At 72.8% G+C, this 56,864-nt stretch carries 53 protein-coding genes and 1 pseudogene (1 of these 54 running past the window's edge); 23 read left to right on the top strand and 31 right to left on the bottom strand.

All coding sequences use genetic code 11. The features are described 5' to 3' along the window. Positions 1-218: the end of an FAD-binding oxidoreductase gene (locus ACA514_RS12060; RefSeq protein WP_375041159.1), read on the top strand. The gene continues 1,162 nt to the left of window position 1, outside the view; 218 of the gene's 1,380 nt are visible here — the last part of the coding sequence; the start codon falls outside the window, past its left edge; its stop codon occupies positions 216-218. 48 nt (positions 219-266) lie between these two features. On the opposite strand, the gene ACA514_RS12055 is transcribed toward ACA514_RS12060, so the two are convergent. From ACA514_RS12055 to ACA514_RS12030, 6 genes are all read right to left on the bottom strand, one after another. Beyond that, the gene (locus ACA514_RS12055) at positions 267-1,268 is read right to left on the bottom strand and encodes a hypothetical protein (RefSeq protein ID WP_375041158.1); all 1,002 of its coding nucleotides are present in this window, start codon (positions 1,266-1,268) and stop codon (positions 267-269) included. Beyond that, positions 1,265-1,906: a hypothetical protein gene (locus tag ACA514_RS12050; RefSeq protein WP_375041157.1), complete on the bottom strand. Its 642-nt coding sequence runs from the start codon at positions 1,904-1,906 to the stop codon at positions 1,265-1,267. The genes ACA514_RS12055 and ACA514_RS12050 overlap by 4 nt, the downstream gene beginning before the upstream one ends. A gap of 120 nt (positions 1,907-2,026) precedes the next feature. After that, the gene (locus ACA514_RS12045; protein ID WP_375041156.1) at positions 2,027-2,827 is read right to left on the bottom strand and encodes a carbon-nitrogen hydrolase family protein; all 801 of its coding nucleotides are present in this window, start codon (positions 2,825-2,827) and stop codon (positions 2,027-2,029) included. Between the two features lie 21 nt (positions 2,828-2,848). Then, positions 2,849-5,356 (bottom strand): DEAD/DEAH box helicase, encoded by a 2,508-nt coding sequence (locus ACA514_RS12040; protein ID WP_375041155.1) that lies wholly within the window; start codon positions 5,354-5,356, stop codon positions 2,849-2,851. A 299-nt stretch (positions 5,357-5,655) separates the two neighbouring features. Beyond that, on the bottom strand, positions 5,656-6,252 hold the full coding sequence (locus ACA514_RS12035; RefSeq protein ID WP_375041154.1) for an HD domain-containing protein: 597 nt from the start codon (positions 6,250-6,252) through the stop codon (positions 5,656-5,658). A gap of 16 nt (positions 6,253-6,268) precedes the next feature. Beyond that, a complete protein-coding gene (locus ACA514_RS12030; RefSeq protein WP_375041153.1) occupies positions 6,269-10,126 on the bottom strand; it encodes a hypothetical protein in 3,858 nt (1,285 codons plus the stop codon). A 468-nt stretch (positions 10,127-10,594) separates the two neighbouring features. Between ACA514_RS12030 and ACA514_RS12025 the strand changes: the two genes are divergently transcribed. Both ACA514_RS12025 and ACA514_RS12020 read left to right on the top strand, forming a co-directional pair. Further along, positions 10,595-10,780, top strand: a complete 186-nt coding sequence (locus tag ACA514_RS12025; protein ID WP_375041152.1) for a hypothetical protein — start codon at positions 10,595-10,597, stop codon at positions 10,778-10,780. After that, positions 10,777-11,574 carry an SDR family oxidoreductase gene (locus ACA514_RS12020; RefSeq protein WP_375041151.1) on the top strand — a complete coding sequence of 266 codons (798 nt, stop codon included), beginning with the start codon at positions 10,777-10,779 and terminating at the stop codon, positions 11,572-11,574. The genes ACA514_RS12025 and ACA514_RS12020 overlap by 4 nt, the downstream gene beginning before the upstream one ends. Positions 11,575-11,612: 38 nt before the next feature. Here the strand turns inward: ACA514_RS12020 and gndA are convergent, their stop codons facing one another. After that, positions 11,613-13,037 carry an NADP-dependent phosphogluconate dehydrogenase gene (gene gndA / locus ACA514_RS12015; protein ID WP_375041150.1) on the bottom strand — a complete coding sequence of 475 codons (1,425 nt, stop codon included), beginning with the start codon at positions 13,035-13,037 and terminating at the stop codon, positions 11,613-11,615. Between the two features lie 154 nt (positions 13,038-13,191). On the opposite strand from gndA, the gene ACA514_RS12010 reads away from it, so the two are divergent. Both ACA514_RS12010 and ACA514_RS12005 read left to right on the top strand, forming a co-directional pair. Next, positions 13,192-13,941 (top strand): HAD family hydrolase, encoded by a 750-nt coding sequence (locus ACA514_RS12010; protein ID WP_375041493.1) that lies wholly within the window; start codon positions 13,192-13,194, stop codon positions 13,939-13,941. Then, complete coding sequence (locus ACA514_RS12005; RefSeq protein WP_375041149.1) at positions 13,938-16,325, top strand: glycoside hydrolase family 65 protein; 2,388 nt, start codon at positions 13,938-13,940, stop codon at positions 16,323-16,325. The genes ACA514_RS12010 and ACA514_RS12005 overlap by 4 nt, the downstream gene beginning before the upstream one ends. A gap of 214 nt (positions 16,326-16,539) precedes the next feature. On the opposite strand, the pseudogene soxR reads toward ACA514_RS12005, so the two are convergent. The 7 genes and pseudogenes from soxR to ACA514_RS11970 form a co-directional block, all read right to left on the bottom strand. Next, a pseudogene (gene soxR / locus ACA514_RS12000) lies at positions 16,540-17,013 on the bottom strand (redox-sensitive transcriptional activator SoxR); the annotation flags it as partial. Positions 17,014-17,109: 96 nt separating this feature from the next. After that, the gene (locus ACA514_RS11995) at positions 17,110-17,679 is read right to left on the bottom strand and encodes a DUF421 domain-containing protein (RefSeq protein WP_375041148.1); all 570 of its coding nucleotides are present in this window, start codon (positions 17,677-17,679) and stop codon (positions 17,110-17,112) included. A 118-nt stretch (positions 17,680-17,797) separates the two neighbouring features. Further along, positions 17,798-19,615, bottom strand: a complete 1,818-nt coding sequence (locus ACA514_RS11990) for a phosphoenolpyruvate carboxykinase (GTP) (RefSeq protein WP_375041147.1) — start codon at positions 19,613-19,615, stop codon at positions 17,798-17,800. Between the two features lie 178 nt (positions 19,616-19,793). Beyond that, positions 19,794-20,876: an ABC transporter ATP-binding protein gene (locus ACA514_RS11985; protein WP_375041146.1), complete on the bottom strand. Its 1,083-nt coding sequence runs from the start codon at positions 20,874-20,876 to the stop codon at positions 19,794-19,796. After that, entirely contained in the window at positions 20,873-21,658 is a 786-nt protein-coding gene (locus ACA514_RS11980; RefSeq protein WP_375041145.1) for an ABC transporter permease, read from the bottom strand. Before ACA514_RS11980 ends, ACA514_RS11985 begins: the two co-directional genes overlap by 4 nt. Beyond that, positions 21,655-22,428 (bottom strand): molybdate ABC transporter substrate-binding protein, encoded by a 774-nt coding sequence (modA, locus tag ACA514_RS11975; protein WP_375041144.1) that lies wholly within the window; start codon positions 22,426-22,428, stop codon positions 21,655-21,657. Before modA ends, ACA514_RS11980 begins: the two co-directional genes overlap by 4 nt. 17 nt (positions 22,429-22,445) lie before the next feature. Beyond that, the gene (locus ACA514_RS11970) at positions 22,446-22,853 is read right to left on the bottom strand and encodes a molybdopterin-binding protein (RefSeq protein ID WP_375041143.1); all 408 of its coding nucleotides are present in this window, start codon (positions 22,851-22,853) and stop codon (positions 22,446-22,448) included. A gap of 180 nt (positions 22,854-23,033) precedes the next feature. Here ACA514_RS11970 and ACA514_RS11965 point away from each other — a divergent pair, with 180 nt between their 5' ends. From ACA514_RS11965 to ACA514_RS11955, 3 genes are all read left to right on the top strand, one after another. Then, the gene (locus tag ACA514_RS11965) at positions 23,034-24,059 is read left to right on the top strand and encodes an alpha/beta hydrolase (protein WP_375041142.1); all 1,026 of its coding nucleotides are present in this window, start codon (positions 23,034-23,036) and stop codon (positions 24,057-24,059) included. A 66-nt stretch (positions 24,060-24,125) separates the two neighbouring features. Beyond that, positions 24,126-24,551: a PPOX class F420-dependent oxidoreductase gene (locus ACA514_RS11960; protein WP_375041141.1), complete on the top strand. Its 426-nt coding sequence runs from the start codon at positions 24,126-24,128 to the stop codon at positions 24,549-24,551. Positions 24,552-24,628: 77 nt separating this feature from the next. Next, on the top strand, positions 24,629-25,270 hold the full coding sequence (locus ACA514_RS11955) for a hypothetical protein (protein ID WP_375041140.1): 642 nt from the start codon (positions 24,629-24,631) through the stop codon (positions 25,268-25,270). Positions 25,271-25,340: 70 nt separating this feature from the next. Here the strand turns inward: ACA514_RS11955 and ACA514_RS11950 are convergent, their stop codons facing one another. The 15 genes from ACA514_RS11950 to ACA514_RS11880 all read right to left on the bottom strand — a co-directional run bounded on the left by ACA514_RS11950 (position 25,341) and on the right by ACA514_RS11880 (position 39,863). Continuing rightward, complete coding sequence (locus ACA514_RS11950) at positions 25,341-25,544, bottom strand: hypothetical protein (RefSeq protein WP_375041139.1); 204 nt, start codon at positions 25,542-25,544, stop codon at positions 25,341-25,343. Between the two features lie 176 nt (positions 25,545-25,720). Next, positions 25,721-27,091, bottom strand: coding sequence for a ribosome biogenesis GTPase Der (gene der / locus ACA514_RS11945; RefSeq protein ID WP_375041492.1), 1,371 nt, complete (start codon positions 27,089-27,091; stop codon positions 25,721-25,723). Positions 27,092-27,142: 51 nt separating this feature from the next. Then, positions 27,143-27,805, bottom strand: coding sequence for a (d)CMP kinase (gene cmk, locus ACA514_RS11940; RefSeq protein ID WP_375041138.1), 663 nt, complete (start codon positions 27,803-27,805; stop codon positions 27,143-27,145). Between the two features lie 244 nt (positions 27,806-28,049). Continuing rightward, the gene (locus ACA514_RS11935; protein ID WP_375041137.1) at positions 28,050-29,150 is read right to left on the bottom strand and encodes a prephenate dehydrogenase; all 1,101 of its coding nucleotides are present in this window, start codon (positions 29,148-29,150) and stop codon (positions 28,050-28,052) included. 45 nt (positions 29,151-29,195) lie between these two features. Continuing rightward, positions 29,196-29,558, bottom strand: a complete 363-nt coding sequence (gene aroH, locus ACA514_RS11930; RefSeq protein ID WP_375041136.1) for a chorismate mutase — start codon at positions 29,556-29,558, stop codon at positions 29,196-29,198. Positions 29,559-29,597: 39 nt separating this feature from the next. Continuing rightward, complete coding sequence (locus ACA514_RS11925) at positions 29,598-30,329, bottom strand: pseudouridine synthase (RefSeq protein WP_375041135.1); 732 nt, start codon at positions 30,327-30,329, stop codon at positions 29,598-29,600. Continuing rightward, positions 30,326-30,982 (bottom strand): SMC-Scp complex subunit ScpB, encoded by a 657-nt coding sequence (gene scpB / locus ACA514_RS11920; protein WP_375041134.1) that lies wholly within the window; start codon positions 30,980-30,982, stop codon positions 30,326-30,328. The genes ACA514_RS11925 and scpB overlap by 4 nt, the downstream gene beginning before the upstream one ends. Then, a complete protein-coding gene (locus tag ACA514_RS11915; protein WP_375041133.1) occupies positions 30,975-31,880 on the bottom strand; it encodes a segregation and condensation protein A in 906 nt (301 codons plus the stop codon). The genes scpB and ACA514_RS11915 overlap by 8 nt, the downstream gene beginning before the upstream one ends. Before the next feature lie 133 nt (positions 31,881-32,013). Then, positions 32,014-32,790 carry a hypothetical protein gene (locus ACA514_RS11910; protein WP_375041132.1) on the bottom strand — a complete coding sequence of 259 codons (777 nt, stop codon included), beginning with the start codon at positions 32,788-32,790 and terminating at the stop codon, positions 32,014-32,016. A 66-nt stretch (positions 32,791-32,856) separates the two neighbouring features. Then, positions 32,857-33,309 carry a hypothetical protein gene (locus tag ACA514_RS11905; protein ID WP_375041131.1) on the bottom strand — a complete coding sequence of 151 codons (453 nt, stop codon included), beginning with the start codon at positions 33,307-33,309 and terminating at the stop codon, positions 32,857-32,859. Then, positions 33,291-34,157 carry a ParA family protein gene (locus tag ACA514_RS11900; protein WP_375041491.1) on the bottom strand — a complete coding sequence of 289 codons (867 nt, stop codon included), beginning with the start codon at positions 34,155-34,157 and terminating at the stop codon, positions 33,291-33,293. The genes ACA514_RS11905 and ACA514_RS11900 overlap by 19 nt, the downstream gene beginning before the upstream one ends. Before the next feature lie 194 nt (positions 34,158-34,351). After that, a complete protein-coding gene (gene xerD, locus ACA514_RS11895) occupies positions 34,352-35,314 on the bottom strand; it encodes a site-specific tyrosine recombinase XerD (protein WP_375041490.1) in 963 nt (320 codons plus the stop codon). Positions 35,315-35,655: 341 nt separating this feature from the next. Then, positions 35,656-36,348: an NUDIX domain-containing protein gene (locus tag ACA514_RS11890; protein ID WP_375041130.1), complete on the bottom strand. Its 693-nt coding sequence runs from the start codon at positions 36,346-36,348 to the stop codon at positions 35,656-35,658. Then, on the bottom strand, positions 36,345-38,027 hold the full coding sequence (locus ACA514_RS11885; RefSeq protein WP_375041129.1) for a CTP synthase: 1,683 nt from the start codon (positions 38,025-38,027) through the stop codon (positions 36,345-36,347). The genes ACA514_RS11890 and ACA514_RS11885 overlap by 4 nt, the downstream gene beginning before the upstream one ends. 183 nt (positions 38,028-38,210) lie before the next feature. Continuing rightward, positions 38,211-39,863, bottom strand: coding sequence for a hypothetical protein (locus ACA514_RS11880; protein ID WP_375041128.1), 1,653 nt, complete (start codon positions 39,861-39,863; stop codon positions 38,211-38,213). Positions 39,864-40,323: 460 nt separating this feature from the next. Between ACA514_RS11880 and pip the strand changes: the two genes are divergently transcribed. From pip to ehuA, 9 genes are all read left to right on the top strand, one after another. Beyond that, positions 40,324-41,292 carry a prolyl aminopeptidase gene (gene pip, locus ACA514_RS11875; protein WP_375041127.1) on the top strand — a complete coding sequence of 323 codons (969 nt, stop codon included), beginning with the start codon at positions 40,324-40,326 and terminating at the stop codon, positions 41,290-41,292. 652 nt (positions 41,293-41,944) lie between these two features. Continuing rightward, entirely contained in the window at positions 41,945-42,493 is a 549-nt protein-coding gene (ectA, locus tag ACA514_RS11870; RefSeq protein WP_375041126.1) for a diaminobutyrate acetyltransferase, read from the top strand. A gap of 207 nt (positions 42,494-42,700) precedes the next feature. After that, a complete protein-coding gene (ectB, locus tag ACA514_RS11865; RefSeq protein ID WP_375041125.1) occupies positions 42,701-43,963 on the top strand; it encodes a diaminobutyrate--2-oxoglutarate transaminase in 1,263 nt (420 codons plus the stop codon). 56 nt (positions 43,964-44,019) lie between these two features. Continuing rightward, positions 44,020-44,415 (top strand): ectoine synthase, encoded by a 396-nt coding sequence (locus tag ACA514_RS11860; protein ID WP_375041124.1) that lies wholly within the window; start codon positions 44,020-44,022, stop codon positions 44,413-44,415. Then, positions 44,412-45,320, top strand: a complete 909-nt coding sequence (gene thpD / locus ACA514_RS11855; RefSeq protein WP_375041123.1) for an ectoine hydroxylase — start codon at positions 44,412-44,414, stop codon at positions 45,318-45,320. Before ACA514_RS11860 ends, thpD begins: the two co-directional genes overlap by 4 nt. 117 nt (positions 45,321-45,437) lie before the next feature. Beyond that, on the top strand, positions 45,438-46,331 hold the full coding sequence (gene ehuB, locus ACA514_RS11850; protein ID WP_375041122.1) for an ectoine/hydroxyectoine ABC transporter substrate-binding protein EhuB: 894 nt from the start codon (positions 45,438-45,440) through the stop codon (positions 46,329-46,331). Between the two features lie 3 nt (positions 46,332-46,334). Continuing rightward, positions 46,335-47,051, top strand: a complete 717-nt coding sequence (gene ehuC, locus ACA514_RS11845; RefSeq protein ID WP_375041121.1) for an ectoine/hydroxyectoine ABC transporter permease subunit EhuC — start codon at positions 46,335-46,337, stop codon at positions 47,049-47,051. Then, complete coding sequence (gene ehuD / locus ACA514_RS11840) at positions 47,051-47,704, top strand: ectoine/hydroxyectoine ABC transporter permease subunit EhuD (protein WP_375041120.1); 654 nt, start codon at positions 47,051-47,053, stop codon at positions 47,702-47,704. Before ehuC ends, ehuD begins: the two co-directional genes overlap by 1 nt. After that, positions 47,691-48,584 (top strand): ectoine/hydroxyectoine ABC transporter ATP-binding protein EhuA, encoded by an 894-nt coding sequence (gene ehuA, locus ACA514_RS11835; RefSeq protein ID WP_375041119.1) that lies wholly within the window; start codon positions 47,691-47,693, stop codon positions 48,582-48,584. The genes ehuD and ehuA overlap by 14 nt, the downstream gene beginning before the upstream one ends. An 82-nt stretch (positions 48,585-48,666) precedes the next feature. Here ehuA and ACA514_RS11830 read toward each other — a convergent pair whose 3' ends face one another. Continuing rightward, positions 48,667-49,311, bottom strand: coding sequence for a TetR/AcrR family transcriptional regulator (locus ACA514_RS11830; RefSeq protein ID WP_375041118.1), 645 nt, complete (start codon positions 49,309-49,311; stop codon positions 48,667-48,669). 24 nt (positions 49,312-49,335) lie between these two features. Beyond that, positions 49,336-49,989: an HD domain-containing protein gene (locus ACA514_RS11825; RefSeq protein ID WP_375041117.1), complete on the bottom strand. Its 654-nt coding sequence runs from the start codon at positions 49,987-49,989 to the stop codon at positions 49,336-49,338. A 102-nt stretch (positions 49,990-50,091) separates the two neighbouring features. On the opposite strand from ACA514_RS11825, the gene ACA514_RS11820 reads away from it, so the two are divergent. From ACA514_RS11820 to ACA514_RS11795, 6 genes are all read left to right on the top strand, one after another. Then, positions 50,092-51,066, top strand: a complete 975-nt coding sequence (locus tag ACA514_RS11820; protein WP_375041116.1) for a GlxA family transcriptional regulator — start codon at positions 50,092-50,094, stop codon at positions 51,064-51,066. A gap of 76 nt (positions 51,067-51,142) precedes the next feature. Continuing rightward, positions 51,143-52,303, top strand: coding sequence for a thiolase family protein (locus tag ACA514_RS11815; protein WP_375041115.1), 1,161 nt, complete (start codon positions 51,143-51,145; stop codon positions 52,301-52,303). 3 nt (positions 52,304-52,306) lie between these two features. Beyond that, entirely contained in the window at positions 52,307-52,708 is a 402-nt protein-coding gene (locus ACA514_RS11810) for a Zn-ribbon domain-containing OB-fold protein (RefSeq protein WP_375041114.1), read from the top strand. A 49-nt stretch (positions 52,709-52,757) separates the two neighbouring features. Then, on the top strand, positions 52,758-53,906 hold the full coding sequence (locus tag ACA514_RS11805; protein WP_375041113.1) for an NAD(P)H-dependent flavin oxidoreductase: 1,149 nt from the start codon (positions 52,758-52,760) through the stop codon (positions 53,904-53,906). Positions 53,907-54,666: 760 nt separating this feature from the next. Continuing rightward, positions 54,667-55,944 (top strand): DUF222 domain-containing protein, encoded by a 1,278-nt coding sequence (locus ACA514_RS11800; RefSeq protein ID WP_375041112.1) that lies wholly within the window; start codon positions 54,667-54,669, stop codon positions 55,942-55,944. Between the two features lie 237 nt (positions 55,945-56,181). Continuing rightward, entirely contained in the window at positions 56,182-56,691 is a 510-nt protein-coding gene (locus tag ACA514_RS11795; protein ID WP_375041111.1) for a pyridoxamine 5'-phosphate oxidase family protein, read from the top strand. The last annotated feature ends 173 nt before the right edge of the window (positions 56,692-56,864 follow it).

Here is a 56,864-nt window from a genome sequence, read left to right as displayed (position 1 = left end):
ACGCCCGGGTGCGGGCCCAGCGGGCGTTCGACCGGATCGTCGCGGACGCCATCGACCTCGGCGGCACCGTCACCGGCGAGCACGGCGTCGGCCTGCTCAAGCGGCGCGGCCTGCACGCCGAGCTGGAGCCGGCCGTGATCGCCATGCACCACGCGGTGAAGGACGCGCTGGACCCGGCGGGCATCTTCAACCCCGGCAAGGTCTTCGGGACGCCCTGAGCGCGCCGAGGCGCGGGCGTCCCCGCGCCCCGCCGGCGCGTCGCCGGTTCAGCGGCGCGCGGCCTCCCAGCCCTGGACCAGCTCGCCGGTCGCGTCGCCGAGCAGGCCGACCTTCAGCCGCCCGTCCTCGCCCTGCTCGACCTGCACGCCGACCGGCCGCAGGTCCGGGACGCGCCCGCTGTACAGGCCCGTCCGCTCGTCCATCCGCTCGTACTCCCCCGGCCGCCACCAGTAGACCTGCGGGCTGACCGGCCGCTCCCCGCTCCCGGCGAGCTGCGCCGCCACGTCCTGGACCGTCTTGATCGCGAGGACGAGGTGCGGGTCCGGCCCGATCTCGTGGACCGTCACGTACTCGGGCAGCGGGAAGGCGACCAGCGCGCCGAACGGCAGCGGTCCCGGGAAGTGGCGGCGCAGCGCGTGCACGTGGGCGCCGATGTAGCGGTGCTGCTCGCCGATGTGGGAGATCTTCACGCCGTCCATGTCGGTGGCCTGGACGTAGTGCGGCTCGCCCTCGATGGAGCGGGCCAGCGCGCCGCCGAACGCCTCGTCCTCGGTGACGTCGCCGAGGTCGGTCCGGTTCAGCGGGACGATCGAGTCGGGCAGGTCGGCGACGACCGTCTCCAGCAGCCCGGGGGCGAGCGGCCGGGTCAGCAGCGCGGCCCGCATCCGCTCGTCGAACGCGTTCTCCGGGTAGAGGCGGATGCGCAGGCTCCCCTCCTCCAGCATGCGCCGCGCGCCGCCGCCCGCGGGCGCCGCGGCCGGGCCCTGCTCCAGGGCCTGGACCGCCTGGTCGGCGTACCGGGCCGCCATGGCGGGCAGCTCCGCCGGCGAGCGGTTCGCGGCGTACCGCCGCCATTCCGCGAGGCTCCCGCGCACCTGGGAGCCGTCCCTGCGGGTGATGGCGATGGTGTCCGGGTCGGGCAGCGCGGTGGCGTACCCGCGCTGCGCGAAGGCGTTGACAAGGGCCATGCCGATGGCATCGGACGCGTTCGGGTTCATGGTCATGTAGGACCCGGCCGGCGCGGCCGGAGTTCGTGTGATCCGGGTCATTTCCGGTAGTAGCCGTTGAGGGCGGCGACGCAGGCGGCCTGGCGCGCCGGGTCGCCGGGGAAGCGGCGCCGGCACTCCGGCCCGATCCAGGACGGCGGGGCCGGGCGCGCGGTGCGCGGCTTGTGCGGCACGTGCGGCCGAGGCTCGGGCCGGGGGCGCGGACGGGGGCGGGGGCGCGGCGGGCGGGTGACGGCGGGACGGACGTGCGCCGGGCCGGGCGGAGCGGGCCCTGCCCCTGGCGTGCGCTGCGGCGCCGCCGCGCCGGGCGGCACACCGGGCGGGCCCGCCTCCGCGCCCGTCGGCGCGGGATCGCCGGGCGGGACGGCGGACGTGCCGGTGACCGGCGGCGCGGCCGGCGCCCCTGGCAGGGCCGCACCGCCCGGTGCGGCGGGCATCGGGGCGGAGGGGCTCGCCGCGTCCGGTGTCAGGGTTCTCTCCGGCGCCCGGTGACCGGCGCCGAAACCGGCGATGCCGACGATGCCCGCCGCCAGGACGACGGCGAGCGCCACGGCCGGGAAGGGCGACCGGAACCAGGGACGGCCCCGCAGCGCGCGGGTGCCGAGCAGGCGGGTCCGGAGGGGCGGGCGGGGCGTGGCGCGGGTGTATCCGGCCGGGGGGAGGTCGCGGGATTCGGGCACGGTCCGATCGTCACGGTCCGCGCTCGCCCGCACACGGAGAATCGCGAAGACCGTTGCCCGCTCGATACAGTCTCCCGCCCCGCCGGGCCCGCCAGCGGCGCCGGTTCCGCGTCGTCCGCCTCAGGTCAGCGGGACGGTGGTGAAGCGGCGCAGCGACAGCGCCGGGTTCTTCTTCCGGACGGCCGCGACGCGCTCGGGCGAGACGTCGGCGGCCGCGGTGCCGGCGGTCTCCCCCAGCGCCGCGACGACGACGCCCATCGGGTCGACGATCATGCTGTTGCCCGCGCCGGTCGGGGCGCACTGGTCGGCGGCCGCCACATAGATCGTGTTCTCGATCGCGCGGGCCCGCACGAGCGTGCGCCAGTGGTCCTCCTTGAGCGGGCCGGGCACCCACTCCGCGGGCAGCGCCAGCACGTCCGCGCCCGCGTCCACGATCCGCCGCGTCACCTCGGGGAACCGGACGTCGTAGCAGGTCTGCATGCCGAACCGGACGCCGTCCACGACGAACGTCTCCGGGTCGCCGATCCCGCCGGGCCGGACGACCTCCGACTCCTGGTAACCGAACGCGTCGTACAGGTGCGTCTTGCGGTACGTCGCGGCGACGGCGCCGTCCGGGCCGATCGCGAGGAGGGTGTTGGAGATCCGGTCCGGGTCGTCCAGCCGCTCGTTCACGCCCGCCACCACGTGCAGGCCGTGCCGGCGCGCCAGTTCACCGAGCCCGGACGCGAACGGCCCGTCCAGCGGCTCCGCGGCGTCGATGAACCGCCGGTCCAGCCTCGGCGCGGTGAACATCGCGAACTCCGGGAACACGACGACCCTCGCGCCGCGCCCGGCCGCCTCGGCGGCGAGCTTCCCGATCTCCGCGAGGTTGGCGTCCTTGTCCTCACCGGGCGCGAACTGCGCGACCGCGACCTGCACCATCTCCCAGCCCTCCTGTCACGCTCACATGCGGTCGACGGCGGTGACCCGGATGACGGCGGCGCCCTCCTGGTCGGAGCCCGCCAGGTCGACCTCGGCGGAGATCCCCCAGTCGTGGTCGCCGGCCGGGTCGTCGAACACCTGCCGGACCCGCCACAGCGCGTCCTGCGGGACCTCCTCGATGTGCAGCAGCTTCGGCCCGCGCGCGTCGGGGCCCGTGAGCAGCTCGTCGTGCTCGCCGAAGTAGCCGTCCATCGCCTCCCGCCAGGCGTCCGCGCCGAAGTCGGGGTCCAGCTCGCCCAGCTCGTGGTAGCGCTCCAGCGCCGCCAGCTCCACCCGCCGGAACAGCGCGTTGCGGACCAGCACCCGGAACGCGCGCGCGTTCGCGGTCACCTTCGTCACCCGGTCCTCGATCGGCACGTCCACGTCCTCGTCGGCCGGGTTGGCGAGCTGCTCCCACTCGTCCAGCAGGCTGGAGTCCACCTGCCGGACCAGCTCCCCCAGCCACTCGATCAGGTCGATCAGGTCGTCGGTCTTGATCGACTCGGGGACGGTCTGCTGCAGCGCCTTGTACGCCCCCGACAGGTACCGCAGGACGAGCCCCTCCGCCCGCGCCAGCTCGTAGTACCCGATGTACTCGGTGAACGTCATCGCCCGCTCGTACATGTCCCGCACGATCGACTTCGGCCGCAGCGGGTGGTCGCCGACCCACGGGTGCCCGGCCCGGTAGATCTCGTACGCGGCGCCGAGCTCGTCCTCCAGCGGCTTCGGGTGGTCGACGTCCTGGAGCAGCTCCATCCGCTCCTCGTACTCGATCCCCTCCGCCTTCATCTCCTGGACGGCCTCGCCGCGCGCCTTGTTGACCTGCGCGGCGAGGATCTGCCGCGGGTCGTCCAGCGTCGCCTCGAGCACCGACAGCACGTCCAGCGCGTACGACGGCGACGACGGGTCCAGCACCTCGAACGTCGCGAGCGCGAACGTCGACAGCGGCTGGTTGAGCGCGAAGTCCTCCTGCAGGTCCACGGTGAGCCGCGCGTACCGGCCGAGGTCGTCCGGCTCCGGCAGCACCTCCACCACCCCGCCGGCCAGCAGCGACCGGTAGATCGCGATGGCCCGGGAGATGTGCCGGCGCTGCGCCGACGGCTCCTCGTGGTTGTCGGTCAGCAGCCGCTTCATCGCCTGGAACGCGTTGCCCGGGCGGGCGATCACCGATAGCAGCATCGCGTGCGACACCTGGAACCGCGACCGGAGCATCTCCGGCTCGGCGTCCTGGAGCTTCGCGAAGACCTCCTCGTCCCAACCGACGAACCCCTCCGGCGGCTTCTTGCGCTGCACCTTCCGCCGCTTCTTCGGGTCGTCGCCCGCCTTCGCCAGGGCCTTCTCGTTCTCCACCACGTGCTCGGGCGCCTGCGCGACGACGAACCCGACCGTGTCGAACCCGGCGCGCCCGGCCCGTCCGGCGATCTGGTGGAACTCCCGCGCCCGCAGCCGCCGCACCCGGTGCCCGTCGTACTTGCTGAGCGCGGTGAACACCACCGTGCGGATCGGCACGTTCACGCCGACGCCGAGCGTGTCGGTCCCGCAGATGACCTTCAGCAGCCCGGCCTGCGCGAGGCGCTCCACCAGCCGCCGGTACTTCGGCAGCATCCCCGCGTGGTGCACCCCGATCCCGTGCCGGACGAACCGCGACAGGTTCCGCCCGAACTTCGTGGTGAACCGGAACCCGCCTATCAGCTCCGCGATCCGCGCCTTCTCCGCCTTCGTGCACACGTTGATGCTCATCAGCGACTGCGCCCGCTCGATCGCCGCCGCCTGGGTGAAGTGCACCAGGTAGATCGGCGCCTTCTGCTCGGCCAGCAGCTCCTCGATCGTCTCGTGCAGCGGCGTGACCCGGTAGTCGTAGATCAGCGGGACGGGCCGCTCCGCCGAGGTGACCAGCGCGGTCGGCCGGCCCGTCCGGCGCGCCAGGTCCTTCTGGAAGAACCCGACGTCGCCGAGCGTCGCCGACATCAGCAGGAACTGCGCCTGCGGCAGCTCCAGCAGCGGGATCTGCCACGCCCAGCCGCGCTCCGGCTCGGCGTAGAAGTGGAACTCGTCCATCACGACCACGCCGATGTCGGCGTCGGCGCCGTCCCGCAGCGCGATGTTGGCCAGCACCTCCGCGGTGCAGCACACGATCGGCGCGTCGGCGTTGACGCTGGCGTCGCCGGTCATCATCCCGACGTTCTCGCGGCCGAACATCTCGCACAGGTCGAAGAACTTCTCCGACACCAGCGCCTTGATCGGCGCGGTGTAGAACCCGACCTGCTCCTTGCCGAGCGCCGCGAACAGCGCCCCCGCCGCCACCAGGCTCTTGCCCGACCCGGTCGGCGTCGACAGGATCACGTTGGCGCCCGAGACCACCTCGATGAGCGCCTCCTCCTGCGCGGGGTACAGCGTGATCCCGCGCCCCGACACCCATCGCCCGAACGCCTCGAACAGCGAATCGGGATCGGCGTCGGTACCGGAAGGAAGCTCATCGATCAGGCTCACCCCTCCATCCTGCCCCGGATCGCCCACTGCCCGCGCCACCCTGACGCCCCCGACCACTCCACGCGGCCGCGACCCCGATCCCGGCCGCCACCACGTTCAGGACACCGCCGATCACCGGCGCCAGCTCCACGATCGTCTGCATGACCACTCCCGTCCCGTGTCCGGTGAACGAGTGCAGCCTGCGCCGCGCCGCCGCTGCGGGGGCGTGCGCGGTTGCACCGACGCCCGCGTACCGCGTGGATCACGCACCTGAGCAGGGTTTCTTCAGCGCCGCAGGGCACACGGGCGCACGCCCTGAGTCACACGAGGGCGTGGCCGTACTCGGCCGCCAGGGGCCTGAGGTCGGGCTCGCCGTACAGATCGCGCATCTCCTTGAAGGCCGCGACCTTGTCCCCGCCGAACCGCCGCACATGCACCGCATAGGACGACGCGTTCACGAACGCCGGCGGGTCGGTCTTGCTGTGGAACTTGTCCGCGTACATCACGAGCCGCTCTTCGCCGGTCTCGGCCAGGTAGTCGCCGGGCGGAAGGGGTAGGTTCTGCCGCTCGACGTCGTCCCGCGTCAGCCCCATCCCGGTGTGGTGCGAGCAGAACCGGCAGAGCGCCTCGGGCAGCCCCTCCGCTTCGAGCAGCTCGTATCCGAGCACCCCGTGCCGGATGTACTGCTTGTGATCGACCTCGCCGGTGACGTCGTACAGCCGGTAGACCCCGACGTCGTGCAGCAGGCACCCGGCCCGCACGAGGTCCTTGTCGACGTCCGGCCCGCCGCGTTCCATGAGCCACTCCGCGATCCGGCACACGATCGCGCAGTGCGTCCAGACCAGCTCGAACGCCTCCGGGCTCGGCGCCAGCCGCTCGTGCAGCGCCCGAATCTCCTCGTCCCCCGGTATCCGCATCCCGTCAGCGTATGGCTCACGCCGCGAGTGGCAGCCGCCGCAGCGCCTCTGCGATGCTTTCATCGACGTCGGGCACGTCCATCCCCAACCACCGCAACCGCTCCGCCGCCTCCCAGATGTTGACGCCCACCTTGTTGGAGGCCTGCGCCAGATGGAACAACGGCACCGGCTTGTCCCCGTCGAGCCATTCGTCAGCGAAGTTCCTGTGGTATCTGAGCAGGAGGAGATCAGCCGGGTCGGCCGCCTGGGGAATCTCGCCCTCGGGCAGCACCAGTCCGCACGCGCGCAACCGATCGGCCGCCTCACGCGGGCCGATCCCCAATTCGACTGACGCCCGCACCAGATGCGCCCGGCGGACGGCACGATCGTGGTCGAGCCACCACCGGCTAGTGAAGAACCTCTCCGAGAGCAGCCTGAGTGTGGGTTCGTCGAGCCTTCCGGGAAACGCATCCGCTGTGATCGTCATCCCATAGGCCGCTAGGCGTTCGGCCGCCTCCGCCGGCTCCATGTCCGCCCGGGTACCGAGGATCAGCAAGCGGGGCAGCGAGATCTCCTCCTGTGCGGCCCACCACGGCGGCATGCCGTCGCCGTTCCGGCTGAGCAGGCTCATATCCCCGGTGGCGACGCGATCCGGGAGGCGCTCGGGCACCAGGACGCCATAGGCCTTCAGGCGGTCGGCGACTTCGGCAAGAGGGATCCCGAGTTCGCCCGACGCGTCGGCTAGAAGCGCCGGAGCCAGCGGACGAGATGGATCGAAATCGTCGCGTTCGAAATAGTCCAACCGCCAGTCGAACAACGTGTAGTCCTCTTCCGAGGGCCTGGCGGGAAGGGAGAGTCCCTCCGTCTGGAGGCCGAAAGCGGCCAGCCTCTCGCGGACGTCCGAGACCGACCATTCCAGATCACGCGCGCTGCACACCAGGTGACTGGCCGGCAGTGGTCGTGGCCTGTGGTTCACCGGAAAACCATTGTCATCGTGCCAGTTAAGCAGACGGTTGTCCTGCGGCACCAGGCGGACGTCTTGCGGAACGAACTCGGGCAACCGGTGACCGTACCGCGCGAGGCGGCCCGCCAGTTCTGGGACGGTGCGACCGAACTGCAGCGCCACCGCTACGATCTGCCCGATCGGCACGGAGTCGCGCACGTCGAGCCACCGCGGCAGGCCGTTGCGGCGTTCACTCAAGAGAGCCAGATCGACGGGGTCGACGTCCGTATCACCGAATCGGCCGGGCTCCAACTCGTGGATGCCGAGGCCCACCGCCCTCCGCGCCAATTCCCGGGGCGTCGATCCGGTCAGCTGTGCGGCCCAGAGCACATGACCAGGATGACGCCGAACATCATCGATCTCCCACTCCCAGTCATTTTTTTCGAGACGGTACTCGGCGCTGAGATATCTACTGACGAACCCCAGCAGGAACGTATCGGAAGGCAATGACCGCCGCACCGGGCCGACCTCCGGAGCTGCGGAACCCAGCAGCCGCTGCAGTTTCCCATGCGCGGCCAGCCGCCAGACAAGGACATGGTCATTCAGGTACCGACCGAAGTCCCATTGCCAATAGTTGACGCCGATACTTCGGGATTCGCTGCCCGCCGGCTCCTCCCTGTCGCGGATCAGGTACGAATCCTGCAGGAAGCAGCCGGTGCGTGCGACGTCCAGAGCTCCGCTCCTGGTCGGGAACGCGGCACCGGCCGCCGCGGCGGTCTCGCTTAGCAGGTCACCGAGCCGCGGACTGGCCTCGGTCACCTCGGCGATCCAGTCCACGTCGATCAGCTCGGGCGCTGCCGCCATGAGGTGCCGTCCCGCCGCCCGCAGAAGGTCCTCGACTTCCCCCGAGGCATCGGAGAGCACGTTCCGGCGATCCACCGAGAGACGTTCGGGCATGCGCTTTCCGGTGAGGTCGACGACCGCGCCACGCAATGTCCCGTCACCCAGCCCGGCGAGGACACCGCGTCTGACGGTGGGCTGGACGTAGATGCCGTCCACGAGGAGGCCGCCGCCCTTCTCGCACCAGACGACCCGGCCGTCGCCCTCCGGGTCGGCCCAGGGGACGAGCTTTCCGTGCACGTTCAGGCCGTCGGTCTCCCAGGACGGGCGGACCCGGGGCTTCAGGACGCCGGGCTCCCAGATCTCCCGCTGGGCGTCGTGTTCGGCAGTGGTACGGAACTCGGCGATGCCGAGAAGGCGGCGCAGCTCTTCGACGCAGGACGGGGCGTCCTCGCCGTCACGGAGGTAGAGCTTCACCGTGGTGCCGGTGAACGGGTCGGCGGGGAGATGCTCGATGCGGAACAGGTGGCCGGGCCCGAAGATCGAGGCTTTGAGGGTCGGGTGGGGACGCTGGCCGCGGTCGACAGGGCGGGTGACGACCTCGATCTCGTCGGCGATCATGAAGTAGCTGAGAACACCGATGCCGAACCGGCTGTTGGCGTGGAACGGGATGGGCGGGTCGGAGCTCTTCCAGTCGGCGGACTCGATGAGGAATTCGGTGGTGTCGGTGAAACGTGTGCCTGCCTGCGAGAAGACGTCGGTGAGGACGGACTCGGTCATGCCGATGCCGTTGTCGCGGCATTCGAGGTAGGCGCGGCCGTTCTCGTCCACGCCCTGGACGAAGCGGACGCGGCCCTCCCAGTCGTCCAGCCAGTCGCCCCGTCTGCGGTAGGCGAGGTCGGCCTTGCGGTACCGGCAGGCGTCGAGGGCGTTCTGGTACAGCTCGCGGACGGCCAGGCCGCGGTCCTGGTAGAGCTGCTCCCCCATTAGCAGGTCCTGGACGCGGCGCTCGTCCAGGCGGAAGCGGCTGATGCGCTGGAACAGGAGCCGTCCGTCGTCGTCGGTGTCCGGGCGGACGTCGTCGGCGGACGCGCGGGACGGCAGCCGGGTGAGGACCTGCATCGTCGAGTGGTCGCCGCATCCCTGACGGACCGTGTGCAGCAGCGCGTCCACCTGGTCCGCGTACTGGCGGAGCCCTTCGAGCTCGGCGGGATGGTGGCAGTCGGCGCGCAGGACGAGGCAGTCGGACTGGAGCACCCAGCGGGCGCGGCCCGTCGCGGTCCGGCGCAGCTCGGACAGGTCCACCGGATGGGGGATGCCGAGGTGGCGGACGACGATGTCGGGCAGCCGGACGAGGTCGATCGTCAGGGCGTAGGCGATCGTGAGGACCTGCCCGATCAGCAGTTCGCGGACGCGCTGCTCGTGCGGTTCGCCCGCGAAGATGACGGTCTCGAACTGCGGCGCGTTCTTCCGGTCGGTGTCGCCGAGCTCGGACAGGTCCAGGCGGAGGGCCGCGAGGAAGCGCTGGACGGTCTTGGTACCGAGGACCTCCTCCCGCAGCCGCGGGTCGGCGATCCGGGTGTCGTCCAGCAGGCCGCGGACGGCGCCCAGCCGGTAGGCCACCGGGTACCGGGCCGCCCAGCGGTGGAACAGCCACCAGCCGATCTCGGTCCCGGCGGCGTCGCGGTCGGGCAGCGTGCGGGCCATCGCACGGTCGACGAGCTCCCGCTGGCCGCGCAGGAAGGTCGCGTATTCGCGCCGCGGCCCGTCCGCGCCTTCCGAGTCGAAGTCGAGCGGGTCGATCTCGCGGAGTCCGGCGAGCGTCCGGGCCATATGCGCATGGTGCAGCAGGGGGACGAGCGCGAGGAGCGCAGCCTCGGCGGGGGACAGGTCGCGCAGGGCTTCGGCGAGCGGCGTCCGTAGGAGCCAGTCGGTCCGTCCGGTGAAGCGGACGGCCAGGTCCGGGTCGAGCCACGGATCGTCGTCCAGTGCCGCTTCGGCGTCGCGGACGAGGGCGCCGAGACGGTCGGCGACGGCCGCCGCCCCGTTCTGGAACGCGGTCATGTCGCGCTGGGGGTCGACCCGATCCCATGCGGCGTGCTCGCGGACCATCTCCGCCCACGGGTGCGGCGGCGGACCGCCCGGCTTGGCGGGCGGCAGCCGCTCGTACAGCCGGACGGCGGCGCGGACGTCGTCGTCTCCCCCGCCGAGGGCGCGGACGAGCGCCGCCAGCTGGTCCGCGTCGACCGGGCGGCGGCGTCCGCGCAGGATGTCGTTGACGCGGGTCGCCGAGCTGAGGTGCATGCGGCCCGCGATCGCGCGGAGGCTCCTGCCGCCGTTGTCATGGTGGACGTTCGCGAGATGCTCCAGAAGCCGCCGATAGGGACCGTCCTGCGGCCAGTGTGTGCGATCGATCTTTGGGCCGCTCGCCACGTCGCCTCCCATGTGCCGCTCTGGATGACCTATCTACACGGGCCTTCCGCGACAGACCACCCGATTCCGGAACATGGCCGGTTAGGGCTCGATCGTGGGGCAAGAACGTGCTGGACGAAACCGGAACGGACACGAAAGGACGCAGTCATGGTGAGGAAGAACGATCCCGCCGACCGGGGGCCCGGGGCCAGTTCGGGAAGCGAGGAGCTGCCGCACGAGCGGGTCGTGCCCGGCACGGGCAGCGCCGCCGAGGGCTACGAGAGCAGGGAGGGGAACGGCACGCGGGACGGCAACCCGATCGCCGGCGTCGAACGCGACGACGTCGAGTCGTGAGCGGCTACGACCGGGTCGCCGTCGTCACCGGCGCCGACAGCGGCATCGGGAAGGCGACGGCGGTCCTGCTCGCCCGCAAGGGCTTCAACGTCGGCGTCACGTACCGGTCCGACCGGGAGGGCGCCGAGGGGACGGCCCGGGAGATCACCGAGGCGGGGCGGCGGGCCGCCGTCCGGCGGCACGACCTGACCGACCCGGAAAAGGCGGCCGGCGCGGTGGACGAGCTGGCCGACGAGCTCGGCGGGCTGGGCGTGCTGGTGAACAACGCGGGCACGGGCAGCGCGCGGCCCGTCCTCGACATGGACCTCGGCGAGTGGCGCGAGGTGCTGTCGGTCGACCTGGACGGCGCGTTCCTGTGCACCCAGCGGGCGGCGCGCCGGATGATCCACCGCGGTGAGGGCGGGCGGGTCGTGAACGTCACCAGCGTCCACGAGGAGTACCCGCGCGTCGGGTCGGGGCCGTACTGCGCGGCGAAGGGCGGGCTGAAGATGCTCGCGCGCGTCCTCGCGCTGGAGCTGTCGCAGTACGGGATCACGGTGAACACGGTCGCGCCCGGCGAGATCGCGACGCCGATGACCGGGCAGCACGACCGGCCGCCGGAGCCGGCCAGCAGGCCCGGGTACCCGCTCGCCAGGCCCGGCCACGCCCGCGAGGTCGCGGAGGCGATCGCGTTCCTGGCGAGCCCCGGCGCGTCCTACGTCACGGGCGCCTCGCTGTTCGTGGACGGGGCGCTCGGGCTGATGGGCCCGCAGGCCGCCGGCGCGCTGGAGTCGCCGGCCTGGCGCGAGGGCTGACCGTCCCGCCCCTCCGGCGCGAGAGGCGGGACGCCCGGTCAGGCCGTGACCTCGGTGCGGTCGCCGCCCCAGAGGGTGTGGAAGGAGCCGTCGCGGTCGACGCGGCGGTAGGTGTGGGCGCCGAAGAAGTCGCGCTGCCCCTGGGTGAGCGCGGCCGGCAGCCGGTCGGCGCGCAGCGAGTCGTAGTAGGCGAGCGCGGTGGCGAAGCCCGGCGCGGGGATCCCGAGGCGGGCGGCGGTGGCGACGACCTCCCGCCAGGCGTCCTGGGCGTCGCCGAGGGCCTCGGCGAAGTGGTCGTCGGTGAGCAGCGTCGGCGTGGACGGGTCGGCCTCGTAGGCGGCGCGGATCCGGTCCAGGAAGCGGGCGCGGATGATGCAGCCGCCGCGCCAGATGGTGGCCATCGCGCCGGCGTCGATGTTCCAGCCGTACTCGGCGCTGCCCGCCTGGATCTCGTGGAAGCCCTGCGCGTACGCGACGATCTTGGAGGCGTAGAGCGCCTTCTCCACGGCGTCGGCGAAGCCGGGCCCGGCGGCCGCGGCGCGGGCCGGCCCGGGCAGGTTCCGGGACGCCTCGCGCAGGTCCGCGTGGCCCGACACGGACCGGGCGAACACGGCCTCGGCGATGCCGCCGACCGGGACGCCGAGGTCCAGGGCCGTCTGGACGGTCCAGCGGCCGGTGCCCTTCTGCTCGGCCTGGTCGAGGACGACGTCCACGAACGGCGTGCCGGTGGCGGCGTCGGTGTGCGCGAGCACCTCGGCGGTGATCTCGATCAGGTACGACTCCAGCCGACCGGTGTTCCAGGTGCGGAACACCTCGGCGATCTCGGCGGGCGCGAGCCCGGCGGCGTGCCGCAGCAGGTCGTAGGACTCGGCGATCAGCTGCATGTCGGAGTACTCGATGCCGTTGTGCACCATCTTGACGAAGTGCCCGGCGCCGTCGGGGCCGACGTGGGTACAGCAGGGCGTCCCGTCGACCTTCGCGGCGATGTCCTCCAGCAGCGGGCCGAGCGCCTCGTAGGACTCGGCGGAGCCGCCCGGCATGATGCTCGGGCCGTGCAGCGCGCCCTCCTCGCCGCCGGAGATGCCCGCCCCGACGAAGTGGATCCCGCGCTCGCGCAGCGCGGCCTCGCGGCGGCGGGTGTCGGCGAAGTGCGCGTTGCCGCCGTCCACGATCATGTCGCCGGGCTCCAGCAGCGGCGCGAACTCGTCGATGACGGCGTCGGTGGGCGCGCCCGCCTTCACCATGACCACCAGGCGGCGGGGCCGCTCCAGCGACGCCACGAACTGCTCGGCGGTCTCGGCGGGCAGGAAGGTCCCCTCGTCGCCGAACTCCTCCACCAGCGCCTTCGTGCGGGCCGCGGTGCGGTTGTGCACGGCGACGGGATGACCGTGCCGGGCGAGGTTGCGGGCCAGGTTCCGGCCCATCACCGCGAGCCCCGTGACACCTATACGCGCCATTTGCATTTGCCTTCTCCTGTTCGTGTGCCACCCTGGCCGAGGGGTTGTACGACGATCATGATCCCCACCGTTCGAACGCCGGCCCCGCATGTCCTGTTCCGGCGAGGGAACGGGAACGCACGTTGAGGACCATGGCGATCGTGTCATCCAGGGGGTGCGGATGCTTGGACTGCCGGACGCGGCGGCGGCATGTCTGTTCGATCTCGACGGGGTGCTTACCCGGACCGCCGCCGTGCACGCGGCGGCCTGGAAGGAGATGTTCGACGGCTACCTGCGCGAACGCGCGCGGGAGACGTCCGAGCCGTTCGTCCCCTTCGACCCGGTCAAGGACTACGGGCGCTACGTCGACGGCAAGAAGCGCGAGGACGGGACGCGCTCGTTCCTGGAGTCGCGCGGCATCGCCCTGCCCGAGGGCGATCCGGACGACCCGCCGGAGAACGCCACCGTCCGCGGCCTCGGGAACCGCAAGAACGCCCTGGTCCTCAAGCTGATCGAGGAGAAGGGCGTGGAGACCTTCGACGGGTCGATCGACTTCGTCCGCGCGGCCCGCGCGGCCGGGCTGAAGACGGCGGTGGTGTCCTCCAGCGCCAACACCGTCCAGGTGCTGAGCTCCGTCGGCATCACCGACCTGTTCGACGCCCGGGTGGACGGCGTCGTCGCGGCGGACCGGAACCTGCCCGGCAAGCCCGCGCCCGACATGTTCCTCGCGGGGGCGAAGGAGCTGGACGTGCCCGCCGCGCGGGCCGTGGTGTTCGAGGACGCGCTCGCCGGAGTGCAGGCGGGCCGGGCCGGCGGGTTCGCCTACGTCGTCGGCGTCAACCGGGTCGACGACGAGCACGCCGAGGCGCTCGCCGAGCACGGCGCCGACGTGGTCGTGAACGACCTTTCCGAGCTGCTGGAGGGCAAGTGACCGACCGGGAAGGGCAGACCAGCGTCGACCGGCCGGCCTTCACGGTGGAGCCGTGGTGCGTGCGCGAGCCGGAGCTGCGGCTGGACCGGCTGGCGCAGAGCGAGTCGGTGTTCGCGCTGTCCAACGGCCATCTCGGCATGCGCGGCAACCTCGACGAGGGCGAGCCGCACGGCATGCCGGGCACCTACCTGAACTCCTTCTACGAGCAGCGGCCGCTGCCGCACGCCGAGGTCGCCTACGGCTACCCCGAGTCCGGGCAGACGGTCATCAACGTCACCAACGGCAAGGTGATCCGGCTGCTGGTGGACGACGAGCCGCTGGACGTGCGGTACGGGCGCGTCCACCACCACGAGCGGGTGCTCGACATGCGGGAGGGCACCCTCACCCGGCATGTGGAGTGGACCTCCCCCGCCGACCAGCGCATCAAGGTGACGTCGGTGCGGATGGTGTCGCTGACGCAGCGGGCCGTGGCGGCGATCTGCTACGAGGTGGAGCCGGTCAACCAGTCCATGCGGGTCGTCGCGCAGTCGGAGCTGGTGGCCAACGAGGCGCTGCCGGACGGCAACAAGGACCCGCGCGCCTCGGCGATCCTGGACCACCCGCTGATCAGCGAGGAGCACGTCGCCAACGGCACCAAGGTGCTGCTGCTGCACCGGACGCGGCAGAGCGGCCTGCGGATGTCGGCGGGCATGTCGCACCACATCGAGGGCCCCGAGTCGATGGCGATCGAGACCGAGAGCTCGCCCGACGTGGGCCGGCTGACGGTCGCGACGCGGCTGGAGCCGGGGCAGCGGCTGCGGATCATCAAGTACCTGGCGTACGGGTGGTCCAGCCAGCGGTCCCGGCCGGCGCTGCACGACCAGGTGGTCGGGGCGCTGGCGGGCGCGCGGCAGACCGGCTGGGAGGGGCTGCTGGCCGAGCAGCGCCAGTACCTGGACGACTTCTGGTGCGGCGCCGACGTGGAGGTCGACGGGGACGCCGAGATCCAGCAGGCGGTCCGGTTCGGGCTGTTCCACACCCTCCAGGCGGGCGCCCGCGCGGAACGCCGCATGATCCCGGCGAAGGGGCTGACGGGCCCGGGCTACGACGGGCACACGTTCTGGGACACCGAGACGTTCGTGCTCCCGGTGCTGACCTACACCGCGCCCGACGCCGCCGCCGACGCGCTCGCCTGGCGGCACATGACACTGCCGCTGGCGTGCGAGCGGGCCAACCAGCTCGGCCTGTCCGGCGCCGCGTTCCCGTGGCGGACGATCCGCGGCCACGAATGCTCCGGCTACTGGCCCGCCGGCACCGCGGCGTTCCACATCAACGCCGACATCGCCGACGCCGTCGCCCGGTACGTCGACGCCACCGAGGACGTGCAGTTCGAGCGGGAGATCGGGCTGGAGATCCTGGTGCAGACGGCGCGGCTGTGGCGCAGCCTCGGCCACCACGACGTCGGCGGCGTGTTCCGCATCGACGGCGTCACGGGCCCCGACGAGTACAGCGCGGTCGTGGACAACAACGTCTACACCAACCTGATGGCGCGCCGGAACCTGCTGGAGGCGGCGGAGACGGCGATGCGCCATCCCGACATGTGCGACCGGCTCGGCGTGGACGCCGAGGAGGCCGCGTCGTGGCGGGACGCGGCGGCGGCGATGGTGATCCCCTACGACGAGCGGCTGGGCGTCCACCCGCAGAGCGAGAACTTCACCAACCACGCCCGCTGGGACTTCGCGGCGACCAAGCCCGACCACTACCCGCTGCTGCTGAACTTCCCCTACTTCGACCTGTACCGCAAGCAGGTGGTCAAGCAGGCCGACCTGGTGCTGGCGCTGCACCTGTGCGGCGAGGAGTTCACCGACGAGCAGAAGGCCCGCAACTTCGAATACTACGAGGGCCTGACGGTCCGGGACTCGTCGCTGTCGGCGCAGACGCAGGCGGTGGTCGCGGCCGAGGTCGGGCATCAGGAGCTGGCGCACGACTACCTCGGCGAGACCGCGCTGATGGACCTGCACGACCTGAACCACAACACCCGCGACGGGCTGCACGTGGCGTCGATGGCGGGCGCGTGGAGCGGCCTCGTCGCCGGGTTCGGCGGGATGCGGGCCGGCGGCGGGCGGCTGCGGTTCGCGCCGCGGCTGCCGGGCGGCATCAGCCGGCTGGCGTTCCGGATGCGGTACCGGGGCAGCCGGGTGCGGGTCGAGGTCACCGCGGAGTCGGCCACCTACGAGCTGCTCGACGGCCCGGACATCCGGCTGTGGCACCACGGCGACGAGTTCGAGCTCGGGGACGAGCCGGTCACGCTGCCGATCGAGCAGCTCCCGGCCCGTCCGGCGCCGACCCAGCCGGTCGGCCGGGAGCCCGCGCCGCGCCGCATCGACCCGCACAGCCGCGACTAGCGCTCCCCGCGAGACCCGGCGGCCGGACCCGGCGGCCGACCTGCGCGCCCTCGCGGTCGGGCGGTCGGCGGGTTCAGCGTGCGGCGGTGCAGGGGGCGCCGTCGCAGTCGCCGAGGACCGCCTCGCCCAGCGCCGTCCCGTTCTGCGCCGCGGGCGCGTCGCAGGGAGCGCCGTCGCCGTGGGCCGTGCCGTCCTGCGCCGGGCGGGCCACAGCGCCGCCGCGTGCCGCGTCGCGGTCGACGAGCAGCCGGCGCGGGCCGGGCCCCTCGTCGCCGAGCCGGTCGTAGGGGTTGGCGAGCGCGCACTTGCTGATCGACAGGCAGCCGCAGCCGATGCACTCGGTCAGGTCGTCGCGGAGGCTCTCCAGCTGCCGGATGCGGGCGTCCAGGTCGGCGCGCCACAGGTCCGACAGCCGCGTCCAGTCGGCGACGGTCGGGGTGCGCTCCTCGGGGAGCGTGGCGAGGGCGTCCCTGATCTCGGCGAGCGGGATGCCGACCCGCTGCGAGACCTTGATGAACGAGACGCGGCGGAGCGTGTCGCGGCTGAAGCGGCGCTGGTTGCCGGCGGTGCGGCGGCTGCTGATCAGGCCCTTGGCCTCGTAGAAGTGCAGCGCCGAGACGGCCACGCCGCTGCGCTCGGCGAGTTGCCCGACGGTCAGTTCGTGCTTGCGGTGCTCCAGGCGCGTCATGGTCCGCATCCTATGCGACCTCAACCGGACTTGAGGTTGCCGGCGGAACCGGCGGCGACCGCCCCGGACCGCCCCGGACCGCCCCGGAGCGCCCAGTCAGCGCTGGGCGGCGAGCCGTTCCAGGTGCCGTTCGATGCGCTCCAGCCGCGCGCGCAGGTCGGCGACGTCGGCCGCCGTCGCGGACTGCTCCTCCTCCCGCAGCCGGACCACGACCGCGCCGCCCGGCTCCAGGGTGACCAGCCGGGTGTCGGCGACGTCGTCGCCGCCCTGCTCCTGGATCGCCTCGTCGACGTCGCCGGGACGCAGCCCGAGCCGCAGCAGCGTCCGCCGCCGGTACGCGCCGTCCTGCGCCAGCACGCTCGCCCGGCCGTGCACGAGCCCGGACAGCCACGGCACGAACACCGCCGCGCGCACCAGCGCCGCGTTCAGCGCCAGCAGCACCACGGCGCCGAGCACTCCCCCGGTCAGCGAGTCGTCCGGGCCGATGACCGCGTTCTGCACGACGTTGGACAGCAGCAGCATGACCACGAAGTCGAAGCCGTTGAGCTGCGCGAGCTCCCGTTTCCCGGCCACCCGCAGCAGCACGACGACCACCAGGAAGACCGCGACCGACCGGGTCACCTTGTCCGCCACCGGGACGCCCATCCCGAACAGGTCATGCCACATGTTCCGCTCCCGCTTCTCCAAAGGGCCGCGCCCGCTCGCCGAAGGATCTCAGGCGAGCGGGCGCGGGCGGGCGATTCGAGGCCGTCCCGGCGCGGCCGGCGGGACGGGCGCCGGAGGCTCAGGCCTCCAGGCGGCGGACCAGGTCGTGGTACTCGTCCCACAGCGCCTTCGGCATGTGGTCGCCGAACTTCTCGAAGAACTCCGGCACGAGGGCGGCCTCCTGCTTCCACACCTCGGTGTCGACCGACAGCAGCGTCTCCAGGTCGGCGTCGTCGAGGTCCAGGCCGTCGGTGTCGAGCGCCTCCCGGGTCGGCAGGTGCCCGATCGGGGACTTGGCGGCGTCGGCCTTGCCGTTGAGGCGCTCGACGATCCACTTCAGCACCCGGCTGTTCTCGCCGAAGCCGGGCCAGATGAACTTGCCGTCGGCGTTCTTGCGGAACCAGTTGACGTAGTAGATGCGCGGCAGCTTCTCGGCGTCGGTGGCCTTGCCGATCTCCAGCCAGTGGCCGAAGTAGTCGCCCATGTTGTAGCCGCAGAACGGCAGCATGGCGAACGGGTCGCGGCGCAGCTCGCCGACGGTGCCCTCGGCGGCGGCGGTCTTCTCCGAGGCTATGTTGGCGCCGAGGAAGACGCCCTGCTGCCAGTCGAAGGACTCGGTGACCAGCGGGACCGCGGACGCGCGGCGGCCGCCGAACAGGATCGCCGAGATCGGCACGCCCTTCGGGTCCTCCCACTCGTCCGCGGCGATCGGGCACTGCCCGGCCGGGGTGGTGAAGCGGGCGTTCGGGTGCGCGGCGGGCGTGTCGGACGCGGGCGTCCAGTCGTTGCCCTTCCAGTCGGTCAGGTGCGCGGGCGGCTCGTCGGTGAGGCCCTCCCACCACACGTCGCCGTCGTCGGTGAGCGCGACGTTGGTGAAGATGCTGTTGCCCCACAGCGTCCTCACCGCGTTGGCGTTGGTGCTCTCGCCGGTGCCGGGCGCGACGCCGAAGAAGCCGGCCTCGGGGTTGATCGCGTAGAGGCGGCCGTCGTCGCCGAACCGCATCCAGGCGATGTCGTCGCCGATCGTCTCGACCTTCCAGCCCGGGATGGTCGGCTCCAGCATGGCGAGGTTGGTCTTGCCGCACGCCGACGGGAACGCGGCGGCGACGTAGCGGGTCTCGCCGGCCGGCGGGGTCAGCTTCAGGACGAGCATGTGCTCGGCCATCCAGCCCTCGTCGCGGGCCATCGTCGAGGCGATGCGCAGCGCGTAGCACTTCTTGCCCAGCAGGGCGTTGCCGCCGTAGCCGGACCCGTAGGACCAGATCTCCCGGGTCTCGGGGAAGTGGGTGATGTACTTGGTGGAGTTGCACGGCCACCTGACGTCGGCCTGCCCCGGCTCCAGCGGCGCGCCCACCGAGTGGACGGCCTTGACGTAGGAGCCGCGCTCCTCGATCAGCCGCAGGGCGCCCGTGCCCATCCGCGTCATGATCTTCATCGAGACGGCGACGTAGGCGGAGTCGGTGATCTCGACGCCGAGCTGGGAGATCTTCCCGCCGAGCGGGCCCATGCAGAAGGGCACCACGTACATGGTGCGGCCCTTCATGCAGCCCTCGAAGAGCCCGTTGAGAGTCCGCCTCATCTCGCCGGGCGCGACCCAGTTGTTGGTCGGGCCCGCGTCCTCCTCCTTCTCGGAGCAGATGAACGTCCGGTCCTCGACGCGGGCCACGTCGGTCGGGTCGGACGCGGCGTGGAAGCTGTTGGGCCGTTTGGCCGGGTCGAGGCGCGTGAGGGTGCCCTGCTCGACGAGCAGGCCGGTCAGGCGCTCCCACTCCTCGTCCGAGCCGTCGCACCACTCGACGCGGTCGGGCCCGGTCAGCTCGGCGATCCCGCGTACCCACTCAACTAGTTCGGTGTGGCCGGTAGGGGCCTGGTCGAGGCCGGGGACCTGGTTGGACACGGGCAACTCCTTCAGCTGTTCGCAGGATGTTTGCATGATGAACAAGACCCGACGTTTTTGCCATTTGGTCTGGACCAATCCCGGCGGCTTCCGGGCCTTCCCGCACCCTTTTGTGATTGATATCACTGAAGCACGGGCGGCACGGGCGCCGTCCGGCCGCCCGGCCGCGTGGAGCCGCTCAAGCTGGGTAAACGTGAGTTTCGGTGGCCTTCACGGCCGCCCATATGGTGCTGCCCTCGGACAATTGGAGCTCGGCGACCGAGGCCGGAGTGATGTCCGCGACGGCGTCGAAAGGCGGCCCGGACAAGCGGACCCGCACCCGGTCCCCGTGACGCTCGATGGCCGTGACACGCGTGCGCCACAGGTTGCGCGGGCTGCCGTCCGGGCGAGTGCGGTACAGCGCCACCGATGATGGCGCGAACGCCAGGAAGACCTCACCCTCGGGCGAGTCGACTGTGTCCAGTGCGTACTCGCCTTCGGTGCCGCCGATGACTACGGTGCCCCCTTCGGCCCTCCCCCGGTACAGGTTCAGCCCGACCAGCCGTGCCACGTAGTCGGTCCGGGGCCGGCGGGCGACCTCGGCGGGCGCGCCCTCCTGGACCAGCCGGCCGCCCTCCACCACCACGATCCGGTCCGCCAGGACCATCGCGTCCAGCGGGTCGTGGGTGACGAGCACGGCGGCGCCCGCGAACCCGGCGAGATGGCGGCGCAGCGCGGCCCGGATCTCCAGCTTGGTGTGCGCGTCGAGCGCCGCGAGCGGCTCGTCCAGCAGCAGCAGGCCCGGCTCGACGGCCAGCGCGCGGGCCAGCGCCACCCGCTGCGCCTGCCCGCCCGACAGTGCCCGCGGGCGCGCGGACGCGTGCTCGGCGACGCCCACCCGGTCCAGCCATTCGGCCGCGCGGCGCCGCGCGGCGCGCCGCCCGGCGCCCTGGCAGCGCGGCCCGAACGCGACGTTCTCCAGCACGCTGAGGTGCGGGAACAGCAGGTAGTCCTGGAAGACCATGCCGACGCCGCGCCGGTCGGGAGGCAGCGGGCGCAGGTCCGTCCCGTCCAGCCGGAGGTGGCCGCCGGCCATCGCGACGAGCCCGGCGAGCGCGCGCAGCGCGGTGCTCTTGCCCGCGCCGTTCGGCCCGAGCAGCGCGACGACCTCGCCGGGCGCGGCGGCGAGCGCCAGGTCCAGGTCGAACCCGGCGCGCCGCACGACGAGCCGCGCGTCCAGGCCCTTCGCGTCCGCTCCCGGCTCGCGTCTCCCCCGGCTCATGTCTCCACCCAGCGGTCGCGGAGCGCGGCCAGCACGGCCACCGACACCGCCAGCAGCACCAGGCTCAGCACGATCGCGGCCTGCGGGTCGTTCTGCAGCGCGAGGTAGACCGCGAGCGGCATCGTCTGGGTCCGGCCGGGGAAGTTGCCCGCGAAGGTGATCGTCGCGCCGAACTCGCCGAGGGCCCGCGCCCAGCACAGCACCGCGCCGGCCGCGACGCCGGGCGCCACCAGCGGCAGCGTGACGCGGCGGAAGACCGTCCAGCGGCCGGCGCCGAGGGTGGCGGCGGCCTCCTCGTAGCGCAGGTCGGCGGCGCGCAGCGCGCCCTCCACGCTGATCACCAGGAACGGCATCGCGACGAACGTCTCGGCGAGGACCACGCCGGCGGTGGTGAACGGCAGCGTGATCCCGAACGCCGAGTCCAGCCACGCGCCGACCAGGCCGCGGCGGCCGAGCGCCAGCAGCAGCGCCACGCCGCCGACGACCGGCGGCAGCACCAGCGGCACGGTGACCAGCGCCCGGACGAGCCGCAGACCGGGGAAGGACGCCCGCGCCAGCACCCAGGCCAGCGGCACGCCGAGCAGCAGGCACACGCCGGTGCTGATCGTGGCGGTCACCAGCGACAGCCGCAGCGCCTCGAGCACCTGGCCCTGGCCGAGCCGGGTGCCGAGGGTGGACCACGGGGCGCGGGCGAGGAGCCCGGCCAGCGGCAGCACGAGGAACGCCAGCCCGGCCAGCGCGGGCAGCAGCAGGAACCAGGGCGGCCGGCCGGACCGGCTCACGGCGCCTCGAAGCCCGCCCCGGTGAGCGCGGCCCGGCCCTGCGCCCCGAGGACGAGCTGGATGAACTGCTTGGCGAGCGCGTCCTGCGGCGCCTTCCTCACCTCGACGATCGGGTAGTCGTTGACCGCCTTGGCCGACTCGGGGAACTCGATGGCCTTCACCTTGGCGCCCGCGGCCTTGGCGTCGGTGCGGTAGACGAGCCCCGCGTCGGCCTCGTCGAGGCCGACCTTGGTGAGCACCGCCTTGACGTCGCTCTCCTCGGACGCGGGCTTCACCGTGACGTTCGCCGCCGCGAGCGCCTTCTTCGCCGCCGCCCCGCACGGGACCGCCGGCGCGCACAGCACGACCTTGAGCCCGGAGCGCGCCAGGTCCGGCAGCTTGGCGACCCTGCCGGGGTTCTTCGGCGGGACGGCGATGACCAGCCGGTTGCGGGTGAACACCTGCGGGGTGCCGTCTGCGTCCCCGGCGTCGGTGACGGTCTTCATCGTGGCCGGGCTGGCGGAGGCGAACACGTCCGCCGGGGCGCCCTGCGTGATGCCCTGCGCGAGGCTGTCGCTGCCCCCGAAGTTGAACCGGACCTTCACCCCTGGATGCGCGGCCTCGAAGGTCTTGCCGAGCGCGGTGAACGTCTCGGTGAGCGACGCCGCCGCGAACACGGTGAGCGTCTTGGAGCCGCCGCCCGAGGACTCGTCGTCGCCGGTGTCGCCGCAGCCGGCCGCCGCCAGGGCCAGGGACGCCGCGAGCACGGCCGCCGATGTGCGCTTGAACATGTCTCTCCTCAAGGGGGTCAGCCCGGGTCGGACACCTCGACGACGACGTTGGTGGACTTCACCACGGCCTCGGCGACCACGCCGACCCGCAGGCCGAGCTCGTCGGCCGCCTCCCGGCTCATCAGCGACACCACCCGGAACGGCCCCGCCTGGATCTCCACCTGGGCCATCACGCCGTCCCGGACGACCTCGGTGACGATCCCGCGCAGCCGGTTGCGCGCCGAGGAGAACCGCTCGGCGTGCTCGGGGGCCGCGGCGCCGCGCGCCTGGTCGCGCACGAAGGCGGCCAGCTCGGCGCCCGGCACCCGCCGGTGCCCGTGCTCGTCGCGCTCGGCCGGCAGCCGCCCGCCGTCCACCCAGCGCCGGACGGTGTCGGTGCTGACACCGAGCAGCGCGGCCGCCTCACTGATCCTGAACGTCGTCACGAGGAAAGATCGTAGCCCTCGCAGATGCGACCTGCATCTGTGCATATGGCCAGAATTTGCGAGCTAGCAAGGCCGATCTCGCTGGCAGTTGCCACAGGCACACCTCTGTTGCCCCCGGCTTCGCACCGGCGGCGCCCGGATGTCACCATCTACTTACATCCCCGTCGCGAGGAGGACCCGGTGCCGCAGCCACGCCCGACGACCCTGGTCATCGAACGCCGCGGGACCGCGAGCCTGCGGTCCCGCGCCGTCTCCGCAGGCATCCGCCGGTTCCTGCGCCCCCGGCTCGCCAAGGCCGCCGCGCTGCCCTTCGACGACCGGGCGCTGCGGCGTGCCGCGTCCCTCGACAGGCTCGCCGGACGCGCCCCGACGCCGCGGAGCATCCGCATCGAGAAGGTCCGCTTCGACGGGTTCGGCGCGGAATGGGTGCGCGGGCCGGGCGCGTCCGCGTCCCGCGACAAGGTGATCCTCTACCTGCACGGCGGCGGCTGGGTCTCCTGCGGCCTCAACACCCACCGCCGGATGATCGCCTCGTTCAGCTCCGCCGCCCGGGTCCCCGCCCTGTCGGTCGACTACCGGATGATCCCCGCCGTCCCGTTCGAGCGGGAGGTCGAGGACTGCCTCGCCGCCTACCGGTGGCTGCTGGACGAGCGCGGCACCGACCCCGCGAACATCGTGATCATGGGCGACTCGGCGGGCGGGCACCTCACCTTCGCCACCGCGCTGCGCGCCCGCGACGAGGGCCTGCCGATGCCGGCCGCGCTGGCCGCCCTGTCCCCCATGCTCGACATGGACCTGGAGAGCAAGCTCGCGCACGCCAACATGGGCCTCGACCCGTCCGACCCGGGCGTGCTGCTGGAGAACCTGGTGGAGGCATTCCTCGGCCACCTCGACCTGAAGGACCCGGCGGTGTCGCCCGTCCGCGCCGACCTCGCCGGGCTGCCGCCCGTCCTGCTGACGGCCGGGTCCACCGAACTGCTGTACTGCGACTCCGAACTGATGGCGCGGCGGCTCGCCGAGGCCGGCGTGCCCACGACGCTGCAGGTGTGGGACCGGCAGATCCACGTCTTCCAGATGTTCGGCCCGTACCTGCCCGAGTCCCGCGCGGCGATCGCCTCGCTCGGCGCGTTCGTCCGCGACGCGCTGGCCGGCGGGCTCGCCGCCCCGGGCCGCGACACGCCGGTCGGCCTGGAGAGCGCCGGTTGACCTGAATCGCGCTTGAGGTCCTAGCGTCGGTCCCGAACGCACCAGTGCAGCGATGGGAGACCGATGATGACCGACCCGTTCACCCCGGCCGAGCGCGCCTACCTGTCCGGGCAGGGCCTCGGCCGGCTGTCCACGATCGGCCCGGACGGCGGGCCGCAGACGCGCCCGGTCGGGTTCCGGCTGAACGACGACGGGACGATCGACATCGGCGGCCCCGCCAACGCCGCCAGCCGCAAGTACCGCAACATCCTCGAGAACCCGCGGGTGACGTTCCTCGTCGACGACCTGGCCCCGGCCGACGACCCGGACGCGGTGCGGCCCGGCTGGGGCCGCGGCGTGGAGATCCGCGGGACGGCCGCGCCGGTCAAGGGCCGGATGCACATCGGCGAGGGGTACTTCAGCGACGACCTGATCCGGGTCCGCCCGGTCCGCGTGATCAGCTGGCACATCGACGCCGCGCACCCCGAGCAGCAGACCCGCACCGTCGCGTGAAACGGCGGTGTGGGCGCCTGCGCCGGGGGTAAAGGGGGACAAAACAGAAGCACATAGCCCGGTCAGGAGGAATGATCATGACTGGGACCATGCGAGTACCGCGCAGCCGGGGCGGGATCAGCGGGATCCTGCTGGTGCTGCTGGGCTTGTGGGGCGGCCTGCTCCCCTTCGCCGGCCCCTACTTCGACTTCGGGTTCGCCCCCGACGACACCTGGGTCTACAACACCGACCGGCTCCAGCTCAGCATCGCGCCCGCGGCGGCCGCGGTGCTGGGCGGGCTGATCGTGCTGTTCAGCGCGAACCGCGCGTTCGCGATCCTCGGCGCGTGGCTGGGCGTCCTCGGCGGCGCCTGGTTCGTCGTGGGCGGGCCGCTCGCCACGCTGTGGGACGTGCCCGGCGTCGGCGCGCCGCTCGGCACCACCAACGGCCGGCACCTCGCCGAGCAGCTTTCCGGATTCGCCGGGCTCGGCGTCGTCATCGTGTTCTTCGCGGCGCTCGCCCTCGGCCGGTTCGCGGTGGTGGGCGTCCGCGAGGCGGTGCCGCCGGACGGGCCGGGGCGCGAGGAGTCCGGCACCACGCAGCCGCTGGTGTTCGGCCGGTACGCGCGCGAGGGCGCGGAGCCCGGCCGGCCGGGGCAGCCCGGCTCGCCGCAGCCGCCGCTGCCGCGGCCTCCGGGCGACCAGCGGGTGGCCGGCGAGCAGGGCGGGCTCGAGCGGTAGCGCCCCGCCCTACAGAACGGCCGAGGTAGACAGAGCCGAGGCGGGGCCGTCGGGGCCGTCCGGGACGGCGTCAGCGGTTCTTGTGGCGCATGTTCCGGACGGACTTGGTGGTCTCGTAGCTGCCCTTCTCGTCGTCCAGCTTCACGTCGTCGCGGTCGGTGAACATGGCGACGAACGCGATCACCAGGCCGACGCCGCCGAGCCACGGCTCGCGCCAGACGAAGCTGGCCGCCACGCAGGCGACCGCCACGGAGATGAGCAGCAAGAGCTTCACGTCGCACCCCTCGACCCGCGCCCTGGTGTCCGGGAGAACCGTTCACCCAGACTAGAACAGCCATTCGTTGCGGGATCAACGAGTAATGGAAGACTTACCCGGGTCCCGCAGGAGCATCCTGGCATGCCGCGGCCCGCCGGGGAAAGATCCCGGCGGGCCGCGACCGGATTTTCCGGCTACTTGCGGGCCTTGCCGCGCTTCTCGCGGATCTTCATCGCGATGTCCAGCGGCGTCCCTTCGAACCCGAACTCCTCGCGCAGCCGGCGCTCGATGAACCGCCGGTACCCCTCCTCGAGGAACCCCGAGGTGAACAGCACGAACCGGGGCGGCCGCACCCCCGCCTGCGTCGCGAACAGCACGCGCGGCTGCTTGCCGCCGCGCACCGGGTGCGGGTGGGAGTTCACCAGGTCGGCGAAGAACTGGTTCAGCTTCGACGTCGGGACGCGGGTGCCCCAGCCCTCCAGCGCCGTGTCGATCGCCGGCACGAACCGGTCCATGTGCCGGCCCGTCTTGGCGGAGATGTTCACCCGCGGCGCCCACCGCGCGTTGTGCAGCTGCCGGTCGATCTCGCGCTCCAGGTAGTGGCGGCGCTCCTCGTCCAGCAGGTCCCACTTGTTGTAGGCGATGACCAGCGCCCGGCCCGAGTCGATCACCATCGAGACGATCCGCAGGTCCTGCTCGGCGAGCGGCTCGTCCGCGTCCACCAGCACCACCGCGACCTCGGCGCGCTCCAGCGCCGACTGGGTGCGCAGCGTCGCGTAGAAGTCGGCGCCCTGGTTCTCCCGGTGCCGCCGCCGGATCCCCGCCGTGTCGATGAACCGGAACGTCCGGTCGCCCAGCTCGATCAGCTCGTCGACCGGGTCGCGGGTCGTGCCGGCCACCGCGTCCACCACGGCCCGGGTCTCCCCCGCCAGCTTGTTCAGCAGGCTGGACTTGCCGACGTTCGGGCGGCCCAGCAGCGCGATCCGGCGCGGCCCGCCCTCCGCGCCGAACGTCTCGCGCGGCGCCTCCGCGGGCAGCGCCTCCAGCACCGCGTCCAGCAGGTCGCCGCTGCCGCGGCCGTGCAGCGCCGACACCGGGTGCGGCTCGCCGATGCCCAGCGACCACAGCAGCGCCGCGTCCGCCTCGGCGCCCTGGTCGTCGACCTTGTTCGCCACCAGCACCACCGGCTTGCCGGACCGGCGCAGGATCTCCACCACGGCCTCGTCCACGTCCGTGGCGCCCACCGTCGCGTCCACCACGAACATCACCACGTCGGCCAGCTCCACCGCCAGCCGGGCCTGCTCGGCGATCGCCGCCGCCAGCCCGGCCGCGTCCGGCAGCCAGCCGCCGGTGTCGACGACGGTGAACCGCCGCCCGCTCCAGGTCGCGTCGTAGGCGACCCGGTCCCGGGTCACCCCCGGCACGTCCTCCACGACCGCCTCACGGCGCCCCAGGATGCGGTTGACCAGCGTCGACTTGCCGACGTTGGGCCGGCCGACCACCGCGACCACCGGCGCGGGCGGCGCGTCGGCGGCCACGTCCTCGGCGACGTCCACGGTCTCGATCTCGTATTCGCTCACAGTCCATATCCCCACAGGGGCCGTCAGGCCGCCCGCTCACTCATGCTCTTTGGCGAGGCGGACGACCGCCTCGATGACCTCGGCGAGGCCCAGCTCCGTCGAGTCGATCTCCTGCGCGTCGGCCGCCTTCGCCAGCGGCGACGCCTTCCGGGTGGAGTCCAGCCGGTCGCGGCGCGCCTGCTCCGCCTGCGTGACGGTCACCGACGCTCCCGGGTCGGCCGCCAGGTCCTTCGCGCGGCGGGCCGCCCGCACCTCCTCGCTGGCGGTGAGGTACACCTTGACCGGCGCCTCCGGGGCGACGACCGTGCCGATGTCGCGTCCCTCCACCACGATGCCCCCGGCCGCCATGATCTCACGCTGCAGCTCCACCAGCCGCGCCCGGACGGCGGGGACGGCGCTGACCGCGCTGACCGCGTTGGTCACCTCGCGGGTGCGGATCGGCTCGGAGACGTCCTGCCCGTCCACCGTGATCGTGGGCGCGTCCGGGTCGGTGCCCGACTCGATCACCGGGTCGCCGGCGCGGGCCGCGACCGCCCCCGCGTCCCGCACCGGGACGCCGTTGCGCAGCATCCACCACGTCATCGCGCGGTACATCGCGCCGGTGTCGAGATAGCGCAGGCCGAGCGCGCGGGCGACGCCCTTGGACGCGCTGGACTTGCCCGATCCGGAGGGGCCGTCCATGGCGATGACGAGCGGCACGATCGCTCCCTTTCGTCGGCATCGAAGCGCCCGCCGGCAGGGGCGGGCGGCGGGCGGGGCGGGCGGCGGAACGCGAGCGTCTCCCTCGCGGGGCCCAGCGCTCCAGGCTACCGGCCCGCGCCCACCACCGCGGCCCATCGCTGCGCACCGCGCTCCACCGCACGGGGCACCGGGTCAGACCGCGGCCGAGCGGGCCCGCCGGAGCCCGCCGCGTCGCGGCTCGACCTGAGGGAGGGCGGGCCCGTCAGCGGCCCGGGACCGACCAGCCGCGGGCGCGCAGCTCGGCGGCGAGCGTGTCGGCCGCCTCCGGCACCACCGCCAGCTCCAGCACGCCCAGCGGGCGGCCCGGCGAATGCTCGATCGTCACGTCCTCGATGTTGACCCCCGCGATCCCCGCCGCCTGGAAGATCATCGCGAGCTCGCCCGGCCGGTCCGGGATCACCACCTGCACCGTCGCGTACGCCGACTGGCCGCCGCCGTGCTTGCCCGGGATCCGCGACCGGCCCGCGTTCCCGCGCAGCAGCAGGTCCGCGACGTGCGCCGCGGCGCCCTCGCTGCCGTCGCGCAGCAGCGACGCCGCCACCGCGAGATCGGTCGCGACCCCCTCCAGCACGTCCGCGACCGGCTCGGCGTTCGCCGACAGGATCCCGATCCACAGCCGCGGGTCGCTGGCCGCGATCCGGGTGACGTCCCGGACGCCCTGCCCCGCGAGGCCCAGCGCCGTGTCGTCGGCGCCGGTCAGCCGCGCCGCGACCGCCGCCGACACCACGTGCGGGCCGTGCGACACCAGCGCCACCGCCCGGTCGTGCTCGGCGGCGCCGACCCGCACCGGCATCGCTCCGCACGCCTTCGCCAGCGCGGTCACCGCCGCCACCGCCTCCGGCGCCGCCTCAGGGGTCGCGCACAGCGCCCACGGACGGCCGAGGAACAGGTCGGGACGCGCCGCGCCCGGCCCGGACCGCTCGCTGCCGGCGAGGGGATGCCCCGCCACGAACGCCGACAGGTCGCAGCCCAGCTCGGCCGCCTGCGCCAGCGGCAGCGCCTTCACGCTCGCCACGTCGGTGTACGCCCTGGCCAGGCCGCGCTTCTGCGCGTCCAGCAGCGTCACCGCGACCGCGGCGGGCGGCACCGCCAGCACCGCCAGGTCCGCGGGCTCCGCCGACGCGCCGTCCGGCAGCGCCCGGCCCGCGCCCAGCTCGACGGCCAGCTCCAGGGCGGCCGCGTCCCGGTCGGTCAGCAGCACCTCGGCGCCCCGCTCGCGCATCGCCAGCGCGATCGACGTGCCGATCAGGCCCGTCCCGACCACGACGATGCGGCCCACCACGTCCTCGTTCACGCCCGTCACCCTACTGCGCCCCGTCCGCCCCCACTTGCCGTGCGATGTCCGGGCTCACTGCGCGATGTCCAGCCTGAGCGCCTTCGCGCCGCGCAGGTAGACGTGCTGGACCTCCGCACGCGGCCGGTCCGTCGCGACGTGCGCCATCAGCCGGATCACCCGCGGCAGCGCGTGCGGCACCGCGATCTCGGCGGCGCACATCAGCGGCACCTCCTGGAAGCCGAGCTTGCGCGCGGCCAGCGCGGGGAACTCCGCGGTCAGGTCCGGCGTCGCCGTGAACAGGACGCTGATCACATCGTCGGTCGTCAGCCCGTTGCGGCCCATCACCTCGCTCACCAGCTCGGCCGTCGCCGCCAGGATCTCCTCCCGGTCGTCGGCGTCCACCTGCGTCGCCCCGCGGACCGCGCGTACCGCCACCTCGCACCCTCTCCGTGTCGTCCGAATCGCCGGCCCGGGCTACAGCCCGACCGCCTTGTACAGCTCGCCGATCTCCTGCACCGTCAGCGCCCGCATCCCGCCCGGCTTCAGCTGGCCGAGCTTGATCGGCCCGAACTCGATGCGGGCCAGCTGCTGCACCGGGAAGCCGACCTCCTTCAGCAGCCGCCGCACGATGTGCTTGCGCCCCTCGTGCAGGGTGATCTCCACCAGCACCCGCCGGCCGACCTGGTCGAACACCCGGAACTTGTCGGCCTTGGCGGGGCCGTCCTCCAGGGTCACCCCGGCGCGCAGCCGCTTGCCGAGGTCGCGCGGGATCGGCCCGTGGATCTCGGCGAGGTAGGTCTTGAACACCCCGTAGCTCGGGTGCGTGAGGCGGTGGGCGAGCTCCCCGTCGTTGGTGAGCAGGATCAGGCCCTCGGTGTCGGTGTCGAGCCGGCCGACGTGGAACAGCCGCTCCGGCACCTCGACGTAGTCCTCCAGGGACTTGCGGCCCCGCTCGTCCGACATCGTGCTGACCACGCCGCGCGGCTTGTTGATCATGTAGTACCGGGTCTCGGCGCGGGTCTCGACGCGCTTGCCGTCCACGTGGATGACCGCGCGCTCCGGATCGACGCGCTCGCCGAACCGGAACACCCGCTTGCCGTCGACGGTGACGCGGCCCTCGCCGATCAGCTCCTCGCAGTGCCGGCGGCTGCCGATCCCGGCCTCGGCCAGCACCTTCTGCAGCCGCACGCCCTCAGTGTCTGTCACGTTTCCTCAACTATGTCTTCTGGCAGGTCGTCGGGGAGGTAGGGGGCCAGCTCCGGCAGCTCGCCGAGCTCGCGCAGCCCCAGCCGCTCCAGGAAGTACCCGGTGGTGCGGTACAGGTGCGCGCCGGTCTCCGGTTCCTGGCCGGCGTTCTCGATCAGGCCGCGCAGGGTCAGCGTCCGGATCACGCCGTCGCTGTTGACGCCGCGGATCGCCGACACCCGCGCCCGGCTCACCGGCTGCCGGTAGGCGACGACGGCGAGGGTCTCCAGCGCGGCCTGCGTCAGCCGGGCCTGCTGGCCGTCGGTGACGAACCGCTCCACCACCGGGGCGCACACGTCCCGGGTGTAGAACCGCCAGCCGCCGGCGACCTCCCTGAGGTCGAACCCCCGGCCCTGCTCGGTGTATTCCGCGGCCAGCTCCCGGAGGGTCGCGCCGATCTCGCCGCGCGGCCGCTCCAGCAGCTGCGCCAGGGTGATCTCCGCGACGGGCTCGTCCACCACCAGCAGGAGCGCCTCGATCGAGGCGCGCAGCCCCGGGAGGCCCTCAGGCGGGTCTTCGGGGGCGTCTTCGGGCCGGTCCGCGTGCCCGGCCTCGGGCGCCTCCTCGTCCGCGGGACGGTGCTCCGGCGTGCCCGGGCCCGGTCCGTCAGTCATCGTCTGCCTCGTCCTTCCCGTCCTTGTCGGCGGCGTCCGCGGCGGCGGCCTGCTCGCGGGAGCCCTCGTAGTCGTCGCCGACCGCCACGTCGCCCTCGTCGCTGCCCGTCCAGGTGACGTGCAGCTCGCCGAGCGGCTCCAGCTGCTCGAACGTGACGGACCGGTCCCGGTACAGCTCCAGCAGCGCCAGGAACCGCGCGACGACCTCGTAGGTGCCCGCGGCGTCGGACGCCAGGACCCGGAAGGTGGTCTTGCGGAGCCGCCGCAGCTTCTCGACGACGATCTCCGCCTGCTCCTTGACGCTCGCCTTCGGCTGGTACATGTGCTCGACCGACACCGAGGGCGGCGCCTTCGGGGCGAGCGCCCTGGCCGCGAGCCGGGCGAACTCCTCCGGGCCGAGGCCGAGCAGCACCTCCGGCAGCAGCCCGGCGAACTTCGGCTCCATCGGCACCAGGCGCGGGAACCGCCGGCCCGCCTCGGCCATCCGGCCGGCGAGCACCCGCGCGACCTCCTTGTAGGCGCGGTACTGCAGCAGCCGGGCGAACAGCAGGTCGCGGGCCTCCAGCAGGGCCAGGTCGTCCTCGTCGTCGACCTCGCCGGACGGCAGCAGCCGCGCCGCCTTCAGGTCCAGCAGGGTCGCGGCGACCAGCAGGAAGTGGCTGGCCTGGTCGAGGTCCCACTCCTTGCCGTGGGAGCGGATGTGCGCGATGAAGTCGTCGGTGACCTTGTGCAGGGACACCTCGGTGATGTCCAGCTTGTGCTTGGAGATCAGCCCGAGCAGCAGGTCGAAGGGGCCGTCGAAGTTGTCGAGGTGGACGCGGAAGCCCTGCTCCTCGCCGTCGGCCCGCTCCGGGCCGCCCGCCGGCTCTGGCCCCCGCTCCGGCTCCGTCTCGTCCACGTCGCTCACGGTAGCGGAGGACGCCGCCCGCCCGGTGCTGCCCGGCCACATGCTCACCGGCCCCATCGTCCCACGCCCGGCGGGGTGCGGGCGCCCGGCCGGGGCGGCGGGCGGGCGCGGGGGCGCGCGGCCGTCAGGACGGGCGGCGCCCGGTGATCCGGGCGATCAGGTCCTCGGCCTCGGAGCGGGTGAAGCGGCCGGAGATCTGCACCGAGCCGCCGGTGATGGGGCCGCCGCTGACCGTCGGCGCGGACAGCACCCGCCCGCCGACGACCATCGCGATCCGGTTCGCCGGCGACCCGGGCGCCTGCCGCGCCGCCTGCCCGGTCAGGTCCCCGAACGCGCGGGCGTCCGCCTCGGTCAGTTCCATCTGGACCGCCCAGGACGTGGTGCCGCCGGCCGGCGGCACCGCCTTCATGTGCCGGACGCGGCGGACGGTCATGCCGCCCCCGGCGAGCCGGTAGCAGGAGGCCCCGGACGCCTCAGGCTGGGTCCCGGGTGCCTCGGGCAGCGTCCCGGCCGCGCACGGCGCGTGGGAGACCTCGGCGACCTGCTGGAGGATCATCGGCTGCCGCAGCGCGGCCGGCCCGCCGTCGTACCCGTCGCCGCCGCGCGTCGCGAGGTAGGTCACGGCACCGGCGAGCAGGAGGACGGCGACGAGGGCCGCGCCGCCGGCGAGCAGGAGGACCGGCGTGCGGCGGGAGCGCGGCGGGGGCGGCGCCTGCGCGCTTCCCGGCAGCGGAAAGGCCGCCGGCGGGGCGCCCGGCGCGGGCCCGTAGCCGGGCGGAGGCGCGAACGGAGGAGGCGGCGGACCCTCACCGGAGGGCGGGGGCGCGTAGATGGGCGGCGGCGGCCGGAACGGCTCGGGCGGCTTCGGCGGCTCGGACGGGTCGTCGGGGGGCTGGCCCATGCGAATCCCTCGCTGCGGGGTCAGGGGGTGCGCGGCATCAGGAGGTGCGGTGTCAGGAGTGTGGTGTCAGGAGGTGTCGCGCAGGCGGCGGACGAGCGTGCTGTGCTCGCCGAGCGCGTCGAAGTCGCCGATCATCGCCGCGACGGCCTCGCGGACGAGCCGGCCCCGGTCGACCGGCAGCGCGTGGTCGGCGCGCAGCCGCAACCGCAGCTGCTCCAGCGCGAGCAGCTCGTCGGAGGAGATGTACACGGTGATCTTGGAGTCGTGGCGCTGCCGGCCGCTCGGGCGGTGCCCGGCGTCCGGCACCGTGACCCGGGACGGGCCGGTGCCCGGCACCGCGCGCTCCGCCCCGGCCTGCTCCGGAGCGGCGTACTCCGGGTACTCCGGGACGGCGTGCTCCGGACGTGCGCGCCCGGGTGCGGGCCGGTTCCCGGACGGGCCGGGAGCGGGGCCGGGCGGCGGCGCGGTGGGCCGGAAGATCTCATCGACACCGGGCAGCCTTACCCGACGTGAGCCCACCTTCCGAGCACCTCCCGCGCCAGACCCCGGTATGCGTTCGCGCCCATCGAGTTCGGGTCGAAGTACGTGATCGGCTCCCCGGCGACGGTCGCGTCTGGAAACCGTACCGTGCGGTTGATGACCGTGTGGAACACCTTGTCGCCGAAGGCCTCGACGATCCGGCCGAGGACCTCGCGGGTGTGCAGGGTCCGCGAGTCGTACATGGTGCCGAGCACGCCGTCGATGGCGAGGCCCGGGTTGATCCGGCCCTGCACCTTCTCGATGGTCTCCATCAGCAGCGCGACGCCGCGCATCGCGAAGTACTCGCACTCCAGCGGGATCAGCACGCCCTCGCTGGCGGCCAGCGCGTTCACGGTGAGCAGGCCGAGCGACGGCTGGCAGTCGATCAGGATGTAGTCGTAGTGCGGGATCGCCGACTTCAGCGCGCCCTGCAGGATGTACTCGCGGCCGACCTCGTGGACGAGCTGGACCTCGGCGCCGGACAGGTCGATGTTGCTCGGCAGCAGGTCCATGCCGTCGACGCCGGTGTCCAGGACGATGTCCTCCCACTCGGTGTCGCGTTCGAGCAGCAGGTTGTGGATCGTCATGTCGAGCTGGCGCGGGTCGCCCTTGCCGAGGCCGACCGACAGGGCGCCCTGCGGGTCGAAGTCGACGAGCAGGATCCGGCGGCCGTACTCGGCGAGCGCGGCGCCCAGGTTGATCGTCGTGGTCGTCTTGCCGACGCCGCCCTTCTGGTTGCAGACGGCGACGATGCGGGCGGGCCCGTGTTCGGCCAGCGGTTCCGGCTCCGGAAAGACGGGTACGGGTCGCTGAGTCGGGCCGAGGGCCCGACTCGGATCGGTCTCTATGGTGGCGGAGGAGAGAACTCCATGCCCGCCGTTCCTGCTAGTCACCAGATCCCTCCCCGGCGGCCGGGAAATGCCGTCCAGAACGGGGACTCTAGGGCCCCGTCCCCCACGTCTCAAGCCGACGCGCGCCGAGTGTCGGGATTTGTCGCGGCGGCGCGGCCCTGCGCCCGGGTGCGCGGGGCGGGCGCGGACGCTCAGCTCCGGGCGCGCGGGTGCGAGGTGGCGTAGACCTCGCGCAGCAGCTGGACCGTCACCAGAGTGTAGACCTGCGTGGTCGTCACGGAGGCGTGTCCGAGCAATTCCTGCACGACGCGCACGTCGGCGCCGCCGTCGAGCAGGTGGGTGGCGAACGAGTGCCGCAGCGTGTGCGGCGACACCTTCGTCAGCCGGGCCCGGTCGGCGGCGGCGCGCAGCACCATCCAGGCGCCCTGGCGCGACAGCCGCCCGCCGCGGGCGTTCAGGAACAGCGCCGGGCCGCCGCGTCCGGCGCCGGCGAGCTCGGGGCGGGCCCGGACGAGGTAGGCGTCGACGGCCCGCGCCGCGTAGTCGCCGATCGGGACGACCCGGGCCTTGCCCCCCTTGCCGGCGACCCGCGCGAACCCCTCGGCGAGGTCGACGTCGTCGACGTCCAGGCCGACGGCCTCGGAGATCCGCGCGCCCGACCCGTACAGCAGCTCCAGCAGGGCGCGGTCGCGCAGCCCGCGGGCAGTGCCGGCGTCGTCGCCGGACGGTCCGGCGGCGGCCGCGAGCAGCCGCTCCACCTCCTCCAGCGTGATGGCCTTGGGCAGCCGGCGCGGCGGGGTGGGCGGCTTGACGTCGTGCGCGGGGTCGCCGGACGCCAGGCCCTCGCGCAGCGCGAACCGGTGCAGGCCGCGGACGGCGACGAGGGCGCGCGCGGCCGAGCCCGCCGACAGCGGCGGATGCTCCTCGTCGCCCTCGCGCAGCCCCATCAGGTACGCGCGGACGTCGTCCTCGGTGATGTCGGCGATGGAGGTGCGGCCCCGTCCGTCCTGGACCCGGACGTAGCGGCGCAGGTCGCGGCGGTAGGACGACAGCGTGTTGGCGGCCAGGCCGCGTTCGACGGCCAGGTGGCCCAGGTAGGTGCGCACCGCCGCCCCGAGCGCGGAGCCGGCGCCCGGGCCGGAGCCGGCGTCCAGGCCCGGGTCCTGAGGGGCGGGGTCCTGAGCGGCGGCGTCCTGGGCGGGGGGCCGCGCGGCGGGCCGGCGGGTCGTGCTCGGGGACAGTTGCGGCACCTCTTCAGACGGTCTCTGCGGGCTTGATCGGCTCGGTCGGGGCGGGCTCGAGGCGGGACGAGACGTGCCCATCATGCCCCCTCCCACCGCGTCGCGCAGGCGTCATCGGCGCGGCCGTGTCGCATGTCGCGCCGACACCGTCCCGGCGGGCCCGCCATGCGGCCCGGCCCGGACACGGGAACGCCCCGCCGCCCCGTAGAGGGCGGCGGGGCGTTCCCGGGGTCGCGGGCGCGACCGTCGCGGCGTCAGCCCTCGGGGGCGTCCACGGGGCGCAGGTCGCGGTAGCCGCCGGCGCGCGCCGCGTGCACCGCGAGGATCCCCACGCAGGCGATCATGTTGTGCACGTCGCCGGCGAGGACCTTGCGGACGGCCTCGTCCAGCGGCACCCAGACGACCGGCATGTCGGCCTCCTCGTGCACCCGCTCGAAGTCGATCTCCTCGGCGGGCACCCGCGTCAGGTCGCGGGCGAGGAAGATCCGGCTGCGCTCGTTCGACATCCCGGACGAGGGGAACACGTCGGCGAGGGTGTCCCAGCGCGCGGCGCGGTACCCGGCCTCCTCCAGCAGCTCCCGCGCGGCGAGCTCGTGCAGCGGCTCGCCCTCGACGTCGCGCAGCCCGGCGGGCGTCTCCCACAGCAGCCGCTCGACGGGGTGCCGGTACTGGCGCAGCAGGAGTACGCGGTCGCGGTCGTCGAGGGCGAGGACGCCGACCGAGCCGAGGTGCTCGATGACGTCGCGCCCGACGACCTCGGTGCCGCCGCCGGGCCCGCTCGGCATCTCGACCCGGTCGCGGCGGACGTTGAAGACGTGCCCCTCGAACGCGGTCGACTCCTCGACGACGTTCCAGCGCTCCGGCCGGTCGCGGACGTCGTCCGGGCCGAGCTCGGGACCGGGCCGTGCCGGGTCGAGCTCCGGCTCGGACCGCCGGCCGGCGCTCACGAGGCGTCCGCCGCGTCCGCCGCGCGGGTGCCCGCGTAGTCGATCGCCGCGGCGACCAGGCCGGTGAACAGCGGGTGCGGCCGGGTCGGCCGGGACCGGAACTCCGGGTGCGCCTGCGTGCCGACGAAGAACGGGTGGTTCTCGCGGGGCAGCTCGACGTACTCGACGAGCCGGCCGTCCGGCGACAGCCCGGAGAACCGCAGCCCCGCCTCCTCCAGCCGGCCGCGGTAGGCGTTGTTGACCTCGTAGCGGTGCCGGTGCCGCTCGGCGACCTTCGCCTCCCCGTACAGCTCCCGGACCACCGACCCCTCGGCGAGGTCCGCGGGGTAGAGCCCGAGCCGCATCGTGCCGCCCATGTCCCGCTCGCCGGCGACCACGTCGAGCTGGTCGGCCATGGTGGCGACCACCGGGTGGGCGGTGGTGGCGTCGAACTCGGCGCTGCCGGCGCCGGCGAGCCCGCCGAGCGTCCGCGCCGCCTCGATCACCATGCACTGCAGGCCGAGGCAGATGCCCAGCAGCGGGACGCGGTTCTCCCGCGCGTGCCGGACCGCGCCGAGCTTGCCCTCGATGCCGCGGACGCCGAACCCGCCGGGGATCAGCACGCCGTCCACGCCGTCCAGCTCCCGCGCGGCGCCCTCCGGGGTCTCGCAGTCGTCGCTCTTCACCCAGCGGATGTGCACCTTGGCGTCGTTGCCGAACCCGCCGTGCCGCAGCGCCTCGGTGACCGACAGGTAGGCGTCCGGCAGGTCGATGTACTTGCCGACCAGCGCGATCGTGACCTCGCGGGCGGGCCGGTGGACGCGCCGCAGCAGCCGGTCCCAGGCGCCCCAGTCGACGTCCCGGAACGGCAGCCCGAGCCGGCGCACCACGTAGGCGTCCAGGCCCTCGGCGTGCAGCACCTTCGGGATGTCGTAGATGGACGCGGCGTCCACCGCGGACACCACGGCCTCGCGGTCCACGTCGCACATCAGGCTGATCTTGTGCTTGAGCCCGTCGGTGATCGGCCGGTCCGAGCGGCACACGATCGCGTCGGGCTGGATGCCGATGGAGCGCAGCGCGGCGACCGAGTGCTGCGTCGGCTTGGTCTTCAGCTCGCCGGACGGGCCGATGTAGGGCAGCAGCGACACGTGCAGGAAGAAGCAGTTGTCGCGGCCGATCTCGTGCCGGATCTGCCGCACCGACTCCAGGAACGGCAGCGACTCGATGTCGCCGACGGTCCCGCCGACCTCGGTGATGACGATGTCGACGTCGGTGTCGTCCGCCATCCCCCGGATCCGGTCCTTGATCTCGTTGGTGATGTGCGGGATGACCTGCACGGTGTCGCCGAGGTACTCCCCGCGCCGCTCCTTGGCGATCACGTTGGAGTACACCTGGCCGGTGGTGACGTTCGCGGACCCGTGCAGTTCGGTGTCCAGGAACCGCTCGTAGTGGCCGATGTCCAGGTCGGTCTCGGCGCCGTCGTCGGTGACGAACACCTCACCGTGCTGGAACGGGTTCATCGTGCCGGGGTCGACGTTGAGGTAGGGGTCGAGCTTCTGCATGGTGACCCGCAGCCCGCGGAGGGTGAGAAGCCGGCCCAGGCTGGACGCCGTCAGTCCCTTGCCGAGGCTGGAGGCGACACCGCCGGTGACGAAGAGGTGCTTGGTAGGACGTGATCTACCAGTGGCTGCCGAAGGCAAGAAGGCGCTCCCGTGGTCGTTGCGAGGCGGCGTTCACCGAAGGGCTCGGTACCGCACTGTCCACGGGCCACCAGAATAACAGGCACGTCCGGGTACACCGTCCAGCCCCGTCCCCCGCCCCCGCTGGTCAGAGGGTGTGGAGAGGGCGGCCGGCGTCCCCCGGCCCGCGGGCCGGGGGACGGGTCACAGCCGCGGCGTCGCCGCCGTGGGCATGATGGTGCGCAGCTGGCGGGTCAGCTCGTCGATCAGGGATCGGGCCTGGTCGGCGGCCTGCCGGGCGGCGTCGCGCTCCTGGGACAGCTCGGCGATCTGCGCGCGCTGCTCGGTGACCGCCTGGGCGAGCTGGTCGACCCACTGGTCCCGCTCGGCGAGCTTCTCGGCGACCGCGTCGCGCTCGGCGGCCATCTGCCGCATCCCGGCGACCGCCTTGTCGCGTTCCCGGCCGGCCTGGTCGGCGCGGCCCCGGGCCAGCGTCAGCTCCGACTCGGCGCGGGCCTGCGACTGCACCGCGGCCTCCCGGGTGCGGTCGGCGGCCTCGCGCGCCTTGGCGCTGGCGTCGCGTTCGCGTTCGGCCTTCTTGGCGGCCTCCAGCGACTGCGCGGCGGTGTCGAGGGCCTGCTGGCGCTCGGCCTCGGCGCCCTCGGCGCGGCCGAGGGCCTCCTGGGCGCGGCGCTCGGCGTCCTGCGCGCGGCGCTCCGAGTCCTGGGCGCGGCGCTCGTTCTCCTGCGCGCGGCGCTCGGACTCCTGCGCGCGGCGGCGGGTCTCGTCGGCCTCCTTGCCGGCGGCGACGACGGCGTGCTGCAGGTTCTGCGCGGTCATCTCGGCGTCGGTGAGCTTGGCGCGCACCGCCGACAGCTCGCTGTGCGCGGCCTCCAGCGCCCGCGACAGCTCGCCGGCCTGCTCGGAGACCCGGTCGCGCTCGGCCTCGGCGGAGCGGCGGCCGCCGACGGCGTCCTCGACGGCGCGCAGCGCGTCGTCGCGGGCCTCGCTCATGGCGTCGCGCTGCTGGATGGCCTGCCGGACGGTGGCCTCGGCTTCGGCGACGCGGCGCTCGGCCTGCTCGGCCTGGGCCTGCGCCTGCTCCATCTGGGCGCGGGCCTGCTCGGCCTGCGCCCGCGCCTGGTCGGCCTGCACGCGGGCCTGCTCGGCCTGCCCGCGCGCCTGGTCGGCCTGGGCGCGGCCCTGCTGCGCCTGGTTCCAGGCGGCCGCGGCATCGCGCTGCGCGGCCTCCTTCTCGTTCTGCAGGGCGGCGATCTGGGCGACGGCCTCGTTCTGCACCTCGCCGGCGCGCCGCTCGGCCTCGGCCGCCTTGCGCTCGGCGTCCACCGCGCGGCGGTCGGCCTGCTCGGCCTGGCCGCGGGCGCGCTGCACCTCGCCCCAGGCGGCCGCGGCGTCGCGCTGCGCCGACTCCTTCTCCGCCTGGACCGCGGCCACCTGCGAGGCGGCCTCGTTCTGCGCCTCGGTGACGCGGCGCTCGGCGTCGACCGCGCGGCGGTCGGCCTGCTCGGCCTGGCCGCGGGCGCGCTGCACCTCGCCCCAGGCGGCCGCGGCGTCGCGCTGCGCCGACTCCTTCTCCGCCTGGATCGCCGCCACCTGCGAGGCGGTCTCGGTCTGCGCCTCGGTGACCTTGCGCTCGCCGGCGGCGAGCGCGTCGCCGATGAGGTCGGCCATCTGGCGCAGCCGCTCGACGATGTCCCAGGGCTGGGCCTCGGGCTGCTCGGCCTCGGGACGGCCGGCGTCCGCGCCGTGGCCGGGCTGCTCGGGCTTGGCCATCTGGATCGGCTGCTGGGCGGCGGGCACGGGGACGTCGGACCCGCGACCCGGGTCACGTCCCATCGCGGGCCAGGGAGAACCCGCGTCCGGGACTCCGCGCGAACCACCCGATCCGTTCAGCTCACTCACTGGTCTCCTCCGCGGAGACAGCCGAGGGCGCCGGGACGCCCGCTCGGCTCGCTGCGTTCCTCACCTGACGGCTCGTCACTTCGCTCACACGTCTCCTCGCCGACGGCCCCGTCTCGGGGGCCGTGTCCGCGGGGGCTGTCATGGACATGGCGCTCGCGTCACTCCTCGCCCGAGGGCTCATCGCTCCGCTCACTGAAGGCACTCTAGTGCCGACCAGCGGAGCGTTTGCCCAGTTTGGGGTTTAGTTTCGTGCTCCCTTCGCGGTGCCGGCAAAGGCCGCGGGCCTGGTCACGGCCGGTGCGGGGCCTCTGCCGCCCCCACCACGGTGCCACGGGTCACACCGCGCCGCGCGGCAAAGCGCGGAGCCGGTCGCCCGGTGGGAGGATTCCGCACCATGGAGCTTCGCACCCTGTATCCGCCGATCGAGCCCTACGACTCCGGGCTGCTCGACGTCGGCGACGGCAACCGGATCCACTGGGAGGTCTGCGGGAACCCCGACGGCAAGCCGGCGGTGATGCTGCACGGCGGGCCGGGCGGCGGGTGCAGCCCGGCGCACCGCCGGCAGTTCGACCCGGAGCGGTACCGCATCGTGCTGTTCGACCAGCGCAACTGCGGCCGGAGCCTGCCGCACGCCAAGGACCCGGAGGTGTCGCTGGAGGCGAACACCACGTGGCACCTGGTGGCCGACATGGAGCGGCTGCGCGAGCACCTCGGCATCGAGCGGTGGCTGGTGTTCGGCGGGAGCTGGGGCAGCGCGCTGTCGCTGGCGTACGCGCAGACGCATCCCGAGCGGGTGACGGAACTGGTCCTGCGCGGCATCTTCACGCTGCGGCCGTTCGAGCTGTACTGGTTCTACCAGGAGGGCGCGTCGCTGCTGTTCCCCGACCTGTGGGAGAAGTACGTCGAGCCGATCCCCGAGGACGAGCGCGAGGACCTCATCTCCGCCTTCCACGAGCGCCTCAACTCCCCCGACCGGGACGTGCGGGTGGCGGCGGCGAAGGCATGGGCGACCTGGGAGGGCTCGACGCTGACGCTGCGGCCGGACCCGGAGCTGGCGGCGGGGTTCGGCGACCCCGACTACGCGGTCGCGTTCGCCCGCATCGAGAACCACTACTTCATGAACGAGGGGTTCTTCGAGGACGAGCAGCTGATCGGGGACGCGGACAAGATCCGCCACATCCCCGCCGTGATCGTGCAGGGCCGCTACGACGTGTGCACGCCCGCCGCGACGGCGTGGGACCTGCACCGCGCGTGGCCGGAGGCGGAGTTCCACATCGTGGACGACGCGGGCCACGCCTACACCGAGCCGGGGATCCTGCACCGGCTCGTCGAGGCGACCGACCGGTTCGCGCAGTCCGACTGAACCACGGGGCCCGACTGAACCACGGGCCGGGCTGAGCCCACGGGCCGGCTGAACCCCCGGGTCGGCCGAACCGAGATTACGGACGAGTCTCATCTCGTCCGCCGCATGTCCGGAAAGGGGGCCGGGATTCCGCGTCCGCGCGGGGGCCCGGCCCGCCCGGAAGGGGCGCCGAATCGCCCCAATCCTTACCTGCCCGCCAACTCTGTCTTACCGGGCGGCGAGCGAAGAAGCCCCTTGATGGTGAGGAACCGGGGGCTCCCAGGGGCCCGCGCCCGCGCCTTCACCCCCATCCGCCCCACGGCGGCGCGCGAAGGCTCGACCTCCCGCGATGCCGGGTGACGCCGACCGCACCCTTCCCGTTGTCACCCAATCCGAGTGACTTACCTCACACAACCGATACACAAAAACTCTCTGCACGCGAGCGCGGATCATTAAGGTGGCGTTCAGCAAAGCGCGCGGCGCCGCCGCCCGCGCAGCCGCCAGTACCTCCTGCGTATCGCGAGGAATGGCGCACCTCGGCCCGCGGAACGGCCGACCGAAAACCCCCCGCTTTTGGCAAGCGTATTGCCATACCCGGTGCGCGCCAGGCTAAACATCTCGACGGTAACATTACGGAACGATCACTCGGCGAGATTCGCTAAGTTGCCTGGACATGGCAGCGCAACCCCTGGAAACACCGACCCGACGCCCCGAACCGGACGAGACGACCGAGGACGTGCAACTCCAGGAGCCGAGCCTCACCGACGGCCCCGAACTGTGGCGGATCGCCCGCGACTCCAAGGTCCTGGACGTGAATTCCCCGTACAGCTACGCGCTCTGGTGCCGCGACTTCGCCGACACCTCCGTCGTGGCCCGCGACGCCGGCCGCGCCTGCGGCTTCGTCACCGGCTACGTCCGCCCGTCCCGCCCCGACACGTTCTTCGTGTGGCAGGTGGCCGTCGACGACGCGCACCGCGGCCGCGGCCTGGCCCGCCGGATGCTGGACCGCCTCGGCGACCGGCTGGCGGCCCGCGGCCACCGCTACCTGGAGGCGACCGTGACCCCGGACAACACCGCCTCGGCGGCGATGTTCGCCTCGTTCGCCCGGGCCCGCGGCTGCGAGCTCGTCCGCGAGCCGCTGTTCGGCGCCGAGCACTTCCCGGGCGGCGAGCACGAGCCCGAGGTGCTGTTCCGGATCGGGCCGTTCGGCGGCGAGATCTGACCCGGCGGCCGGCGGAGCCGCCGCCGGCCGTCCCCGAGACCGCTCCCGAACCGCCCCCGAACCGCACGTCCGGCGGCGCCGGCCGGACCGCGTCCGGCTCCGAACCGCGACACCGGCTCTCCGCGACATCTCTGACACCGCATCACGATCTCTGACACCGCATCCCGCCCCGAACCGTTCCCACCCCCAACCTGCCGGAGGCAGAACATGGACGTTTTCGCCCGCATGGAATCGGAAGTCCGCGGCTACTGCCGGAGCTGGCCCACGGTGTTCACCACCGCCCAGGGCGCCCACATCACCGATGAGGACGGCCGCACCTACCTCGATTTCTTCGCCGGCGCGGGAACCCTCAACTACGGGCACAACAACCCGCAGCTGAAACGCCGCCTGATGGACTACCTCGCCAGTGACGCCATTGTGCACAGCCTCGACATGTACACCACGGCCAAGCGGGACTTCCTGGAACGGTTCAACGAGTACGTGCTGGAGCCGCGCGGCCTCGACTACAAGGTCCAGTTCCCCGGCCCGGCGGGCAACAACTCGGTCGAGGCGGCGCTGAAACTGGCGCGCAAGTACACCGGCCGGGAGACCGTCGTCAGCTTCACCAACGCCTTCCACGGCATGACGCTCGGCGCGCTCGCGGTCACCGGCAACTCGATGAAGCGCACCGGCGCCGGCGTGCCGCTCGGGCACGGCGTCGCGATGCCCTACGACAACTACCTCGACGGCCGCACCCCCGATTTCCTGCTGTTCGACACGATGCTGGACGACAGCGGCAGCGGCCTGGACAAGCCCGCCGCCGTGATCGTGGAGACGGTGCAGGGCGAGGGCGGCATCAACGTCGCCACCGCCGAGTGGCTGCGCGGCCTGCAGGAGCTGTGCCACCGGCACGACATCCTGCTCATCGTCGACGACGTGCAGATGGGCTGCGGCCGCACCGGCCCGTTCTTCAGCTTCGAGGACGCCGGGATCACCCCCGACATCGTCTGCCTGTCCAAGTCCCTCAGCGGCTACGGGCTGCCGTTCGCGGTCACGCTGATGAAGCGCGAGCTGGACGTGTGGGAGCCGGGCGAGCACAACGGCACCTTCCGCGGGTTCAACCCCGCGTTCGTCACCGCCGTCGCCGCGCTGGAGGACTACTGGACCGGCGAGGGCATGGAGAAGCAGACCCTGAAGAAGGGCCAGCAGGTCCAGACGGCGCTGGAGGAGATCGCGCTCGCGCACGCCGGCGCGATCGACTCCGTCCGCGGCCGCGGCCTGGCGTGGGGCCTGGTGATGAAGGACGCGGAGGCCGCGCCGAAGGTGTGCGCCGAGGCGTTCGCGCGCGGGCTGCTGATGGAGACCTCCGGGCCCGAGGGCGAGGTGGTCAAGCTGCTGCCGCCGCTCACCACCACCGAGGCCGAGCTGGCCCGCGGCCTGGAGATCATCGCGGACTCCCTCGAGGCCGTCCGCACGGCGGTGTCGGTCTGACCCCGGCCGCGGCCGGGCGCACCGCCGCCCAGTAACACACCGGAAAAGAGGAATTCATGATCGTTCGCTCCCTTGACGAGATCATCGGCACCGATCGCGACGTGCAGGCGCCGACCTGGTGCAGCCGCCGCTTCGTGCTGGCCAAGGAGGGCGTGGGGTTCTCGCTTCACGAGACGATCCTGTACGCGGGGACCGAGACCAAGATGTGGTACGCGAACCACATCGAGGCCGTCTACTGCATCGAGGGCGAGGGCGAGCTCACCAACGAGGAGACGGGCGAGAAGCACGAGATCAAGCCCGGCGTGATGTACCTGCTCAACGGCCACGAGCACCACACCCTGCGCGCCCACACGGACGTGAAGACCGTGTGCGTGTTCAACCCGCCGTGCACCGGCCGGGAGGTCCATGACGAGAACGGGGTCTATCCGCTGCTCACCGAGGAGGACGCATGAGCATCATCGAGTCCCATCCGTCGATCGACGACGCCTATCCCACCCGCAAGGCCGCCGAGGCGGCGCTGCTGTACCGGCAGGACCCGGTCGTGTACGGCGGCCCCGGCGACGGCCCCATCGACGCCACGACCCTCGACTCCTTCGACCGCGACGGATTCCTGTCCGTCGAGCAGCTGATCGCGCCGGAGGAGGTCGAGGACTACCGCGCCGAGCTGCGCCGGCTGGCCTCCGACCCGCAGATCCTGGCCGACGAGCGCACGGTCACCGAGCGCGGCTCGGACGAGATCCGGTCCATCTTCGAGGTGCACAAGATCAGCGAGGTGTTCGGGCAGCTCGTCCGCGACCCGCGGGTGGTCGGCCGGGCCCGGCAGCTGCTCGGCTCCGACGTGTACGTGCACCAGAGCCGGGTCAACTACAAGCCGGGCTTCACCGGCAAGGACTTCTACTGGCACTCCGACTTCGAGACCTGGCACGCCGAGGACGGCATGCCGAGGATGCGCGCGGTGAGCATTTCCATCGCGCTGACGGAGAATTTCGTGCACAATGGCGGGCTAATGATCATGCCTGGCTCGCACAAGACGTTCGTGGCCTGTGTCGGGGAGACCCCGGCCGACCACTACAAGGAGTCGCTGCGCGGGCAGGAGATCGGCACCCCCGACCCGAACAGCCTGTCCATCCTGGCCGACAAGCACGGGATCGAGCTGTTCACCGGGCCCGCGGGCTCGGCCACCATGTTCGACTGCAACTGCATGCACGGCTCGAACGGGAACATCACCCCGTTCCCCCGCTCCAACGTGTTCATCGTGTTCAACAGCGTGGAGAACACGTGCGTCGAGCCGTTCTCGGCTCCGGCCCCGCGCCCGCCGTTCATCGGCGCGCGCGACTTCACCCCCGTCCGCGACTGACCGCGCGTCACATTCCCCGCTCCCAACTGGATATCCCCAACGACAGGTCCCGCGCCCGCGGGGGGCTCCACGGCCCCCCGCGGGCGCGGGCCACCCCCATCCTGCAGGAGTTCAACGATGACTTCCTCGAGACGAGACTTCCTCCGCACCGCCGTTCTGCTGTCCGCCGCGGTCCCGCTGGCCGCGGCGGGCTGCTCCACGACGGATCCGGACAAGGAGGTCTCCGGCGGCGGCACCCTCGACAAGGCCAAGAAGGCCGGCAAGATCACCGTCGGGTTCGCGAACGAGGCCCCCTACGGCTACACCGACAAGGACGGCAAGCTGACCGGTGAGGCGCCGGAGCTGGCCCGCGCCGTCTTCAAGAAGCTCGGCATCGACAAGGTCGAGGGCGTCCAGGTCGACTTCGGCGGCCTGATCGGCGGGCTCAACGCCAAGCGGTTCGACGCGATCGCCGCCGGCATGTTCATCACCCCCGAGCGGTGCGCGTCCGCGGCGTTCGCCAACCCCGAGTACGTCGCCAAGAGCGCGTTCATGGTGCCGAAGGGCAACCCGAAGAACCTGAAGAACCAGAACGACCCGGCCAAGGCGGGCGTGACGGTCGGCGTGCTGACGGGCGCCGTCGAGCAGGGCTACGCCGAGAAGAGCGGCGTGAGCAAGGGCAAGATCAAGACGTTCGCCGACCAGGCGAGCGCCTACGAGGGCCTGAAGTCCGGGCGCATCGACTGCATCTGGCTGACCCGCATCTCCCTGGCCGACCTGCTGACCAAGCACCAGGACGGCAAGTACGAGGTGACGGACGCGTTCACGCCCGTCATCGGCGGCAAGGAGCAGCTCGGCGCCGGCGCGTTCGTGTTCCGCAAGGCCGACACGGACCTGCTGAACGCCTGGAACACCCAGCTCGCCGCGCTGGAGAAGGGCAACCAGCTGCTGCCGATCCTGCAGCCGTTCGGGTTCACCCAGGCGGAGATGCCGACCGCGGCCGACACCGCCGCCAAGTTCTGCCAGGGCTGATCGGTGTCACAGGTCCTCGACAGCTATCACCAGTGGCTGGAGGGCGCGTGGCTGACCTTCCGGCTCACCGTCTTCGGCGGCGCGGTCGCGCTGGTGCTCGCCCTCGTCTTCGGCCTGGCGGGCACCGCGCGCAGCCCCTGGGTGCGCCTGCTGAACCGGGTGTACGTGGAGTTCTTCCGCGGCACCGCCACGCTGGTCCTGCTGTACTGGTTCTTCTACGCGCTGCCGCTCGTCGGCCTCCGGTTCACCACCCTGTTCGCGGCCGTGCTCGCGCTCGGCATGAACGTCGGCGCGTACGGCGCCGAGGTGGTGCGCGGCTCGATCAACGCCGTGCCGAAGGCGCAGTTCGAGGCGACGGTCGCGCTGAACTTCACGCCGTTCCAGCGGATGCGGCGCGTCCTGCTGCCGCAGGCGTTCGCGCTGATGCTGCCGCCGTTCGGCAACCTGCTCATCGAGTTGATGAAGGGCACCGCCATCGTCTCGCTCGTCGGCCTCGTCGACATCACGCACGTGTCGAAGAACGTGCAGGGCAGCACCGGGCAGACGATCTGGTCGTTCACCGTCGCGCTGGTGCTGTACTTCGTGATCGCGCAGGTCCTGCAGCTGTTCGTCCGCTACGCCGAACGGCGGGTGGACCGGATGCTCGGGCGCCGTCCCTCCCGTGAGCCCAAGCTCGGGACGGTCGCGGCGGGCGCTCCCGGGGCGGGGGTGGCCGGCTGATGGACTGGGACTGGAACTACACCGGCGACATCATCCCCGACCTGCTGGACGGGCTGCGCTACACGGTCACCGCGACGCTGGCCGGCTACGTGATCGCGGTGGTGCTCGGCCTGGTGTGGGCCATGCTGCGCCGCGCCCCGAACGTCGTCGTCAGCCAGACGGTGCGGTGGGTCACCGAGTTCATCCGGTCGACGCCGCTGATCCCGCAGCTGTACTTCGTCTACTACGTGCTGCCGTCGTGGGGCCTGACCATCGGGTCGCTCACCGCCGGGATCATCACGCTCGGGCTGCACTACTCGACCTACACCGCCGAGGTGTACCGGGCGGGGATCTCCGACATCCCGCGCGGGCAGTGGGAGGCGTGCACCGCGCTGAACCTGCCGCGGTCGCGGGTGTGGCTGGACGTGATCCTGCCGCAGGCGATCCGCCGGGTGATCCCGACGCTGGGCAACTACCTGATCGCGATGTTCAAGGACTCGCCGATGCTGCTGGCGATCAACGTGACCGAGCTGCTGCTGTCGGCGTACCAGGTGGGCTCGCGGAGCCTGCGGTTCCTGGAGCCGATCACGCTGGTGGGTCTGCTGTTCATCATCGTCAGCGTCATATCCTCGATTCTCGTCCGCCGCTTGGAGAGGCGTTATGCCACCAACTGACACCGCACCGGAAGCCCCGACGCCCGAGGAGTCCAAAGGCGTCTCCACCGAGAAGGAGGGGGTCCGGAAGAAGGACGGCGACGGCGCGGCGGCCGCGCTGCCGCACGGCGACGCGCCCGGCATCCGCTTCGAGAAGGTCGTCAAGCGGTTCGGCTCCAACGTCGTGCTGCGCGAGCTGGACTTCGCCGTGGAGCCCGGCGAGCGGGTGACGCTGATCGGGCCGAGCGGGTCGGGCAAGACGACGATCCTGCGGCTGCTGATGACGCTGGAGAAGCTCGACGACGGGCTGATCTGGATCGGCGACGACACGCTCTGGCACATGGACAAGGGCGGCCGCCGCGTCCCGGCGAACCAGCGGCACCTGCACGAGATGCGCAAGCAGGTCGGCATGGTGTTCCAGCAGTTCAACCTGTTCCCCAACATGAACGTGCTGCGCAACCTCACCGAGGGGCCGATGCGCGTGCTGGGGGCGTCCAAGGACGAGGCGGTCGAGCGGGCCCGCGGCCTGCTGGACCTGGTCGGGCTCGCCGACAAGGAGAACGCGCACCCCTCGCAGCTGTCCGGCGGGCAGCAGCAGCGGGTCGCGATCGCGCGGGCGCTCGCCATGCAGCCGCGGGTGCTGCTGCTGGACGAGGTGACCTCCGCGCTCGACCCCGAGCTGGTCGTCGGCGTGCAGGACCTGCTGCGCGACATCGCCCGGGAGAGCGACCTGACGATGCTGTGCGTCACGCACGAGATGGGCTTCGCCAAGGACATCTCCAACCGGGTGCTGATGTTCGACCAGGGCCAGATCGTCGAGGAGGGCCCGCCGGAGCAGATCTTCGGTGAGCCGTCCGAGCAGCGCACCCGGGACTTCCTGCAGGCGGTGCTGGCCTCCTGAGGGCGGCGGCCCGCCAGGGCCGGCCGCGTCCCGTCCGACATCGCCCGCGTCCCCGTCGCCCCGGGGACGCGGGCGATCCGCGTCAGGGCCCGGCGGGCGGCCGCCTGGTGATCATCGGGGCGAGGTGGCGGCGGGCGTAGCGGCGGGCGCGCTCGTCGTCGTCCAGCGGGACGCGGCCGTCCGGCGCGAGCACGAACGACAGCACGATGCGGATCAGCGTCTCGGCGGTGACGTCGGCGTCCTCGGCGACGTCCGGGGCGACGCCGTCCGCGCCGCGCAGCACTCCGGCCAGGAACGTCCGCGCCGCCGCCAGGAACGGTCCGCTGTCGACGGTCAGGAACGGCAGCAGCGCGTCCGGCTCGGTCGCCATCAGCCGCTGGAACAGCCCGTGCCCGCGGGCGTGCCGCAGCGTCACCACGAACCCTTCGGCGACCCGGTCGGCGACGTCCGGCAGGCCGTCCACGGCGGCGGTGAACACCTCCAGGAAGCGCCGCACCTCCCGCAGCAGCACCGCCTCGACCAGCGCGTTCTTGGCGGCGAACCGGCGGTAGACGGTGATGCGCGCGACGCCGGCGCGGCGCGCGACGTCCTCCATGGAGGTGCGGCGCAGCCCGAACTCGGCGAACTGCGCCAGCGCGGCGTCCAGGATGCGCGCGCTGGTGGCGTCCGCGTCGTGGTCGTGCGCGAGGACGCGGGCGAGCATGTTCTCGGGGGGAACGGCGGCCATCGCCGCCAGCGTAGCCGCGCCGGCTCAGGCGACGCCGGGCCAGGCTGCCTCCACCAGGTCCGTCCAGCGGGGTTCGGGGACGGCGGTGCCGGATTGGCGGGCCAGTTCGTACGGGAGCGAGCCCAGCGGGGCCTTGGCCGGGTTCGCGGCGATCTGGCCGACGATGATCTCGGCGAGGCCGCAGCCCGGTTCGAGCCGGGGGAACGCGGCGTGGGCGCGCTCGGCGATGCCGCCGGGGAGCCGCGCCGTGCCCAGGCCGGCGATGTCGGCGCTGGTCCCGGCGTGGGTGAGGGCGATCTCCGGGCGCAGGCGATGGGCGATGCCCCGGCTGGTGTGCAGGGCGATGGCCTCCCAGACGACGCGGACCCGCTCGCCGTCGAGCCCGTTCCCGGTGAGGAACTCGGCGGCGAGGTCGGCGCCGTCCACCTCGAAGCGGTCGCCGCCGTTGCCGCGCTCGGTCAGCCCGAGGTCGTGCAGGACGCTCGCCAGGAACAGCGCCTCGTCGTCGTAGTCGGCGCCGGGACGCAGGCCCTTCGCCTCTCCGAGGGCGCGGCCGAACAGGTAGGTGCGGACGCTGTGGTTGGCGAGCGCCGCCGTCCCGGTGGTGAACACCAGGTCGTACGCCTTGCGGGTCAGGTCGGTGTCGGGCAGGGCGAACTCGGCGAAACGGTCGGACACGAAGGCTCCTTGGACGTGGTGCTCGGGAACGCCACCGATCGTCCGATGCCGGACGGTGTCCCGGCCAGTGTCCGGGCTGCCGATGTGCGCTACGTTCTGGCCATGCCCGAACTTCACATCGTCGCGGTGCTCGCGCTGGACGGGGTCGTGCCGTTCGACCTGGCGACGCCTGGCCAGGTGTTCGGGACGACCACCACGACGGACGGTGTCCAGCTCTACGACATCCGGGTCTGCACGCCACCCGGTGGCGCGCGCACCTCCGCCGCACTCGGCCGGATGCGGGTGGAGGCGCCGTACGGCCTGGACGCGCTGGCGACGGCGGACACGATCGTCGTCCCCGGCCACGAGGGGGTCGCGGACGATCCGCCCGGCGAGGTCCTGGACGCGCTGCGGTCCGCGGCGGCGCGGGGCGCCCGGATCGCGTCCATCTGCGTCGGCGCGTTCGTCCTGGCCGCGGCGGGCCTGCTGGACGGGCACCGCGCGACCACGCACTGGCACTACGCGCGCGCTCTGGCGCGGCGGTATCCGCTGGTGGAAGTCGATCCGTCCGTGCTGTACGTCGACAACGGGCAGGTGCTCACGTCGGCGGGCGTCGCGGCGGGCGTCGACCTGTGCCTGCACATCGTCCGCCGCGACCACGGCTCGGCGACGGCGGCGCGGACGGCGCGGCGGATCGTCATGCCGCCGCAGCGCGACGGCGGGCAGGCGCAGTTCATCCGGCACGACGAGCCGCCGGACGGCGCGGCGGCGCTTCAGCCGACGCTGGCCTGGCTGGAGGAGAACCTGCACCGTCCGCTCGCGCTGGACGACATCGCGCGGCAGGCGTCGTGCAGCGTCCGGACGCTGACCCGGCGGTTCCGGGAGCAGGCCGGGACGACACCGCAGCAGTGGCTGTCGCACGCGCGGGTGCGCCGCGCCCAGCAGCTGCTGGAGGACACCGACCTGCCGGTCGAGCGGGTGGCCGCCGAGGCGGGGTTCGGGTCGCCGGTGACGCTGCGCGCGCACTTCGCCCGGCGGGTCGGCGCGTCGCCGCTGGCCTACCGGGGCGCGTTCCGGGCGCGGTCCGCCGCGGGCTGATCGTCCGCCCCGGTCCACGCTGTACCGAATGCTGTTCGGTACCGTGGCGGTGACGATGCGGGGAGGGATGCGACGAATGACCGCTGCGATCGCCGGGCTCGGGATGACGGAGCTCGGCCGGGTGTACGGGCGCAGCCCGCGGCGGCTGGCGGCCGACGCGGTGCGGCTCGCCGCGGCCGACGCCGGCCTCGGCCTGGACGACCTGGACGGGCTGCTGGTCAGCCACGGCATGGGCGGCTCGCCCGGGATCGAGCTGGCCGACACGCTCGGCCTGCGCGACCTGCGGCTGCTGACCCAGATGAACGCCTTCGGCGCGACCGCCGGGGCGATGGTGGCGCACGCGGCGATGTCGGTGCTGAGCGGCGCCGCGACCACGGTCGCGTGCGTGTTCGCCGACGCGCCGCTGAAGCCGAAGCAGTCGGCGGGCTCGGCCTACAACCGCAACGCCCGCGAATGGTACGGCTACGGCGGCATGACGGCTGCGCTCGGACTGCGCAGCGTCAACTCGTTCTACGCGCTGGCGGCGCAGCGGCACATGTCCCGGTACGGGACGACCAGCGAGCAACTCGGCGCGATCGCCGTCTCAACGCGGGAGTGGGCGGCGCGCAACCCCCTCGCGCAGATGCGCGAGCCGATCACGCTCGCCGACCACCAGGCGTCGCGGTGGGTGTCGGAGCCCCTGCACCTGCTGGACTGCTGCCTGGTCTCCAACGGCGCCATCGCGGTGATCGTGACGAGCACCGACCGCGCCCGCGACCTCGCCCGGCCGCCCGTCCACCTGTGGGGATGGGGGCAGGGCCACCCCGGGCACCGCAAGGAGCGCGGCAGCGACTTCGGCCTGACGACCGGTGCCGTCACCTCCGGCGCGACCGCGATGAAGATGGCCGGGATCACCCCGTCCGACGTGGACGTGTGCGAGCTGTACGACTGCTACACCTACACCGTCCTCGTGTCGCTGGAGGACTACGGGTTCTGCGCCAAGGGCGAGGGCGGCGCGTTCGCCGCGTCCGGCGCGCTCGGGCCCGGCGGGTCGCTGCCCACCAACACCGGCGGCGGGCAGCTGTCGGCGTACTACATGTGGGGCTTCACGCCGCTGTCGGAGGCCGTCATCCAGGCGCGGGGGGACGGCGGGGACCGGCAGGCGCCGTCCAACGACGTCGTCCTCGTCAGCGGGAACGGCGGCATCCTCGACCACCACTCGACCTTGATCGTCAGCCCGCACCCGAAGGGAGCCTGAGCGATGGACATCGGCGTTCTGCGGCGCGACGGGCGCACCGACCCGTTCTTCGACGGCACCGCCGCCGGCCGGCTCGTGATCAAGCGCTGCGAGGCGTGCGACCGCTGGTACGCGCCGGACGCGTCCGGCTGCCCCGAGTGCGGCGAGGAGGACCTGGCCTGGGCGGACGCGAGCGGCGCGGCGGCCCTGGTGACCTGGACGGCCACCTACGGCCGGCCCGCCGAGGACGGCACCGTCCCGCCGCCGGCGTACCTGGCGCTGGTCGAGCTGGCCGAGGGGCCGTGGATGTACGCGCGGCTCGACGGCGTCTCCGGCGGCGGCCTGCGCGAGGGGCTGCCGCTGCGGGCCTCGTTCGAGCATCCGGACGAGGGCGAGTCCTACGTGCTGTTCCGCCCCGCCGCCTGATCGCCCCGACCCTGGACCGAATGGCGTTCGGTCCATTAGCGTCGGGGGCATGAACACCGAGGTCTGCGCCACGTTCGGGATCGAGTTCCCGCTGTTCGCCTTCAGCCACTGCCGCGACGTCGTCGCCGCCGTCACCAACGCCGGCGGCCTCGGCGTCCTCGGCGCCGTCGCCTACACCCCCGACCGGCTGGAAGAGGAGCTGCGCTGGATCGACGACCACGTCGGCGGCCGCCCCTACGGCGTCGACGTCCTCGTCCCCGGCAAGATCGACGAGTCCGCCGAGCGCGCCGGACGCGGCGAGGGCGGCCTCGACACCATGCTCGCCGCGATCCCGCAGGAGCACTGGGACTTCCTCATCGGCCTGTTCGCCAAGTACGACGTCCCGCTGCCCGACTTCGAGAAGGCCAAGCAGTCCAACGCGCGCGGCGGCACCTCGGTCACCAAGGAGGGCGCCACCGAGCTGATCGACGTGTCCCTCGCCCACCCGATCCGGCTCATCGCCAGCGCCCTCGGCACCCCGCCGCCGATCATGGTGGAGAAGGCCAAGGCCGCCGGGATCCCCGTCGCCGCGCTCGTCGGCACCGCCGAGCACGCCCGCCGCCAGGTCGCCGCCGGCGTCGACCTCGTCGTCGCGCAGGGCGGCGAGGCCGGCGGGCACACCGGCGAGATCTCCACGATGGTGCTGGTCCCCGAGGTCGTCGACACCGTCGCGCCGGTGCCCGTCCTCGCCGCCGGCGGCATCGCCACCGGACGGCAGATGGCCGCCGCGCTCGCCCTCGGCGCGTCCGGCGTCTGGTGCGGCTCGGTGTGGCTCACCACCGAGGAGGCCGAGACGGCGCCCGCCGTCAAGGCGAAGATGCTCGCCGCCACCTCCCGCGACACCGTCCGGTCGCGGTCGCGCACCGGCAAGCCCGCCCGCCAGCTCAGGTCCGCATGGACCGAGGAGTGGGAGGGCCCCGACAGCCCCGGCCCGCTCGGCATGCCGCTGCAGATGATCGTCGCCGAGGGCGCCATGCGGCAGATCACCAAGGTGGCCGAATCCGGCAACCCCGGCGCCCGCGCGCTCGCCAACTACTTCGTCGGCCAGTGCGTCGGCCTGATGAACACCGTCAAGCCCGCCCGCCAGGTCGTCTACGACATGGTCGAGGAGTTCGCGGGCGCCGTCGACCGCCTCAACACCCTCACCTCCGCCGACTGACCGCCCCCGCTCCCCGCGGCGGCGGGGCACCCCTCCGCCGCCGCGTGACGGCGGTCCGTGACCGCCCCTACGCTTCCCTGCAGGCAACCAGATCCGTCCCCGCAGCCAGGGAAGGCAAGCGGTGAGCGACCCCCGCCCCGCCCCCGAATCCGGACGCGGCCTGTGTACCGATCCCTCCCCCGCCCGCTGGACGCGCGGCCCTTCCCGCTGCTCGTCCTCGAACCCGGAGACGGCGCCACCGACCCCAGCGCCCACCTCGACGAACTGAGACGCGCCGCCGGCGACCTGGCCGCCATCGCACCGCTGACCTGGCCCACTCCCAGTCCGGCCACCGCCGCTTCCCCCGCTCCGACTTCGTCCAGTCGATCCAGGCCGCCGCCACCAAGGACGGAACCCCCAGCGACCCGCCCTACGACCGCCGGCCCGCCACCGCCGTCGGCCGCGGGAAACAGGCGTCGGCGCGTCCGCGAATGCGGGGGTTGGACAGCTCACTCTCGTCGCGTCGCACTCTAGGAGATGCGGCGGCCTTGGCACGTAAAGGGAAACGTCGACTGGTCCGGTGACAGAGACCGCCCGCCGCAGTAGGCATAGGGGTTCCCGCCTCCACGCGTGTTCACAAATCCCCATAAATGGCATTCCGAGAACCCGGTAGAGGATGGCGAGCATTCCGAAGGTATACCTAGCCATACCTTTCTTCGAAGCGTCGAAATAAGGGCCCGTCTGGCCGACTTTTGTCGGCCACGTAGGGTATGCTTTACCTATGCAATCAGTGACGGTCAGCCTGGAGGGTGCGTCCACCATGCAATTGGTGGACGCGGTCTCGGCGATCGCCGCTGAACTCGCCCAGCGCGAAGCCCCGGAGTCGGCGGCAGCGTGTCTGGAACTCACCGAGTCTTTGGCCGCTGCCTGCGATATCCAGGAAAGCGCACTCGCCGGTTTCATCCGCCGAGTCGATGCCACCGGTGAACAGAAACGCTGGGGATATCCCTCCACCCGGGCATGGCTGCGGTCCCGGCTGGGCATGCGGGAGAACCGCACCACCGAACGCCTCATCCTCGCCCGGCAACGCCACCGCCTCCCGACAGTCGCCGAACGCCTGGCGGCCGGGGAGCTGTCCTACGGGTACGCGGCCACGGTCGCGCAGAGTGTGGCCAGGCTGGAGGACACCGACTGCGCCGAAGCCGAGACCACCCTGCTGAACTTCGTCGACCAAGGCTTCTCGGCGGCGAAGGTGGCGGTGTTCGGCCGCCGCATTCGCGACGTCATCGCCGAACGCGACGGCACCGAGGCCGTCCCCGGCGAGGATGCCAAGCGCGGGTACGCCAAATCGTGGATCACCAGCACGGGGTCGCTGGACGGCGGCCGCTACATCAAAGGCTGGTTGAACGCCGAGGACGCCGCCATCTGGGACGGCACCCTCGCGCCCTTGGTCAAGCCGGCCGGGCCTGATGACACCCGCGACGTCGGCGAACGCACCGCAGCCGCCCTGTCCAGTGTGCTGTCGGGCGGGCACAAGGCCACGAAGGTCACCGTAATCTGCGACCTGGACACCTTGACCGGCGGCAACACCCCCGCCCGCCTCACCGACGGCACTCCCATCCCGGCCGCCCAGGCGCGCCGCATCGCGCTATCGGCCGGAGTGTCACCGCTGATCCTCGGGCGGGGGCACACGCCGCTGTATCTCGGTTACCGGGAGCGGTTCGCCAGCGCGGCCCAACGGCAGGTGCTGGAGACCCTCTACTCCACTTGTGCGGTGCGGGAGTGTGAGATCCCGGGGACGTTGTGCGAGGTCGACCACGTCAACGGCTGGGCCCTCGGACACTCACCCACCGACATCGACCAGCTCACCCTCACCTGCGGATGGCACAACCGCTTCAAACACACCAGCCCCCAGCAGATCGGCATCAGCAAAGACACCGACGGGCGGTACAACTACCGGCTGCTACCACCGCCGGGCGCCCGATCAAGATCCCGGACCGGTAGCGGGCCACCGGGCACGATCGGCCCACCCGACACCACCGCCAACTGGGCCGCGTAAACCGGCCACCCTCACTCCACCGGTTCGCCCGAATCCATCCCGGATCTCGGGCGAACCGGCATGCCCGCCGACCAAGACTCCATGGTCACGGCCCACAACACTGGGCCTGACAGCAGCCAGACCACACCGCTGCCTGGCGGAAGTGATCGGCTTGGTTGCGGGCCTGATGCTCGGGTCCCGGTGGTTGCGACACTGGGCGTGCCGACGGACGGTGCTGTCGGGATCGAAGGAACGGCCATGGCAGCGCGGGATCCGATCGCCGAGCCGCTTTCCAGCCCCAGCGGCGTGCCGCTGACTGCGCTCACTTGGGCGGAAGTGCGGAGTCGGCTGGCCGCCCACGAGACGTATCTTCTCGCCACATCGGGGCAGGGCGGAAGGCCACACGTGGTGCCCGTACTGGGCGTCTGGCTTGACGGCACCGTCTGTTTCAACACCGGTCGGCATTCGCGCAAGGCTCGCGACCTCGATGGCAACAATGGATGTGCCGTCACCGTGCCCGGTCACGATGTTGACCTGGTGCTCGAAGGTACGGCGCAAGAGGTGCGGGATGCTGCCCTGCTGCAGCGGATCGCCGAGCTTTTCCTGGCCAAGTATCCGTGGTGGCACCCGGTCGTCAGAGGTGGGGAGTTCTACGACCCGGCCGACACCGCTTTTGAGGATCCCAAGCAGGTCTTCGCCACCATGCCGACAACGGTGTTCGCATTCGGCAAGGAGAAGGGCTTCAGCGCGACCCGCTGGCGCTTCTAGGCCGAATTCCTCCGTGCCGAGCTGTTCGGCCTCCCCATACGGAAGAGGGCGGTGGGGTGGCGCGACCAGGCGGGGCAGGCGGAGCCTGCCCCTAAGCGCTGCCTCAGGGGCCGCAGAGGCTCCAAAGTCAAGGGTGGACGAAGTCCATCGCGAAGCGACGCCGAAGGCGCCCT

Origin of the sequence: Actinomadura sp. NTSP31, assembly GCF_041951385.1 — a bacterium.
Classification (GTDB): Bacteria; Actinomycetota; Actinomycetes; order Streptosporangiales; family Streptosporangiaceae; genus Spirillospora; species Spirillospora napierensis.
Note: the sequence above shows the minus strand (reverse complement) of the source record. Positions and strands in the feature narration are given on the sequence as shown.

Coding starts and splice junctions, on each gene's coding strand:
- ACA514_RS11800 (WP_375041112.1), top strand. CDS start 54,667: ATGCAATCAGTGACGGTCAGCCTGGAGGGTGCGTCCACCATGCAATTG.
- ehuA (WP_375041119.1), top strand. CDS start 47,691: ATGCCACCAACTGACACCGCACCGGAAGCCCCGACGCCCGAGGAGTCC.
- thpD (WP_375041123.1), top strand. CDS start 44,412: ATGAGCATCATCGAGTCCCATCCGTCGATCGACGACGCCTATCCCACC.
- scpB (WP_375041134.1), bottom strand. CDS start 30,982: ATGACTGACGGACCGGGCCCGGGCACGCCGGAGCACCGTCCCGCGGAC.
- ACA514_RS11960 (WP_375041141.1), top strand. CDS start 24,126: ATGACCGACCCGTTCACCCCGGCCGAGCGCGCCTACCTGTCCGGGCAG.
- modA (WP_375041144.1), bottom strand. CDS start 22,428: ATGTTCAAGCGCACATCGGCGGCCGTGCTCGCGGCGTCCCTGGCCCTG.
- ACA514_RS12010 (WP_375041493.1), top strand. CDS start 13,192: ATGCTTGGACTGCCGGACGCGGCGGCGGCATGTCTGTTCGATCTCGAC.
- ACA514_RS11880 (WP_375041128.1), bottom strand. CDS start 39,863: ATGGGACGTGACCCGGGTCGCGGGTCCGACGTCCCCGTGCCCGCCGCC.
- ACA514_RS11795 (WP_375041111.1), top strand. CDS start 56,182: ATGGCAGCGCGGGATCCGATCGCCGAGCCGCTTTCCAGCCCCAGCGGC.
- ACA514_RS11985 (WP_375041146.1), bottom strand. CDS start 20,876: ATGAGCCGGGGGAGACGCGAGCCGGGAGCGGACGCGAAGGGCCTGGAC.
- ehuD (WP_375041120.1), top strand. CDS start 47,051: ATGGACTGGGACTGGAACTACACCGGCGACATCATCCCCGACCTGCTG.
- ACA514_RS12035 (WP_375041154.1), bottom strand. CDS start 6,252: ATGCGGATACCGGGGGACGAGGAGATTCGGGCGCTGCACGAGCGGCTG.
- ACA514_RS11830 (WP_375041118.1), bottom strand. CDS start 49,311: ATGGCCGCCGTTCCCCCCGAGAACATGCTCGCCCGCGTCCTCGCGCAC.
- ectA (WP_375041126.1), top strand. CDS start 41,945: ATGGCAGCGCAACCCCTGGAAACACCGACCCGACGCCCCGAACCGGAC.
- gndA (WP_375041150.1), bottom strand. CDS start 13,037: ATGCAAATGGCGCGTATAGGTGTCACGGGGCTCGCGGTGATGGGCCGG.
- ACA514_RS11995 (WP_375041148.1), bottom strand. CDS start 17,679: ATGTGGCATGACCTGTTCGGGATGGGCGTCCCGGTGGCGGACAAGGTG.
- ACA514_RS12045 (WP_375041156.1), bottom strand. CDS start 2,827: ATGGTGCAGGTCGCGGTCGCGCAGTTCGCGCCCGGTGAGGACAAGGAC.
- ACA514_RS12055 (WP_375041158.1), bottom strand. CDS start 1,268: ATGACCCGGATCACACGAACTCCGGCCGCGCCGGCCGGGTCCTACATG.
- ACA514_RS11805 (WP_375041113.1), top strand. CDS start 52,758: ATGAACACCGAGGTCTGCGCCACGTTCGGGATCGAGTTCCCGCTGTTC.
- ACA514_RS11910 (WP_375041132.1), bottom strand. CDS start 32,790: ATGGGCCAGCCCCCCGACGACCCGTCCGAGCCGCCGAAGCCGCCCGAG.
- pip (WP_375041127.1), top strand. CDS start 40,324: ATGGAGCTTCGCACCCTGTATCCGCCGATCGAGCCCTACGACTCCGGG.
- ACA514_RS12030 (WP_375041153.1), bottom strand. CDS start 10,126: ATGGTCCGCGAGCACGCCGCATGGGATCGGGTCGACCCCCAGCGCGAC.
- ACA514_RS11815 (WP_375041115.1), top strand. CDS start 51,143: ATGACCGCTGCGATCGCCGGGCTCGGGATGACGGAGCTCGGCCGGGTG.
- ehuB (WP_375041122.1), top strand. CDS start 45,438: ATGACTTCCTCGAGACGAGACTTCCTCCGCACCGCCGTTCTGCTGTCC.
- ACA514_RS12025 (WP_375041152.1), top strand. CDS start 10,595: ATGGTGAGGAAGAACGATCCCGCCGACCGGGGGCCCGGGGCCAGTTCG.
- ectB (WP_375041125.1), top strand. CDS start 42,701: ATGGACGTTTTCGCCCGCATGGAATCGGAAGTCCGCGGCTACTGCCGG.
- ACA514_RS11810 (WP_375041114.1), top strand. CDS start 52,307: ATGGACATCGGCGTTCTGCGGCGCGACGGGCGCACCGACCCGTTCTTC.
- ACA514_RS11820 (WP_375041116.1), top strand. CDS start 50,092: ATGCCCGAACTTCACATCGTCGCGGTGCTCGCGCTGGACGGGGTCGTG.
- ACA514_RS11955 (WP_375041140.1), top strand. CDS start 24,629: ATGACTGGGACCATGCGAGTACCGCGCAGCCGGGGCGGGATCAGCGGG.
- ACA514_RS11860 (WP_375041124.1), top strand. CDS start 44,020: ATGATCGTTCGCTCCCTTGACGAGATCATCGGCACCGATCGCGACGTG.